Genomic DNA, 57,671 nt, shown 5'->3' with positions numbered 1-57,671 from the left:
GCACTTGAAGAGCAAGCGGTGGATACCGTTAAACAAGGCCCTGTGAGCCCAAAGTAGCGCTGTAAAAACCGACTGCTGTCGCCCAACTCTTGTTGTGAATAGTCATATCCTGTGGGGAACTCGCCATGCTGACTATGATGCGCTAACGCCTGCTCGCCAGTGGCGATACCTGAGGTGCTAGTGCCAATGACCACACCAATACGCTTGGCTTTATATTTCGTTTTAGCTTCAATAACGTATGCTTCTATCTGCAGCGCAGCCACTAAGGCAAGCTGATTATTACGGCTATCAAACTGTTGCCATTGCGGCCCGAGCTCTGGGAGCTTGGTTGCTACTTCACCAACCAGTACTGGGCGGGCAAACATTAAGTCATCACGCCATTGCATCCCCTCTATATTAGCGGCAATGAGGTTGTTAAGCACAGATTTTGGCGTGTCTCCCAGTGGTGTAGATAAACCTATTTGGGTTATTGCTATTGCGCTATTCGACTTCACTTTAAATTCCCTAATAGGTTTATAACGGAGTGATGATGAGCTCGAAATCAGCTGTATTAATCTGTAATTTGACCTTGGCTTGCCATGGTTCAAGCTGACTATAACGGATTGTGACGATTGGCTGAGCATCTTCAGCGCTATTCTTCATCATGCCATTAGCATTCGGCTCTGCAGCAATGAGCTGTCGACAGTAAGCAACATCGCAATTATAGCCCTGTATATAGCCATTTTGTAAATGGCGATTGAGGCTGTCTTCACGCCAATAGATAAGCTGCATAATGGCTAGCAGATACTCGGCTTTAAATTGATCACCAAGTAATGTGCTTTGCTCACTGATAAGTTTATCGCCATCGTAAGTGAGCGTGAATAGCGGCTGCCCTAATGGCGCCAAGCCAACTAAGGTCAGTTGCTGCGAATTAAGCTCCAGTTGAGTGAGCAGTTCATGTTGACTCGACTGGGTTTTGATGGTGGTTTTTTGCGTGACACTTCGCTCTGCTATGAGCTCAGTTTTGTCGCCTATGTTAGCGTCGCTAAGAGGCGCAAGGCAGTAACTGACGTTGCTTGGCAGATCTACACAGGTTTGTCTTTGCAAGGTTTGGCTGCATCCTGCCAATAGCGTTAAGCCGAACACGCTTAAGCTCTTTAGAAATGGCTTGATAAAATGAGTTAGCTGCGACATAGCTCTACCACCATATTGAGGCGCCTTTTAGATTCGCTGACAAAGGGATTGTTTTGATCCCAAGCGTAGCCTGCCAAAATAGAACAGATCATCTGTTTGATGGTCAAGTCGGGATCACTATAGAATATAGCGTCTTGAAAGCGGCCGTCATACCAAGCTTCGACATAGGTTCTAAAGGTATCAACGCCTTTCATTAATGGCGTGGCGTAGTCATCTTGCCAGTCAACCGCTTCACCATCAAGTTGCTTAATAAGCGCTTTAGCCGCCAAAGAGGCTGATTGCATGGCAATAGTGACGCCTGATGAAAAGACAGGATCTAGGAACTCTCCTGCATTGCCTAGTAGGGCGAACTTATTGGTGGCTAAGGTTTTCACGTTAGCTGAGTATCCTTGCAATAATGTGGAATCATTGACGAGTTCAGCATTGGCGAGCAATTTTTTAAGGCCAGGCTCTTGGTTAATCATATCAAGGAGGACATCGTCCAAGTTGCCCGTTAAGTTACCCAGTTGATGGGGCTCTGCCACTACGCCTATTGAGCAGCGGCCATGACTAAAAGGGATTAACCAGTACCAGATATCTTTGTTGTCAGGGTGAACACTAATAAGGATCTTATTGCGGTCAAAATCAGCACAAGTAATATTGTCGTTTATATGGTTAAAAACGGCGCTGCGAGTAGGTAAGCATGATGGCGTTTCTAAATCGAGTAACCGCGGTAAAACACGGCCAAAACCACTGGCATCGAGGATGAACTTTGCCTTAACTGTGTAGCTGTCACCCGCTTCATTTTGCACTGTGAGTTCAGGCGCTGAGTCTAAGTTTACCGACTCGACCGACTGGCCATAGCGGATCTCTACCCCTTGCTTACTTGCCTCATCGGCCAGCAGTTTGTCGAATTTGGCGCGTTCGACCTGAAAAGTATTGCCGGGCCCAGGAGTGAACTTGTCATTAAAGTCGAAACTGGTGTATTGGTCGCGACATCTAAATGCTGCACCATCTTTATATTGAAAGCCCGCAGCATTTACGGCGTCGAGCATATTGGCTTCGGCAATCACTTCCATGCAGCAGGGAAGTAAGCTCTCTCCAATAGAGAAACGTGGGAAATGTTGTTTTTCTAGCACTAGAACACGCTTGCCTTGAGCATGTAGCAAACTGGCGGCAATACTCCCTGATGGGCCCGCGCCTATGATGGCTACATCGACCTCTTCAACATCATTCTTTTCAACACCATAAGTAATCGTGCTCTGATGTACATTGGAGCTTAACATTGAGGTGTTTTCCTTGTGAAAATTTGAATAAAGGGTGACAGTAAAAACGTAAAGCTAATGCCTATCAATAGGGTCAGACCAAAGGCACTAATGGCGGGTGTTTGGCTAAAGGCCAGCAAGCCAAAGGCCAGTAGTGTCGATATCGCTGACATGAGTACAGCCATCATCACGCCACGAGTCTTTTGATCCGCTTCGGCGAAAAATAGACAATAATCAATGCCGATCCCAAACACCAAAATCAGTGCTAACGCATGAAACAGCGTTAATGGCGCCAGCATTATCCCCAAGGTGGACAGGGTCAGTATTGCGGCAAGTGCGGGCACACTAACCATTATCGACGCTAGCCTGATGCCAAACCTAAGGGTAAAGATGCAAACCGCCGCAAGCAATGCAATGACCAGTAACCCAAGCGTCAGCTGGCGATAGAGCCCCATTAATTTAGATATTTCGCCGACTTTATCGACTAAATCAACATTGGGGTTATCTTGGAAAAGTGCCGATAATTTATCGAGTTGTTTTATGCCTCCTAGCAGTACTATCGAGGCGTAGCCAGAGTCTAAATCAGAATCTAAATCTGAGTCTTGTTGCGGCATTAACCACATAGAGCTTAACTGTTGTCCTGCGGCCGAGCGTAAGAAATTATCCGCCTTAATATAACGCGCTTTGGCTGCGGTAAACTCATCTGCTAATGGTTGTTTAATGCTGTCTTCAATCCCCAGCAGCTCGAAAATTTCACCAAGGTGCTGCTGATAAATCTGCTGCTGTAGCTGGTAGTTTGTTGCCTGGGTTTTTTCACTGGGTAGGAATCTGCTTAAACTAAAGTGATTGCCAAGCAATTGCTGTTGTTCTGCTAATTCAAGAATGGGCTCTATCTGCTCCAATTCTTGTTTTACGTCCTCTTCTGACTGCCCTTTAATCAGCAGAAATTGATTATCGGTGCCGCCACTGAGCACGGTACGCAGGGTGTCTTCTTGTTGCTGAATCGCTGGCGGTGTGTGTTGTAACTGACGAATATCATCATCACTGCTTAGTTGTGATAGACCGATGCCAATAAAAACCATACAGCCAAGTAGCAACAACCCTGCTGAAAACCGTGATGACGGCACGGCGCGTTTGAGCATAAAACCTTGGTATTGGTCTGCAAGTTCAAGCTGGCGTTGGCCGCTATTGAGTTTTGCGCTCGCTAACGCCGGGTAGGCAAACACTAAGGTTAAATAAGCGCCGAGCAGACCTGCAGCGCAAAATATGGCGACCTGCTGCATGCCTGGAAAAGGCGCTAACCCCAGCGAGCCGTAGGCGATAATGCTAGTGAGTAGGGCCAATGAAATCGCTGGCAGAATGGCTAACGACGTATGGTTAGCATCATACTGAGGATTATTTAAGCGCTCGCAATAAAAGTGAAAACAGTAATCAATGGCGATGCCAATAAGGCTAGTACCAAATACTAGCGTGAGCAGGTGCAGCTCACCAAACACCACAAGAGTAAGCACAACGGCAAACAGTAGGCTGCAGCTCAGCGTTACCATGGCGATCATTAATGGTATAACCGAGCGAAAGGCAAACCAGACTAAGGCGATAACCCCAATAAGGGAGATAAGGCCAATGCTTGATACTTCCTTTTTAGCATTGTCAGTCGCAGCCGCGGCATGAAACAGTGCGCCAGCGTGTAAAAAATCAACCTCGGGGAAGTTGCTCGTTACGGTCTTTTTTGCCAACTCAAGCGCTGCCAGCTGCGATTGCTGGGCATCAGGACTAAAGGCGCTTTGTAACCCTGTTGCCATTACGATGGCGACAAAGCCTGGTGCTGCTTCGGCATCACTACTGGGTAGTCGAGTGATGAGTACGCCGTTGTCGATACTGAGTGCTTGTTTGGGCGCAAGCGCTAACAGGTTATCGGGGTAGAGCAGCAGGGGATCATGGCTGATTAAGGCACTATTAGCGTAGCTAAAGGCGCTATAAAGTTGCTGTAAACTTGCTTGCGTTAGCTGCTGCCACTGCTGCTGCGTGAGTTGCTGTTGTTGTTTGTCTGTTAGCAGGTTGAATCGGTACGGAAAATAAAAAGCATTCAGGGCTTCAGCTTGTGAAATGTCTGCACTGGATATATCAGTGAATACCGCTGAGCTGGTGGATTTTAACTGCTGCATTAACATGGTGGCCGCGCTAACCGCCGTGTTCTGGTCTGCGCTAACAACCCCAATATAGAACCGATTGGCTAACTGTTGCTCAACTTGAGCGATGGCCCGCTGCGTCAGCGGATTTTCACTCACTTTAGGTAGCATAGCCAAAATGTCAGTCTGGATCTTGGCGCCAGATTGCCATTGCAAAATACCCAATGCTAGCGTGGTAAATAGCAAAATTAACCAGATAGTTAACTTTTTTGTTGCTGTGAGCTTGGCTAAGAAGCTCAGCGCTGCGAGGTGCGATTTTTCGCTCATTGGGCTGCTCTGGCGCTATCTTCAATTGCAGGTGAAAAGCGAGCTAAGTCTAGCTCCGTCAGCGGCGCTTCATTGATCGCGGTAAATTCGATACGGCTGCGGTCTTGGTTATCGCTAAAGAGGATTAAGGTTTGAATATGCTGCTCACCCATTAACACGAGTCGAGGCATGGCTTTTTTGACGAGAGGGTCGATTGGCGTCAAACCTAACTGCCACTGGGTATTGGTGCTGGTGGTGTTTTGTAAGCTCAACTCAAAATGCTGTTTAAGTGTGGGTAGATCACCACTAAGCAGGGCATTGAGCAGGATTGGCATTAACTGCGACAGTTGATTGGCGCTGGCCGACTGCTGCGCATCGCTGACCTGTACCTGCCCTTGGCTATCGATTTGGGTCAGGCGGCCCGCTTGTAAAATTAAGGTAGTTTCGAATGGGGATAGTTGCTGCCAGATCACCCCATGCTGCTTAGAGAAGACAAAGCTCCCTTGGCTAACAAGTGGCTTTTTGAGTACCTTTAATAGTCGATATTGAGTAAACAAACCCTTAGCTTGTGCGCTTGGCGCTAACTGTTTGCTGAGCTGAGTTAACTCACTTGGAGACGCATTGTGTGCGAATAAAGCCTCAAAGTTGCTCTCGCTATGGGCCGAAAAACTCAACGTATTACCGATTATGATCAAGCACATCGATATGAGTTGGCAACAGCGAAATGGATACCTAGTTAACATCATCTGTTTGAGCCTGCGGTGGTTAGTGAAGTACTTGATTGAGTGCTTAACTGCTCATTGGAATCAATAAGTTTAGCGATTTTATCTTGAAATACTTGAGGCGTAACAAAGCACAGCTCCTGGGTTTGCATGTCAACCGCCGCTTGTATGGTATAGCCTTTGGTAATACGTTTCTTAGTGACGGCGTCTAATACTTGGTAATTGATTTTAAGGCGGTTTTCCCACTCAACAATGGCCGCTTTGATAATCACTTTTTGATCGAAGGTACTCGATTGCACATACTTTATCTGCAAATCGACAATTGGCCAGCTATAGCCTGAATCTTGCATTGCTCGGTAACCATAATCGATAAGATCCAGTAACTGGCAACGCGCCACTTCAAAATAGCGCAGATAGTTGCCATGCCAGGTAATGCCCATTGAATCCACATCGTGAAAAGGGATTATGACTTCAATCTCGGTGCTTATAATGCCTTTCATAAGATCATTATCCTTGCCAGCACGGAAAGGCGCATTAGCATACTTCCCAATAGCCACTTTGGATCTTGTCGACGGTGGAGCGCAGTGTTTGTTCTAAGGGGCGGTCTTCGGTGAGCAGTTCAAAATCTTCTTCGACTTGCGCTAGCGTTTTGCCCAGAGAGGGGGTAATCGTACTTGGCACAAGCTCTTGTTGCATTATACGCAAACGAATACCTTGAGACATCGCCAACAAGGCTGCGGCAGCGACTTGTTCGGTAAGCTGCAGTACTCGCATGCAGTCACGGGCTGAAATGGTGCCCATGCTGACTTTATCTTGGTTATGACATTCGGTCGATCGTGAAAACACACTGGCTGGCATGGTATTTTTAAGTGCCTCGGCAGTCCACGCCGAAACGCCAATCTGTACCGCTTTAAAGCCGTGATTGATGGCTTTACGTTTGCCCATTGCCCCAGAAAGGTTCGCTGGCAGACCATTATTAAATTTTTGGTCCATCACTAATGCCATCTGGCGGTCAATTAAGTCGGCAATGTTGGCTACCGCATTTTTCATCGAATCCATCGCAAAGGCGATATGGCCACCATAGAAGTGTCCGCCATGAAGGATATGCTCACCTTCGGCATCAACAATCGGGTTGTCGTTGGCGCTATTCAGTTCGGTTTCGATAAATTGCCGCATAAAGGGCAGCGCATCTTGTAGCACCCCGATCACGTGTGGCGCACAGCGGATAGAGTATCTATCTTGTAATCGGTCAGAGTTACGCGGATGAGTGTGGTGATTGAGATCTTCACGGATCCACGCCGCAATTTGGTTTTGACCCGGGTGCGGCTTCGCGGCAAACAGGATGTCATCGAAGTGATTCGAGTTACCCTTGAGCGTCAGTGAAGCCATGGCGGTGATACGGCTGGATAATCGCGCCATATATTGGGCGCGATCATAGGCTAAACAAGCCAGCGCTGTCATGACCGCGGTGCCATTCATTAGCGCGAGACCCTCTTTAGGACGCAAGGTTAGCGGGACAATATTAAGTAGTTGATAGACTTCGCTAGTGGGGCGGCGCTGGCCTTGATACATCACATCGCGTTCACCAATAAGTACGGCAGCGAGGTAAGATAGCGGGGTTAAATCGCCGCTGGCACCGACTGATCCCTCTTCTGGGATCACTGGAGTGATATTGAGATTCAGCAGGGTCTCAATGCGCTCTAGCAGTTCAAAACTGACCCCTGACTTACCGTAAGCGAGCGAGCTTAAGCGGCACGCCATGACTGCACGAGTTTGTGCGATGGATAAAATATCGCCGAGACCACAACCGTGAAAACGGGTCAAATGCAGTGGTAACTCATGGACTAGGTCGAGTCCGACGGTGACAGTGCAAGAGTCACCGTAACCGGTAGTTACGCCGTAGACCACTCCCTCCTCTTTGAGCAAGCTATCGATAAACCATGCGCCTTTTTGAATATAGGCTCGGTACTCTTGCGTTTGGTTTAGCTGTGCGCTTGCCCCTTTTGAGATTGCTACTACGTCTTCAAGAGACAAGTTACGGTAGCCAAACTCGACGGTTTGTCGCTTGATGTTTAGGGCGTTAGCGTGGGTCATTTTTGTTGTTGTCCTTTACTTCCTTGAACATTGGTACGCTGGATGTTTTCGTCCTTGTGCCAAAAATCATAAAAATTAAACCACTGAAGTGGTTGGCGCAGCGCAAAATACTCTAAGCGCTGGCTAAAATCTTGTACCGCATTGTTGAGTCGCTTTGATCGCTCAGATCGGGGGCCTTTTAGGCTGTTGGCGAAATGGCTGAGGTGCACGTGATAACGTCCCTCTTCACGCAAGCAGAACATGGTAAACACTGGGCAATCTAACAAACCCGCAAGAATAAAGGGTCCTTGTGGGAAGGGGGCCTCTTTACCTAGAAAGGGAGCGTAAGTCACACGGCCAGCGGTTTGCGAGGAGGTTCTATCGCCAGCGATTACCACTAACTCCCCTTCGTCGATCTTCTGTTGCAATAATATAGAGGTGCCTGGGCCAAACTCGGTCACTTGAATGAGGTTGAGTGCGCTATCAGGGTTGAGTTGCTGTAATACGCGGTTAAAGTTTTCCGCATGCTCGGTTAATACCATGACATTAACTTTGACTTTGCGCTGGTGGATCGATATAGCGCGGCAAAGTTCTAAATTTCCCAAATGAGACACCAGTAAGACGGCGCCCTTGCCGGTTTCAAGCTGTTCGACCAGTAATTGTCTATTTGGGAAATCGACCTCATCGAGTTTGATGCGGTCACACCAGGCATCAATACGGTCAAGAGCGGCATTTCCAAAGGCAAAAAAATGCTTAAGGCTGTCACGCCAACTGAGTTTGTCACTCAACAAGGGGTGAGCGGGCTCGGTCGTTTTAACGCGTGTCAAAAACAGTTTCGATGCGGCTCTGGCGGTGGCACCGGTGATAAAGAAGTAGCAGATAACCGGGTACATTATGGCGCGGCATAGCCAGTGGCCACCGTAACGATAGCTTTCGGCTATCAATTTAATGCCCCAGTAGCTGCCACGCTCTTGCATATTAGACCAATGCTGGCTTTGTTTGCCTTGGCTAAATTTGTTCCACAAGCGTTTGGGTTGGCGCAACAACATGCTGAAAAACAGTTTGCTGTGCATCAAGGAGATCCGCGCATTGTCTTTGACCCCCTGAAAATGGCTAATGCCATCTTCGGGGTAGATCACCCGTGTGGGGATGTGGATAATGGGTACGCCTTGCCAATACAGGCGCACTAGCACCTCTATATCAAAGTCCATGCGCTCGCCCAGAGCATGACGTAAAAATAGCTTTTCCGTCTCGGCTAATGGGTACACCCTAAAGCCGCACATGGAATCTTGGATATCAAAACTTAGGGTTTCTATCCACACCCAGATATGGGTGAGATAGCGACCATATAGCCGTCCCTTGGGAACCGAGTCATCATATTGAGGTAACCCAGAAATTAATGCCTCCGGTGCAGATCCCGCCCGGGCTATCATCGCCGGGATATCATCTAAGTTGTGCTGCCCATCGGCATCAACCTGCAATGCGTGGCTAAAGCCATCTTGATAAGCGGTGCGCAGTCCCGTCATAACGGCCGCGCCTTTGCCACGATTAAAGGGGTGGTGCAGCAGCGTTACCCACGGGTATTTGTTGGCAAGTTCAATGAGTAAAAACCGAGTTTGATCATCGCTGCCATCATTGATCAGATAACAAGGCAAACCAAGCCCATCAAGTTGCTCAAGTGTCTGTGCGATAGCAGCTTGGTGGTTATAGTTAGGAATGATTAAGGCGATGCGCATTAACTGGCTTCCCTATTGGTCGTGTAACTATTGGTGACATTGAATACTATTCGACCGGAGGCAAAGCGTTTATCGCCATCGCTATAGGTAAAAGTCAGCTTGGCTTTCGCGGCATTATGGCTAATGGTTAAATTGACCTGAGTGTTAGGCAGCATTAGCTGTTGAAACTTGAGCACCTCAAGCACCGCAACGTCACAGGCGTAGCCAAAATGCTGGCAACCAAGCTTAATCGCCCAATCTAATTGAGTGACGCCAGGCAGCACGGGTTGCGCGGGAAAGTGACCGTTAAAAAATTCCAGGTTAGCGGGAATATCGAGACGCCAACAGATGCAGTCATCATCGATTTGAGTGCTAATAATGGTCGGTAACGTAGATTTAATCATTTGCTCTTAAACTTATCGATATCAAATAGAGCTAGCATGGTGTCGTGTACGCGCTTGCTCTGAAGATCAATGGGTAACTGCTCAGGATAGCGCCAGCGACGTGGCAAGGTTACCCGCTCAAACTGGGATAGAAGATGACGCTTCAGCACATTGTTGAGTGCAAGTTTGCCGTCAATGGCTAATTGCTCAACGCCTTGTGGAGACAGTTCAATCGCGGCACCAAGCTGTGTTCTAGGCTGCTCTAACATGAGTAAAGCGGCTTTGCTAACGTAAGGGTGGCTCTCTAAAAGCGACTCCATCTGCACCAGTGACAGGCGTTTCTCTTCGACTTTTACGATGCGATCAAGGCGCCCTTGCAGGCTAAACCTGCCATCACTGGCAATGTCGACTTTATCTTCACATCGAAGCCAATCATCATTTTCCAAATAGGGGGATTTGAGCTGCAATGCACCATCGACAGCGTCTTGTTTAATCTCTATCGCTGCAAATGTTTGCCAAGGCTCAGCGGGAGAGTGTTGCTGGCGGTATGCGATCCCGCCCGTCTCGGTACTGCCGAAAACTTCGGTCGGTAGTCGGCCATAGCATTGCTTTATTGCCATTGCAGCTTCGAAGCTGAGTGGGCCACCTGAACTAAACACTAAGCTTGGGGCGCGCAGTTGCGGCTCATTATCCAGCGCATCAGGCAAACGAGATAACTGAGCAGGACTACTGATTAAGCATAAGTTTGGAAACAAGTTAGCGTAATAGCTAAGCGTTTCAGGGTATTCGACTAAATCACTTAAAAATGGACGGCTAGCGGCAAGGGGCCACAGAATTTTAAACAGCAGACCATAAATATGTTGGTGTGAAACGGTGGCAATGACGCTGCAGTGGGGCAGGCGCTCGGCAAAGGTACGTTCCAAGACGCTGACTTCAGCGTCGAGTTGGCTAATGGATTTGGCGATGCGTTTGGGTTTACCACTGCTACCAGAGGTGAATAATACCAGCTCACCCCATTGGGTTAATTCAGGCCATTGCGATGTGGGTAGATTAAGATCTTTATCTAGGCGTAAAAAAGCTTTGCCTTCACATAGTGGCAGATCAGCAATGACCCCTTCAAATTCATGGGTTAACTGACTCAATGTGCCAGCCTGAGTGTTGGCGGGCAGTATCATTTGCTTACCCGCAAGTAAACCTGCACAGAGCCCTACCGCAAACATATCGCTACTTTCACAACTCAATAGCCAGCGCTTTTCTTTGGAACTATTTAGCTGCTGGTGCAGATGAGCGACTTGGTTGCTGAACACTGTACCAGTCACAATATTGTGATGGTTGAAGCTGATCAACTGCTGTGCTGCTGGCCCTTGGGATAACCAGGATTTGAGTAATTCAGTCATGTCTTTTTTAACCACAATGTTCTGTATAACCACTCACCAGCGAGCAGTAATCCAATAAGCAAGTAGGCGATTAAGCCGTTATAAAGGGTCCAAGTTTCCAAGCTTGTATAAAGTGCGGTGTAGAGCGCAACGCTACCATTGAAAATAAACAGCCCACACCAAAGTAGCGTGACTTTATTGAGATAAGCTATCGCTTCATTGGGAAGCTCGGGTTCTTTCAATCTTGCCAGCTGCTCTATCATGCTAGGTCCACGAACCAATGAGTAACTAAACAGCCCCAACATCGTCAAGTTGATCACTACCGGGTAGAACAGTAAATACTCATGCTCTTTTGCGATAAAGCTGCCTGCAGTGAGACCTATACCAATTAAAATCGGCAATATCAGTGCTTTTAGTTTTTGCTTTTGCAGCAATAAACGCAGCAAGAGTACGGCGCACAATAGCAGCGCAATAGTGCCCGTTGGCAAATAATGCAATCCAAAATAGACGGCTAATGGATAGGCTATAACCACTAGACTGGTCACTATTTGCAAGATTAAACGCATTAGTCTTTAACTAACCCTGCAATGGCATTGACCACATCACCGACGGTGCGCACAGCTTTAAACTCTTCAGGCTTAATTTTTTTACCTGTCATCTGTTGCAGTTTAATCACCAGATCAACAGCATCAATACTGTCTAAATCTAACGCTTCATAAAGTGATGCATCTAAGGTGATATCGTCAGCGTCAACTTCAAACTCATCGACTAAGATAGCGGTTAATGCTTCTAAAATTTGTTCACCAGTTTGCATATTGCCTCCTACGCTCGTTGTGACTTAACAAAGCTTGCTAAGCTAGCAACGCTGTAAAAGTGCAATTTGGTTGCTTCTGAATTAGCTTCAATTTTGACATCGAACTGTTTTTTTATCGCTAAACCGAGTTCAAGTGCATCAATAGAGTCTAGCCCTAACCCTTCACCAAAAAGTGGTGCGTTAGCATTAATATCATCAATATTGACGTCTTCAAGGTCAAGACTGTCGATGATCAATTGTTTAATTTCGTTTTCTAAGCTCATAAGTAATTATCTAATTGTTGTTTATAATATTCTTCAAGATCACGGGTCATTTGACGAGCCATTTTAGCATCGCTACCCACTCTTGCATCATAGCGAAGATAGGGTGATTTTTCGCCTATTTCAATATGCATGCCGATGGTACGTCTGGGTAATTGATACCAAGATTCTTGTTTGCTGAAACCAACACAGCTGGTTTTAAGCAATATAGGTAACAGGTCGCTTTGGGTGCGGATGGTGATATTGGCTGCGCCGCGTGCAAAACTGTTGACGCGTTTTCCAATGATTGTACGAGTACCTTCAGGGAAAATGATCAAATTATTGCCCCTGTTTAATACCTCTTTGCAGTCTGCTAAGAGCAGCTCTGCGCCGCGATTCGGTATGTAGCCAGCACTAGACACGACTCCACGCATAAATGGATTCCGCCAAATACCCTGTTTAACAATACAACTGGTATTGGGCATTAAGCTAATCAGTACGACAACATCGACTAAAGTGGGGTGATTTGAGGTGACAATCATGCCCTTAGCGTCTTTCAGTTGTTGCAAATCGCCATGGCTGACCTTGATTAAGCCCGTCCAAGTAAGCATGTAAACAAAGCCTTTGAACATGAGATGAACTGCATGCTGCACCCTCTCTATACGCTGGGTGGGAGTGCCGGGCCAAAATCGGAGAATAGGCAAAATGGTTAACGAGCTCAGTAACCCACCGAGGCCAAAAACGATATAGCAAAAGGTGCCCCCTAACCATCGTGGTAGGTAAGCAATACCAGTTAGCCGTGGTGCTCGCTGTCTATTCAAAGCTCAAACTCCAATGCATGCCGGAGTAGTTGCCTGAAATGGCCTGTTTTAGTGCGATACTGGATAAGATTTGACCCAAGCCTAACTTCACGGCTTGGGGCTGCTGCTCACAGAGGTGTATTTCTGCCACAGCATTTTGCTGTGTGGTGCATGGCGCAACGATAAATGCTACAGCAATGGGCCATTCGGGCTCACTAGCAAATGGCTTATAAATATCGGGTAAAGTGTCGTCAGCATAAGAAAGCAGTATCGGCTTGGGATCTTCCGCAAGGAGTCCGTATGCTTCAGTAAAGGCCTGAGAAAAAGTCTCACTGCCTGCAGCAATCGATGTCGATGCGGCGTGGTTTTGACTAATGATGCTATAGATCCCGCTAGCGGTATTGTGCACTGACTGACTAAATGCGGTTGGTGATAACGCAGACTTATCGACGATGTCATTGAGTAAATTGATGGTGCGATTTATCTCTCCGTGCTGGGAGGCAAAAATACTGCGGCATTGCTGCGGCGGTTCGCATTGAAAGATAGCATCTAGGAAAATTTTGCTGAGCTTACTGAGGCGACGACGTTGCATTGCAGGCACTTGTGGCAATTTAGGCACAGCTGTAGCCGCAGTAGATGCGTCTAATACTGTTTTGGGCCAAGCCTGCCATTCGGCAATATGCCGATAGTGTGGCGACCATGCGCCCCATGAAAGAATGCTAAACTTCATTGCACTGCCTCACATACGAATATCCGTTCGTAGTGCTTTGATTGACTGTCATTAATTACTTGCGCCCATTAATAGAAATCTATTTTTAAGCTCTAGCATGTCCGGTTTGCCTACACTGCCGCTATTGTTCTGTATCACCTGAAAGCTGAATTCATTAGTATCGTTATACTGTTGAAATAACGGCATTAGAGCCACTATTCTACATCATAAGGTAGCTATTCAAAAAGCGTTTTGCGATACGATTGTGGCGAAAAAGTGCTGAAGATTGTTAAAGTATGACGCTAAAGTAAAGGCCCTGTTATTTAAGGGCCTTTGGATGCTTTAAGATTTTAGAATTGGAGAGGTTAATCTAGGTGCTTTTGCAAGCGACGTAGCGCCGATTTTACCTTGCGAGCATTTTCAGGGCCCATACGCACCATGAGTTTCTGGGCATTAGGTAAAGCTTCTAGTGTTGGGTCAACAAATTGATAATTTACACTCACGCCATCTAGCTCTATCGGTTGTTCAATAATCGGCGCGTCGAGCATAATGCCAATTGCTTGTTGCATTCTGTCGTCAAACGAGGTGCTATTGTAGCCAAGTTCACTGAAAGCTTCGCTTAAAAGCGGTGTCATCTCTTTGTAGGTTTTGGCTAACTCCTGCTCATTTAGGCTGGCGAGGAAATCTGCATACAAGTCATATCTGTGGTAACTATCTGGATCAACATAGGTCTTATTGGCAATCTCTGAAACGGTAAAAGCACTAATGGGTGCTTTAAGTGGGCTGACTTTTCGAGCTAATTCGCCTTGAGCCAAATTATCAATAAATACCACAAATTGACGCACCACATTGTCTTCGATAAGCAAAGATTCAATGGCCATACCGTCTGCAACATCAATGGCTTTCTGATGAATATAGGGATCGCTATCGGCGAGTGCTGGCAGTGGTTCTACTTCAGGAACAGGTTCCACTTCGGGTAATTGAACCGGCACAGGCTCGATAATTTCAGGCTCTGGTTCAGGAAGGTTCGCATCGGTTTCGAGTGGCTTTTCTGGGATAGGGTCAGGAATAACAACCGGTGCAATAATTTGCTGTTCTTCGCTGTTATCGTTACCGCTTAGATAGTAGTAACCTCCGGCAGAGATCAGTGCAACGACGGCAATGGCGATAATCGCTAGGCCATTAGTTCCTGAGGACTTCTCCTGAGGTGAAATTCTATCTTCTTGACTGAGTTGCATTTTGATTCCTCTGCTACCGCACGATGATCGTTTTAATGATAAGTATAGCTTTATACCCATTTTGCAAAATTAAACGGGCTTGTCTATAGGTGGAAGCTCTATTAAGAATATTTAATTTGTATCTATACCGAATCCTCCCCGAAATGCAGGATCCAGCATAGCGATAAGTCGCTGCTGCGTTAACGTTATTGCGACAACTTACGCTTGAACAAATTGCTCCCGATCGCCAAGCCAACGCTGAATGATGGCATCGACACTGTCAGGCGCTTGCTGCATCACATGGGGGGCAAGTTTTTGTATGTGTGGGATTAACGCTTGATCTCGCATTAAGTCGGCAATCTTCATATCGGCTACGCCTGTTTGCTTGGTGCCTAGCACTTCACCTGGGCCACGGATCTCTAAGTCACGCTGGGCGATCACAAAACCGTCGTTACTTTGCCTTAATACGCCGAGCCTTTTGGTGGCGGTGGCTGAGAGCGGCGGTTTATACATGAGTACGCAATGGCTGGCGATGGCGCCTCGCCCCACACGCCCTCTAAGCTGATGCAGTTGCGCTAACCCTAAGCGTTCGGGGTTTTCAATAATCATCAGACTGGCATTCGGCACATCGACACCAACTTCAATCACTGTTGTAGCGACCAGAAGTTGTATGTCTCCAGCTTTAAAACTGGCCATAATCTGCTGTTTTTCAGCAGACTTCATCCGGCCATGCACAAGGCCGACTTTTAATTCTGGTAAGGCAATTTTAAGTTCTGCGGCGGTGTCTTCTGCCGCTTGGCATTCGAGAGCCTCTGACTCTTCAATGAGCGTACAGACCCAGTAGGCTTGGCGGTTGTCATTCACGGCCGCTTGGCGCACTCGGCTAATAACCTCTTCTCGGCGTTGATCTGATACCGCGACTGTTGTGACAGGCGTGCGTCCAGGTGGCAGTTCATCGATGATAGAGGTATCTAAATCGGCATAGGCGGTCATTGCCAAGGTGCGTGGAATAGGCGTAGCCGTCATAATCAACTGATGTGGATGAAAGCCTTGGCTAACGCCTTTTTCTCGCAGACCTAAGCGCTGATGCACGCCAAATCTATGCTGCTCATCGATGATAATTAACGCCAGCTTATTGAATACCACTTGTTCCTGAAATATAGCGTGGGTGCCAATCACCATATTGGCGGCACCAGATTCGATATCGGCCAAAGATTGCGCTCTGGCTTTGCCTTTTAATTTACCCGCTAACCAACCGACTTTTAACCCTAACGGCTCAAACCAGCTTTTGAAATTAATAACATGCTGCTCAGCGAGTAACTCGGTTGGCGCCATCATGGCAACTTGATAACCGCTTTCGATCGCCTGCAATGCCGCAAGTGCTGCAACTAAGGTTTTGCCTGATCCCACATCGCCCTGAACGAGTCGCATCATAGGTTCTGCTTTTTCAAGATCGATGTTGATATCGACGCCAACTCGTTGCTGTGCCCCCGTTGGCTTAAAAGGTAATGATGCCAAAAATGGATTTAGCAGCTGGCCGGTGGCTGACATGCTAACGGCTTTGTCTCGACGAGTGCGTTGTCGCAGGCGTAGCATACTTAAATTGTGTGCTAGCAGTTCCTCTTGGATAAGGCGCTGCTGTGCGGGATGTGTACCCTGCTCAAGCTCAAACAGTGAGACTTGATTATTAGGACGATGGAGTAACAGTAATGCTTGTTTGAGCTCCATATGATTGGGCTGCAGATTAGCCGGCAATAGCTCTGGCAAGCCACCGTTTGCTAACATCATCAATGCTTGCTCGGTTAACTTGATCCAACTTGCTTGCTTAAGGCCCTCTGTGGTGGGATATACAGGGGTTAATGTGTCGCTTAACGGCGCTGTATCTTCCGGTGATACTAGCTTGTACTCGGGGTGAATAATTTCACAAAAGTGCTTACTGCGGCGAATTTCACCATAGGCTCGAATAACTGTGCCTGCTTCAAAGCTGTTTCGTTGAGCCGCAGAAAAGTTGAAAAATCGTAGCGTTAAGCTGCCTGTATCATCTCGTACAGTACAGGTCAGCATACGTTTGCGACCTTGGATCACCTGGCTTGACTGGATCACCGCTTCAATGGTGCCGTAACTGCCGGGGTAGAGTGAAGCAATCGGGTAGATCTGAGTGCGATCTTCATAACGTAGCGGCAGATGAAACAACAGATCTTGCACTGTTGTAATATCCAGCTTAGCTAATCTCTCGGCCATCTTTTTAGCGACGCCCTTGAGTTCTGTTATAGGTACAAGATCGAGTCTTTGCAAACGTTTAGCACCAAAGTACTGTAAATTTATACATATATTATCAGAGATATTAATTTTCGCAAATTAGCGCCACTTTTTATGCTTGAGAGATTAAATAGCCTATGTAAGCCAAATAACCTAAAACCAAGATGCTACCTTCTCTTCGACCAATTCGCAGACCGGTATAAGCAAACGGCAGCAATAGGGCTGCTAGGCCTATCATTACGAGCCAATCAAGCGTATTAATATCGTTGCCAATGATGGGATGAATAACGGCAGTAACACCCAAGATCCCTAAAATATTGAATAGGTTGGAGCCGACGACGTTACCGATGGCAATATCGCTCTGTCCTTTTAGCGCAGCCACGATAGAGGTCACCAATTCTGGCATGCTAGTGCCAATCGCCACTATTGTTAGTCCGATGATGATTTCGCTGATCCCGAACGATTGAGCCAGTGCGACAGCACCATCAACAAATAAAATACCACCGCCAACCAACATGCTAATGCCAACAATGATAAAGACGATGGATAACCACTGACTTCGATTCTCGCCTGTATCTTCATCAGAAACTTGTTTGTCGGCAGTGAAATAGCTGTAGCTCAAATAGCTGATTAATAGCGCTGAAAGAATAGCGCCATCAGTAAAGCTCAATCCACCGTCGAGCAGTAAGCCCCAAAATAGCACCGATGCTGCGATCATAATTGGAATGTCGCGCTTGACCATTTGCGATTCAATTTTAATCGGCCGAATAAGCGCAGTAATACCGAGGATAAGACCAATATTAGCAATGTTTGAGCCAATGACATTGCCTAATGCTATGCCGCTATTACCCGCAACAGCAGATTTAATACTCACTGCGAGCTCTGGTGCACTGGTGCCAAAAGCGACAATGGTTAAGCCGATGATTAGTGGTGATAAGCCAAGTTTTAAGGCGATTTTACTGGCGCCTCTCACCAATGATTCTGCGCCTAGGGTCAAAATGACAAATCCGCCGATAATCGACAACCAAATAAACATAATTAGGCACAACTTATAGATAAGGAGAATAGGGTGGCTAGGATAGTTTTTTTATTAAAGAGCACAACAAAAAAACCATAAATGGCCATTAAATATAGTTTATTTAACCTGAAATTGGGTTAATGATCATCTGATCTATTCCTTTACCTGATATGAAACAGCACACCAAAAGGTGTGCTGTTAAATTACAAAAATATACCCCAACCACTAAGCGTTAGATTTCATCTTCCCAGCAGATCTTACCGCCGCGAATGCCGTCGACTTTTTCGCTGAATTTCTTCTCTAACACATGGCGCTTAATCTTCAGCGTTGGAGTCAATACGTCATTATCGACATCCCATTTATCGGTAACTACGATAATCGCATCGACCGTTTCGTGAGACTCTAGATGAGGATTAACAGCATCTAAAGTGTTTTTCAGTGATGCTTTCACCTCTTCTCTAGGTTGTAGTGATGCACCTTCAGATAATTGCACCAATGCCACTGGGTGCGGCAGGCCGGAACCAATGACGCAAAGCATCTCGACATGTAGATCTTGTGCGAGTTTGCGCTCAATAGGCACGGGGGCAACGTACTTGCCTTTAGAGGTCTTAAAGTTATCTTTCACGCGGCCAGTAATCGTGACACAACCGTCGGCATCAATATTGACTAGATCGCCGGTGTAGAAATAACCCTCTGCGTCAAAACAAGCGGCTGTCTCTTCAGGTTGCTTATAATAACCTTGCATCAATCCTGGGCTCTTAACCATTAACTCACCAACATCGGTTTGCTTAATGGTGCATCCTTCAACAGCGTGGCCAACCGTGCCAATTTTACGGGCGTCAAATGGGTGGTTAATGATCGAATAAGCGCAGTTTTCAGTCATGCCCCAAGCCTCACTAATATTGAGACCAATTTTGTGGTACCAACTCACTAGTGATGGCGGAATTGGCGCCGAACCAGAGCCGAGTAAATGACAATGCTGAAGACCAAGGCCTGCATGAATTTTACGCTTTACGATACCGCTAACAATGGGCACTTTAAGTAGAAAGTTGAGCTTGCTGGCGCCAATTTTATCGATAATATTTTTCTGAAATAGGCTCCAAAGGCGCGGCACTGAGAAGAATACAGTGGGTCTGGCACGCTGCACATCGGCGACAAAACTATCGAGACTCTCAACAAAGGCCACACTGCTACCGGAATAGAATGAAGATCCTTCCATAGCCACCCGTTCAGTGATGTGCGCTAGCGGTAAATATGAAATGAGTCTATCTTCACCATCGGTTTTGAGATCGCGCACTACAGCGTTACAGGTCCAAGCATAACTGGCAAAAGTTTGAATCGCGCCCTTAGGCTTACCTGTTGAGCCAGAGGTGTAAACCAGCGTCATGATCTGTTCAAGCGTTGGCAGCGGCGCATCGACCAAAGGTTGACCAAGAGTCAGTAGTTTATCCCAATGATATTGTGCCGGCATGGTGTCGTAAGGCATTGCCATACGTAAAATTTCACCGCCAACGCCGGCCTCTTGGTCGGCCCAGTAATCTAACTTACCGATGAATATCGCTTTTGATTCACTGTGCTCAAGTGTGTAGCGGATGGTATCTGCATTGGCTGTGGGATAAATAGGAACGCTAATATAACCGCCATGCATCAGTGCCAGATCCGTGATAAACCACTCGGCACAGTTTTTAGAAAGAATGGCAACTTTGTCACCTGGATTAAGGCCTAGATGTCTAAGTGCACCGGCAATCTGCTGCATTTTAGTTTGTACATCGCGCCACGTAAAAGTCTTATATTGACCGTCAATAGGCTGCTTTAGATATACCTGATCGCCTTGTTTTTCAACCCAATGTTCAAGCATCTCAATTGGGGTTTTCTTAGAGGGTTCCATGGCAATTCCATTTTGATTATCGTTAATTCCAATTCAGTCTGTAGCTCAATATTTGTTTTAATCGTTCGTTTAACAGACTGATGTCGCAATATCGAGTATGGCGAAAAATGTGATCTATGACAACTTTTTCAAACGCTCGTTACAATTTCTCGCAATGATGCTGTTAACGCGTGTCTTGGATTTATACCAATTGCATTAAGTATCTGTTCATTCAGTGGGAATTCAAAGCGATGAAGGCAAGCCGGGAACTTGAAGCTAATAGTTATTCTATATCAAGAGTTTTCGGCGTAGCATGCAGCGCTTTGAAACCCACCCTACGGGAAGCGCTCACGCATTCCACTTCTGCTTTGCATTGGCTCACAAGGGAATAACCATTCTGTCGTCAATGCGCCTTGAATTGAAAAGCTTGAGCGCTTCTGAATTGATTAAATACCTAATGCAATTGGTATTAGAAGAGTGCTAGGTGAATCGAAGGGCTTTATAGGTAAGTGCTAGCCTGATTGGCTAGCACTTGTTGAACATTTTTGCAGGGGGAATGCTATGCAGACGGTTCGCGCATTTTTTGCCACCACAGCTCATCAGCCACAATTTGGCCGGTTTCATCAATGGCTGGGTAGGCGAGCTTCTTACGACGGCACGCTTTGGCGTAAATAGGGTGACCTTGCTCAAACAGTTTTATTTGGCAGTAGCCATCATCAAGCTTGCGAGTGCCATACATGCCAGCCGCTTCTCGTTGGCGTTGGGCTTCATAGACAATAAGTGCGCCAGCAACCGAAACATTTAATGATTGCACCATGCCGATCATTGGAATGATGATATGTTGATCGGCGCTAGCGATACCTTCGGCGCTGACACCATCACGCTCATTACCCAAAATAATAGCCGTCGGGCGGGTGTAATCTATTTCGCGAAAATCGACCGCTGTCGGTGAAAACGTAGTCGCTAAAATCTGCATATCTTGGCGACGAAACTCTTCTACCGCATGGTCCATTGTGTGATGAACTTGAGTTTTAACCCATTGTTGACTGCCTGATGCGGTATTGCCCGAGACGCGCATCTCCAACTCGGCCCAGACCGCATGAACTTCATGGATCCCGACAGCGTCAGCACTGCGGATCACCGCCGCAATGTTATTGCTTTTATGCACAGTGTCTAAGCAAAGGGTGAGATCGGGTTGGCGATTGTCTAGCATCTGGTTGATGCGGGCGAAGCGTTCAGGACTCATGGGGTTCTTCTTAAATGTGATCAATAAAAAAGGGCGCCGTAGCGCCCGTTTTCTAGCGAAATGGATTAAACCTCCATTACACCATCCATCTCTACTAGCGAACCTTTCGGTAGCTGACTGACACCGATAGCGGCACGAGCTGGATAAGGTTGCTCAAAATAGCGACCCATAATTTCGTTTACAGTGGCAAAATTACTTAAGTCTGTCATGAAGATGTTGAGCTTAACAATATCGCTTAATGAACCGCCTGCTGCTGCGCAAACTGCAGTCAGGTTTTCAAAAACCTGTACCACTTGCGCATCAAACTCGTGACTCACCATCTGCATCGTTTCAGGGTTCAGTGGGATCTGACCTGATAAATAAACGGTGCTGCCTACTTTTACTGCTTGAGAATAGGTGCCGATAGCTTGTGGTGCTTTGTCGGTAGCAATGATGATCTTATCTGCCATGATTATCCCTTTATCTGTATTAAGTAAACTAATGTTTAGGTTAAATGAGCTAGCGGTTACGCGACGTTCGCAGCACTTCAGGGAGCACCCTGATGCGGCGCATCACGTTGGCTAAATGAATACGATCTCTCACAGAAATTCGCAGATTGATGAGGAATACTCGCCCATCTCGCTCTTCTGTGGTTAAGTTATGAATATTGGAACCTTCAGCGGCCACAATTGAAGTGATTTTAGCGAGTGCACCTTGGTGATTTACTATCTCTACGCGTAGGTTTGCCTGGTACTCAACACCCTCGGCACTATCCCACTGCACATGAATATACTTATCGGGTTCGCCTTGGTAACCACGGATATTAGCGCAGCTTTCCATATGCACCACTAAGCCCTTACCCGGACTTACGTGGGCGATAACCGCATCACCAGGGATAGGGCGACAACAGTTAGCAAAAGTAACCAACATACCTTCAGCACCACGAATGGGCATGGTATGGGATTCTCTTTGCTCGTGCGTGTCGACTTGATCACCACGTAAACGCTGAGCAATAACAATGCTCATCGCATTACCAAGGCCAATATCAGCCAGTAACTCATCAAGCGTATCGTGCTTGGTATCATTAACCACTTTGTCGATTTGTTCTTTAGACAAATCATCTAACTTGGTTTCGCCTAGCGCATGGTTCAGTAAGCGCTTGCCCAGCAAGATAGCGTCTTCCTCTTTGAGGTTTCTAAGTAACTGACGTATTTTAGCGCGCGCCTTACCGGTGACAACAAAGTTGAGCCAGGCTGCATTGGGCCGTGCGCCCTTAGCGATAATAATCTCAACAGTTTGACCTGAAATCAGTGGCTGGCTTAATGGATAGGCTTGGCGGTTCACCCGAGCACCAACGCAAGTGTTACCGACATCAGTATGCACTTCATAGGCAAAATCGACCGCTGTTGCACCAACGGGGAGCTCTAAAATACGACCTTCAGGGGTAAATACGTAGATCTCTTCTGGGAATAACTCAGTCTTAAAGTTCTCTACAAACTCAAAAGAGGTGCTGGCGCTTTGTTGCAGCTCAAGTAGGCTTTGCATCCACTTACGGGCACGAACTTGCGTCGTCGTCCCCTGGTCTGCAGAGCTGCCTTTTTTGTATAACCAATGTGCCGCCACCCCTTTATCAGCCATTTGGTTCATATCTTCAGTTCGAATTTGGATCTCAACCGGCACGCCGTGAGGACCAAAAAGTGAAGTATGTAATGATTGATAGCCGTTGGCCTTAGGGATAGCGATATAATCTTTGAATCGACCAGGACGCGGCTTATAGAGGCCATGCATGGCGCCCATTACGCGGTAGCAAGTGTCGATTGAATCAACGATGACTCTGAAGGCATAGATATCCATGACTTCCTGAAACTGCAGTTCTTTATTACGCATCTTGTTGTAGATAGAATAGAGGTTCTTTTCACGACCTTGAACAGTGCCTTCAATGCCAGTGTCATCTAATCGTGTTGCAACGGCAGCTTCGATACTTTGGATAAGTTCTTTACGATTGCCCCGTGCGGCTTTCACCACCTCTTTTAATACACGATAACGCATCGGATAGTAGGCATGAAAACCTAAATCCTCTAACTCACTCTTAATATTATGAATACCAAGGCGGTTGGCGATAGGGGCGTAAATCTCGAGGGTTTCACGGGCGATACGACGGCGCTTATCGGGTCGTAGGGCACCTAAGGTGCGCATGTTGTGCGTTCTATCGGCAAGTTTGATTAAGATGACACGTATATCTTGTGTCATTGCCATCATCATTTTACGGAAGTTTTCTGCCTGGGCTTCTTTCTTGTCGCGAAATTTTAGCTTATCGAGCTTAGATACACCTTCAACCAATTCGGCAATAGACTCACTGAATGTTTCAGCCAGTTCCTCTTTGGTAACCGGGGTGTCTTCGATAGTGTCATGTAAGAGTGCGGCCATAAGCGTCTCATGATCGAGACGCATATCGGCCAGGATGCGGGCGACCGCAACCGGATGGGTAATATAAGGTTCGCCACTCGTGCGCATTTGACCTTCATGGGCATGGCGCGCCACCTGATAGGCCTGCTTGAGTAATTCTACCTGTTCAGGTTCTAAATAACCTGACGCAGACTCCTTGAGACCTTCAAACAGATACAAGTGACTCTACTCCCTATATGGCGTTACGGCCTTCAGCGATGGCAGCAACAGCAGCAATTTCAGCAGCTTCACGCTCACGAACTGTTTGGCGCTCATCGGCATCCAAAGTCGCAGCGGTGACTAAACCTAGTTCGATTTCGCGCAGGGCGATAACTGTCGGCTTGTCGTTCTCTTCGTCAACCATAGGGTCTTTACCCTGCACGGCGATTTGGCGAGCACGACGCGCTGCAATCAGAATCATATCAAAACGGTTGCCGATTTTATTTACGGCATCTTCTACAGTTACGCGAGCCATGTGTGGAAACTCCAGTGGTTTTATCGATTGAAAAAATGACGCAAAATTGTACATGAAGACAGCTAGTCTGCCAACAGATCTTTAATCATATCATTTTGCGTATGAATTTGGCTAGTAGAGGTTAGTCTTTGGCTGCGAATGATTGCTAAAAGGTCAGCCAACGCCTTATCGAAATTATCATTTACTAAAACAAAGTCATATTCATTGTAGTGTGACATCTCTGAAACAGCTTGTGCCATGCGACCAGCAATCACCTCTTGGCTATCTTGTCCGCGCCCGGTAAGGCGGCGTTCTAGCTCGGTTTTTGAAGGCGGAAGAATAAATATCCCTATCGATTCAGGCATCAATTTTTTAACTTGCTGAGCACCTTGCCAGTCAATATCGAGAAAAACGTCGATACCTTTCGCTAGTGTTTGCTCTATGGTCACACGCGAAGTGCCATAGTAGTTGTTGAAAACTTCGGCCCATTCAAAAAAAACATTCTCAGTGATTAAGCCTTTGAACTCATCTTGATCTACAAAATGATAATGCAGGCCATTCTCTTCACCAGGACGAGGTTGACGGGTGGTATGCGACACAGACACTTGCATATCAACTGGTTGGTCTTTTAATAGCGCTGATATCAGTGATGATTTACCTGCGCCACTTGGCGCTGAGAGGATAAATAGGTTTCCGCGTGCAGTCATGATTTACGTATCCGGTCTTTAGCCCATTTTGGGCGAGTGAAAAGATTTAGCGCGACATTATACAGCCTAGGGTGATATTTGCGCTAGTGATGCGCTTTAAGCGAGATAATATTTTATGCTTGCCGCTATTTGTCATACTAATTTCACTGTATAGGCCTAAAACACTGACATTTTCAGGCAAATTGGGTAGGCTCTTTCTATCGCTTTTATGTTATCGCCTGAACATAAGGCATGCTTTATTTGTAGTTAAGCGGCTAAAAACCGCTTATTTTAGTCATATTTCATTGAGAAGGTAGGTATATCAAGGTATGCAGTTTTCGGCACTTTTTTGTTTAAATGGTCGCGACAACGGCCAGCGGTTCGCCATCATCAGCGGCTTGATTTTCTTTACTTTGTTGTTGGCTATGGTGGTATTTGGCTCTGCATCTGTGCAGTATTTAGTTGGCCTGTTGCTATCGCCAATACTGACATTAACCTGTCTAAGGCGTTTGCGTGATAGTGGTAAGTCACCGAAGCTGAGCGCATTGGTCGTCGCCCCCTTTATCTTAGTGATGCTCACGTTGATACATATCGACAGCGTGATGCTGCTGCTCACTTTTATGCTCTTTGCCGCATTGGCTATTGGCTATGTCGCTATTTTTCCCGCTACCGCAGTCACTCAATACCAGCAAGGCTACTCAGGGCCAATAAAAATCAGCGCCAATACCAGGGGCAACACTGCTCGAGTACGAGTGGAACCAACATTAAGCAATCATAAGTCTGCAACAGAAGCGGGTTCAACGAATTTTGTTGGATCAGCGATTGACGCAGTAGAGCACCAGACCGAATTCTCTGCTGAAAATGAACCCCAGGTAAGCGCTTCTCAGCAGTCAAACAAAGGCATTACGGGCTTAATACAATTACAAAATTGGTTAATGGGTAATCAAAAAGTTGCATTTTCTGCCGTGGCTTCATTAACGCTTGTTATGCTGCTGCTCAGCATTTGGTCACTTATTCCAAGTGATGCTGTGAACGCCACAGAGCAGGATACCGCCGCGGTTGGCAACATTGTTAACGCGCCAATAATAGAGCGTGAAATTACCACTCTGCCAGATGGATTTAGCTTAGTACTTGAAGATGATGTGCTCATCGTAAGATGGCTGGGTGAAACGGGCTTACCGACAACATTATGGTCGCTTGCGACCGCTAAAGGCGATAGAAGCTGTTCAGCGCTTAAGTTTAATAACGGCACTGAATATCGTACCCTTGTGGTCGATTTGCTAGCCGATACTGGCACTGAAGCCCGCTTTTCCCCTTTAGACACCAAAGCGATTATTGTGGATATGGCGCGCCGAGGAGATGTGAGCTTATGTGGCTATAACTTTAGTTTGAAAGGTAGCCAAGCGGCGATTGGTAAAGTGGCCGCATTCTCTACTTATTTATAAGCTGCTGTATATACCCATCCTACCTGAAGATACATGATTCAGTGGGAGTTTAACGGGCTTTAATCAAGACATTGATTGCCACTAATGGTCGCTCCCTTGGTAAAATCAATAACACAGAGTAAAGCCCATTAAAACCCATCGCAGAAGGCGTTGTGCAAGCCCACTTCGTTGTTTCACTAACTTAAAAGGGAATAACCATTTCTACGTTAATGCGCCTAGAATTGAACTGGCACAACGCCTCTGAAACGAGCAGCTTCAAGTCGGATGGGTATAGATGTGATGCAATAGTGGAAATTAGTGAGTAGAGTCATTAAACTGCTTCGCCTTAGCTTTATACACTACGTCCTGTGGTAACAGCGATGATTAGACACTTGGTAGGTAACATCATGGCAGATTTAACCTTGGTTATTCTTGCGGCGGGTATAGGTAGCCGTTTTGGCGGTGATAAACAGCTTGCAGCACTCGGCCCTAATGGCGAGACCATGTTGGAGTTATCACTGCAAAGCGCTTATCGAGCAGGCTTTACCAAAGCGGTGTTAGTCATTCGACCTGAGTTGGTCGACACGTTAGATACGCTGTTAGCGGATAAGTTACCTGACGATTTTGTGTGCGACTACTGTATGCAGTCGCTCGATGACCTACCAGCCGCGGTTATCAAATACGCAGATTTAGCGTTGCGTAAAAAACCATGGGGTACCGCACACGCCCTATGGAGTGCAAGACATCAGGTAGCGGGTCCAATGGCGGTGATTAATGCTGACGACTTTTATGGCGATAGTGCGTTTGTATTATTGGCTGAAGGGTTACTAAACAGCATTGACGATTGGATGATGGTGGCCTATCCGATTAAGTTAACCTTGTCAGATAATGGCGGTGTTAATCGAGGCTTATGTCAGGTCGAGAATGGCAAACTGATTGATGTTGCAGAATGGCTAGACATTCAATCCCACGCCAATGGTTTAGTTGGCACCCTCGAGGGTAAGCGGGCATCCATTGGAAATGATGCGTTGGTGTCGATGACATGTTGGGGTTTTAAAGCTGATATTTTTACTGCTATCGAAACCGAGTTAAGCCGCTTTATTCTACAGCAGGGTAGACTTGCTAAAAGTGAGTGCTATCTCCCCAGTGTGGTGCAAGCTAGGTTACACCCAGGTGCAGATAGTCATACTAGCACTGACGCTCGAGGTGTTTATGTCAGTGTGGCGCAAGAAGCTTGGTATGGGGTGACTTACCCTGAAGACGCCGAGTGGGTTAAACGAAAACTATTGGAAAAATTAGCGGCAGCGCAAATGCATTTGCACGGAAAGCCTGAATGATAAACAGGTAGAAGCAACAATATTGACTGAGAACTGGAGTGTTGGGTGATTGATTTTATAAGACAAAACGTTTTGTCGCATTTTGGCGAACAGATGGAAAATGCCAAGGTGTCACCATTGGGTAATGGTCATATAAACCATACTTTTTTGGTACGTTGGCCAGCAGGTGAGCTGGTGCTACAAAAAATCAATACCCAAGTTTTTACGACGCCGGATGCTTTGGTCAATAATGCAGAGCGGATCAGTCGACATTTAGCGGCAAAAATCCAAGCTGGGCAATACCAGTTACACCTGGTCTCTCCGGAGCTCACTCAAGAGGGCGCATTGTCTTTAGATCTCGGTGAACAAGGCTATTGGCGGGCTATTAATTACCTGCCTAACAGTCGTAGTGTTGATGTTGTTAGCACTGAATGTCACGCTGAGATCGCGGCCAAAGCATTTGGCCATTTCTCCTATTCGCTCAGCGATCTCAACGCCGAATTACTCGAAGATGTGATCCCCCATTTTCATCACCTCCCTGGACGCATAGAACAGCTGTCTGACGCCGTTGCAAAAGACTGCAAAGCGCGTTTAAAAGAGTGTCAGCATTGGGTTGATATGGTGATGGCACAAACCGAGTTACTGCAAGAACTGGCAGAGGTTGAAGCTAATTTACCACGGCGAATTTGCCATAATGATACCAAGATCAACAACATGTTGTTTGATAAGCGCGATATGAGCAGTTTAGCGATTATCGATCTTGATACCTGCATGAAAGGCTACTTGATGTATGACTTTGGCGACATGGTGCGTACCTTCTGTAGCCCCGAAGAAGAGGACTCGACCGCACTGGATAAAGTGATGGTGAGAGAGCCTATATTCGCCGCCATATGCAAAGGCTATTTAGGCGAACTAGCGCCGATTTTATCGGATCTAGAGCGTCGTAGTTTGTGGTTAGGTGCCAAGGTGATGTGCTTGATGATTGGGGTGCGTTTTTTAACGGATCATCTCAATGGCGATGTCTATTTCCAAATCCATCATCAAGGACATAACCTTGAGCGAGCGGCGAATCAATTTACCCTATATCAGAGTCTATTGAGCCAACAAGAGGCTCTACGTCGTTACTTAAATTAGGAAAAGTAAACTAGCATCAAGACTATATTTACCCTCACATAGAGATGCACTAACTCTAGCAAGGGGTAGTGCTTCAATAATCCCGCTTCTACATTTCGGCCCAAAAGAGGCTGCTAAATTCGGATAAAGCAACACTAATAATTGTTGAGTTGTTTAAGATCAAGCCATCGTTAACTGACATCGCTAACCGCTGTTAATCAATGCCCTAACCTCATACACTGCCGACATAATAATCACATTAGGGTTCTTTGATGGCGCCAATTATCTGCAGCACTGCTTTAGAAGCAGTGTCTTTAATTAACAGTGGTGAGACGCTTTGGACTCATTCAATGGGGGCGACGCCGACCCTATTGCTTAATGCGCTCGCAGTGCATGCTTTAACTAAGCAAGACTTGACCCTGTTACAGTTGCACACCGAATGCGCAGAATCTCTGAGCGATGAGAAACTCAAGGGGCATCTGCGGCATCGCTGTTTCTTTGGTGGTTTGCCTACCCGCTTGCTATTACAGCAGGGAGAAGCGGATTACGTGCCTATTTTTCTGTCTGAAGTCCCCAAGTTATTTAGGTCGGGTGAGCAACCCATCGATACCGCCATCATTCAGGTTTCACCTCCTGATAAGCATGGGATCTGCTCCTTAGGGATCTCGGTTGAAGCGACATTGGCCGCTTGTCAGGTGGCGGGTAAAATAATTGCCCATATCAACCCACAAATGCCGAGAACCCATGGCGATGGTTTTCTCCATTATGATAAGTTTGCCGCTGTATACGAGCAGAGTATGTCGCTGCCACAACATCCATTAGCCGCAAGCGATGAGGTTAGCCTCGCGATAGGGCAAAATGTGGCGAAGTTGGTACGTGACGGTGATTGCCTACAGATGGGGATCGGCGCCATTCCTGATGCGGTGCTTTCCTGTTTAACTGAGCACAAAGATCTCGGGGTGCATACTGAGTTGTTCTCCGATGGGGTGCTTAACTTAGTCGAGCTCGGGGTGATCAATAATAGCCGTAAGAAGGTGCATCCAGGTAAACTGGTCACCGGTTTTGCCCTTGGTAGTCAGCGACTCTACGACTATGTCGATGATAATCCTTCGGTGATATTTATGGATATCGAGCAGGTCAACGACACGTCTATCATCCGTAAAAATCCCAATGTTATGGCGATTAATTCTGCGCTGCAGGTGGATATCTCCGGACAGATCTGTGCGGATTCCTTGGGGACCAGAATATATTCTGGAGTGGGTGGCCAGATGGACTTTATTCGTGGCGCCGGCCTTTCTGAGGGCGGACGCTCGGTGATTGCGCTACCGAGCACCGCTGCACGCGGCTCCGTCTCGCGGATCAGTACCGTGTTATCTCCCGGAGCGGGAGTGGTGACCACTCGCGCCCATGTGCACTATGTCGTCACCGAATATGGCATCGTTAACTTAAGAGGCAGATCCTTACGAGAGCGGGCAAGAGACTTGATAGACATCGCCCATCCGGATTTTAGAGAGCAACTCTGTAGAGAGACTTTCGATATGTGGGGATTAACGGTGTAATGGCCCTTACTCTGAATGCGGTGTTTTGATTGGTGAATTTGATTATTCAGTGGTACGGCGCTGGCTAGCAAGAAAGTCATTGGGGATTAATCTCGATGGCTTGCCGATCGCATGGTGTAGGCTGGGCTTATCTATCTGCTGGGCAATAAAGTCATGCCTAAGGGCGGGCTTTAATAGCTCATCAAACATATCCACCTGTTGATTCTCAGGGCTCAACCAAGCGTCCATCACAGCTTCATCTTTAGGTAAAATCATCGGACTTGCCTTGCTGTGATAGGGCAATAAGTCGGGATGTGGAGGATTAGTAATAATCGAGCAAGATACGCGGCTTTCCCCCGTTCTAGGATGTTGCCATTCGCGGTATAAACCCCCAAAGGCGATGGCTGCATTTTCGGCGACAAAATCATGATAAACATAGCGACTGCCTTTTTTCTCGGTTTCACCAAAGCCTTTGGCAATCACAATGCAGCGACTCTCTCTAAAGGCGTTAAAGCCTGCGCTATTGGGTTGGTTGAGTTTATCGAAGCGAGTATTAAACGAGGTAAAACGACTGGGCTTAAAGCCATCATAGGTGGTTTGTTGTAGCAGCCACCAAGAGGCGGTCTGCAAAAAACGCTCGCCGTTATGTTCTCGGACGATAGAGATATCATTGGTGGGCATTTTAAAACGAGAAAACAGCATCTCGTCGCTATTGTTAATGCGCAAGTCTTCCATCAATGCTTGTACGAACATATCATCGATAACATTCAGTCGACCGCACATCTGTATTCTCACTTTAGTAGTTCATGCTATCTGTATAAATAACAGATATCACAGCAGAAAACATCATTGCTCTTATGGGGGCTGCTTCCTTGAGTATGGATGAGGCTGAGAGCATGGCGCGGAAAGTGGGCAGCAAAAAATGCAATATGTCGGTTAATAGCAATAGACAACAGATACAAAAAATCCAGCAATATAGATTGCTGGATTTTTTGTATGCCCCGTGCGCTAGCGCAGGGCTATATAACGACTCGCTTAGAAGCGGTAGTCGATAGATAGGTATAGTTGCTGGCTATCATTGAGTGATGCAGTTTCTGTAATGGTTGTTCCAATAGCGCCTTCCATTGGAGGCTGCACTGTCATAGATGCAGATGCATCATAATCTTGCTTAAGGTAACGGTAGCCAATTTCAGTGCTTAGCTTGTCATTTATCTGGTACATAATGCCTGTTTGACCACCCCAGACAAAATTGTTGCTTGAGCTAGCAAGCGCAGTATCTGGGCTGACGTGATTAACACCGGCAGTTGCACCGATGAACCAGTTCAACTTATTGCTATCGCCTAGTCCAACGAGGTAATCATATGACATTAAGAAACTCTGCTGCTTAGAGAAGTCATCTGAGTTGTATGAGTATGTACCGTATACGCGATTGTTGTCATTTAAGTAGACACCGGCTCTTAGTTCGTAAACGACATTATCTTCAGATGTTGACCAGTATTCAGTTTGGCTGTTAAACCCAGGGTCAACCGTGACTTCAGTCGTTGTTGAACCTTTGTATGAGTTTTGCTGTGCGCCAACACCGCCACCGATAAACCAGTCTGCTGCCATTGTTGGTGCTGAAATTACGGTTGCGATTACTGACGCTAAGATAAGTGATTTAGTTTTCATGTTTGTGCTCCCACACTAAAAAATGTTTGATTGTGCTCATCGCCAATCGGGCTGTTTCGTTTCGTTGGAGCTATAGTAGGGGAGGCTAGCTGAATAATAACTGAATGGTATTAGCGATCGCCTATTTTTATATTTTGGCTATATGTAACGGAACGCAATACGGTTAATGTACTGATATGTAGTGGGTTAATATTTCGGGGTGTTATTTTTAAGCTGTAGCAGCCGTCGCTTAATGGCAACTTTAAGTTAAGGTTTTCACGCAACTGTTACCCTTTTATCCCATACTTTGCTTTAAATAAACTTAAATATATCCGCTTCACTTTGAGCTAAACGCTTAACTCTTCCGCAAGTCACCTATCTAAGCCTGAGTGGTTAATCTTGTTCGAAAATGCCACTTTAAAATTAGACCTTTTGTTCTAATGATTTTCTGTAATCGTTTTCAGTTCAGATTTATTTCAGATTAGTACGCAATAATTACCCTTCGCTAATGTATTGCCTCGTCTTAGTTAATCTATGCGCGACCTTCAATGAAACAACATTCAGTCCACTCTTATCCAGTAAAGGCTCAACCTATACATGCTTAATATTGTAAAAATCATGGCTATATTCGTCATGCTGTATTGTATGACACCGGTTCACGCTATTGAGCGAGAGCCACATACAGTGCGTTATGACCGCACCTTTCCTATTTGGGCACAAGAGGCGATCGATTTGGGTCATGAACTGCCTAAACCATTTGGCTTTAGCTTCAACTATATGTCGATGGAGCAACCTTTAATTGTCGATTCTGTGGCCTTTTCTGGACTGGGCGGCCTAGATGATCTGCTCAGCATAACAGGCAGCGAAGCGCTGCAAGATTCAGAGACCATCACCTTTCGAGCGGATGCATGGCTGCTGCCATTTTTAAATTTGTACGGGGTCATAGGGCATACCAAAGGCAGCAGTGTGGCAAATGTACAGCTTGAAGCTGACTGGTCGTCGTTACTGCCGCCGCTGGCATGCAAGGTCAATCCCTGCAGTAGCATTAGCGATCCTTTCGATTTTGAACTCAACTTTAAAGGCACTACCTATGGCGTGGGCGGTACGCTTGTTGGCGGTATCGACAATTGGTTTGCACTGCTGGATGTGAATTACACCAATACTAATTTGGATATTCTAGATGGCGAGATCAGCAGCATCGTTGTCTCGCCTCGCGCGGGCTACAGAACGAGTTATAACCAGCATGAAATTCAAGTTTGGGTCGGGGCTATGTACCAAAATGTGGAGCAAACCTTTAGTGGTTACCTGCAAGATATTGGCATTCCATTGGGTAACGCCAAATTTGAGGTTAACCAACATCTCGAAGACAAATGGAATGGCCTGATTGGTGGCCAAATAGGGGTGACTAAAAATATCGACCTATTGATGGAGTTGGGGTTCGGCACCCGAACGAGCTTTATGATGAGCTTAGGTTACCGTTTCTAGGGTATTTACGGGGAAATTATGCGATCTATTTATCTAATACTCAGCATGCTATTCATCAGTGGTTGCTCAATCGTTGAGATGACTGATTCAAGTGAAAAAACCGCCCTGAAAAAAGTGGGCTTTATACAGCAGCAACTCACCCTAGCAGAGGGCGGCAAACTCAATTATTGGCAAGCAGGGCAAGGTAAAACAGTGCTGCTTATCCATGGCTTTGGCGGCACGGCAGTCACTAGTTGGCAGCAAGTGATGCTTGAGCTGGTTAAGGATTATCAGGTCATCGCCGCAGATTTAGCCTGGTTTGGCGACTCTGTGAGTGAGGCGACTCCAAGTCTCGCGACTCAGTCACAAGCAGTTCGCCAGCTTATTGATGCGCTTAATGTCGACAAGGTCAATGTGGTGGGGATCTCCTACGGCGGCTTTGTCACTTTTGATTTGATGATAAACGAGCCTAAGGTTGCAAAGGCCGTGTTGCTAGCCAGCCCGGGTGTGCTGTTTTCTGATGCTGATCTCGAAGAGATGAATCAACGCTTTGCTGTTGAGAGCGCCACTGACATCTTTGTGCCGAAAAATGCCACTGAGATGCGCCGTTTACTCAATGGGACGTTTATCGACTTTCCTTGGTATCCGGCTTTTATCGATGACGCGATATATGCGCAGTATTTTGCTGGGTATCATCATGAAAAACAGGCGCTTATTGATAGTTTGCCGGCCGACAGGGACCGTGTAGCCACAACGGTATCGGCAGCGTTGTTACCGCCGAGTATGCTTATCTGGGGCGAGCGCGATCAAGTATTCCCCTTGGCATCGGGGATCCAACTGGCTACTTACTTAAACGCCCCTATAGTGGTTATTCCAAAGGGCGCTCATGGACTTAGCAATGATTACCCTGAGATTATCAGCCAAGCAATAAAGGCGTTTGTACAATGATGATAGCTAAGTTAACTTTGTTAACGAGGCAAAGTGTTGTCGTGGTGATGAGTGTACTGCTGCTTGGCGCGTGTAGCAGCCCTGACTGGCAAGTGCGCGCCTTACCGAGTGATATTGCGATCGCTGCCGCGCTAGACAATGAGCCAGATCCCCTGTTGATGGGGGACGTTGTGCTGCAAGACTTGCCGTTAATGCGTATGCCTGAAGACGTTCGCCCCTGCTGCGCTTTTGGCAATGCACAAAAAGTCCAAGTCGGCTCATTGTCTGTACCCTTCTTTCGTTATGCTAATACGCTAGCGGTCGACAGTGTCGGACCACACGCGTTTGAGGCGGGAACCTTTAGCTACCAAAAAGATGCGCCTAATGGCAGCCGTGGTGGCGAGAATAACGGCCAAATTTACACCCTCCGCGGTGGCTTTATCGATTTAGCCCATGTTCGCGATACAGCGGATAATGCCATTGCCTTGTTCTATCGAATCTTTCCACAACTGGGTTTGCCACAAAGTATCGTACTGCCTGATGAAATTGGTCCGCGCAGCATAGAGCTCAAAGCCTTTGATAGCTCAGGTTTAACAGCCGCTCAGCGCTGGGAACTTGCCGCGGCCATATCGGTGCGATTGGCTTACTCTATGGCAGAAGCTCATGAAATAGCGCAGTGGCACGGCTATCGCAGTTGGGCGCCGTGGTCTGAAGCGGTATCGGCCTATTCACCTGAAGATCTTTACTCCAATATGTTGGGCGCCAAAATCGCATTAGCCTTGCTGAGCAATAATCTAGCGATGAATAAAGAGCTCTATAACCAACATATGACCCAGTGGCTCGCAGCGACGCTCACTTGGTTAGAGCCTGTTGCCATCGAACAAACCAATGCGCTATTTGATGTCATTGATGGTGTGTGGTGGGATTCAAAGCAACCCTTGCCGAGTAAGTTTATGCTACTCAAACGCCATTATGCGTTAGGCGATAAACAGTCCCCTTATCTAGTGCCAAAAGCCTTAGCGAGTTCCCATGTTAAATGGAACGGGATTGCCGAGCTTTATGAAACGGATATTGAGCCGCATCACTTAGCCCTGAGTAACACCCTTCATGGAATAGACATTGACGCTATTGCTCAGCAAAAACTGCTGGTGGCGGATAAATTCACAGCCAGCTTTAGTCATATCCCCGAGTCGCTATGGCGTAATGGATTTACTCAAGCTGATTTTTATCGCATCAGTGAATACAACCAAATACAAGATTCAATTGAATTGCAGCAGCATATTCAGCAGCGGGCTAACGACCTTACTGAGTTAGAGGTACAACCATGACAGGCGGCAATATCGCTAAAACGCTAATTCTCAGTATTGTTTTAACGGGTACGCTCAAAGCGCCCCATGTTGCAGCCACAGAGTCGACAGGCGTCCAAGCACAAGATGATGACGTGTCTCAGGGTTGGCTGGAGGATTTCTTACAAACCCTAGGTGCTGATGGTGAGTTTAACCCCGATAAGCTGATCGATTTTAGCTATCTGCCGGGACCCTTTTATAATCCAGAGATGGATCTCGGGGTGGGGATCTCTGCGGTCGGCTTGTACCAAGTTGATCCCGATGATGAGGTGAGTCAATTATCATCTTTGGTGATTAATGGTTTGGCCTCAACCAATGGTGCATTAGGGGGCGCGATTGCCAATAAGACCTTTATCAATCAAGACAAGCAGCGCTTCTACCTTAATGCCGAGCTCTATGATGCACCCGATGTGTTTTACGGCGTCGGTTATGACAGTAATCATGCCGACATTAACCGTGTGGAGTATAACCAGCGAATAGTATCGATTAAGCCGATGCTGTTACAGCGGATGAGCCCCAGCAGTTTTGTGGGTATAGGCTTTGATTTTAGCTATGCTAGCGCCGATAGTATTAACCCCTTGGATTCAAATGTTGTGACTGATGAGTTGCAAGAAAGCTCGCGTAGTGTCGGGGTTAACCTGCTGCTAAATCATGATACTAGAGACAACGTATTAAACCCGCAATCCGGGCGTATCTTGGAGATTGACGCCGCTTTTTATCGACAGATCTTAGGTAGTAAAACCGACTTTGAGGTGTATAACGCGCTCTACAGCGAATACATTCAAACCGGCCGTGGCGAAGATATCTTAGCCTGGCAGGTTCGCGGCCGCTTTACCGCTGGCAATGTGCCTTGGGATCAGTTATCAAAGGCGGGCGGTGGCGATCTATTGCGTGGCTATACCTCGGGTCGATATCGCGACCAACAAATGCTGCTCACGCAAGTAGAATACCGACTTAATCTTCCCGGTCGCCATGGCATGGTGTTCTGGGGCGGCGCTGGCGTAATCGCAGCTGATGTTAGTGAGTTTGATTCTGATAAAATCTTGCCTAACGGCGGGGTGGGCTATCGCTTTGAAGTTAAACCAAGAGTGAATTTGCGCTTAGATATGGCATGGGGCGATGGCGATAGGGGCTTTTATTTTAATGTTAATGAAGCATTTTAGCGGCGCAGATGTAAGTAATTTTGGGGCTCTATTGAGCCCCAATTAATACCTACTTAGGTTGTTTTTAATGCTTATATTGAAAATTGCATGGTAAATTGAACATAGTCAGAAGAACCATTTTCAGCATTATTCGACTCGGTAATGGTATCCATCACTTCGTAACGACCCACTTCAAAACCCACTTTTAACTCAGGTGTTAAATTGGTGAAGAGGTTTACACCAATCTGATATCTATCGGTCTCTTCCTCTTCTGTCACAGTACGTCCATAGAAAATGCTTGAACGCATGGTGTCATTCCAAAAATGTCGATAGGAAATGGTACCAGCTGTAGTTGTTTCAACTTCACCGTTGTAGATATCTCTTGCAGCAACAGTACCGACATAGCGACCTAGATTTCCATAATGTAACTGGATACGCAGATCATCTTTACCTATCATGTGAAACTTTGCTGCTGCAGAGCCACCAAAAGAGATTTTGTCTGTATTTTCAGGATCTAAGTATCTAACGAGTGCCGATACCGAGATATTGCCCCAATCGCCCTTAGTATCGTGGCGTACAATCATGTCTGGAATATAGTCGTCACTGGTACTTAATTTTTCACCCTTTTCATCAGTACCGTAAGTGTTTGGGTTTTCCAACGCAAACTGCCAATCACCGTGCTGGTATCTGATCAATCCTTGACGGATCATGGCTTCACCCACTAATGGTCCACCTAAATCTGCAGATTCAGGAAAGGTACTGGTATTAATCAGTGTTGACCATGTTTGACCAAACGTAATATCTTCGTACTTAATATAAGCATGGCGTAATCGAGGGCTGTATGAGTTAGAAATAACACCGTTGCCCTGTGATGAACCAACAAAATCGATTTCAGCAAAACCGACGACTCCGTTATGGGTAAACTTGGCATTGAAACGACTTTCCTGAGCACTGATCTGGGTTTTGTCACTGCTTTCGCTTTGCATTGCCCCAGAACCAATCCACATAGTGTTGTATGGAACCTCTCCACCGATATAACGTATGTTGCCTTTAATGAAACCACCGACTTCAATGTCGGCCGCTGCAGCAGAGGCAGAAAAGGCGGTGAAACATGCTAGCGCTATTGGAACTAATTTATTATTCATCATCATTAATCTCGTTTTTATTATTGAGCTAAATTACATCTCTTCAAACCATGTGCGGTGACATTCGGCACAAACCGGTGCTTTTTTCTCGTGCTCACCGTGACAAGCTAGGCAGCTGGCGCCCTGGTTGTAGTGGAATGATTTGTGTGGGTTAGCTTCGCTATAAGTCAGGTTGTTTTCATCAATTTCGATACTGTTTATATCGCCGTGACATTCAACGCAGGCAGCGTCATTCGCGGTAGCCTTTCCCGAACCTTGGTGGCAACTTTTACAACCATCTTCGTAAAGGAATTGGTGATTAGTGCGGCCTTGGGTGCTTCCTTTTACTGACTCAAGTTCGCCAGCGAATGCAGAACCTGCAACAGTCAGGCTTAATAACAACGTTAGAAGATACTTTTTCATTGAGATTACCCTTTTACTTCAGACTTGATTGTTTCGGCGACGATCATTCCAGAGGCGATACACTCGAGGCAGGATGTTGAACTTAGGCGTGTAACGCCGTGAATACCGCCTGTGACTTCACCCACTGCGTACATCTTTTTGATCGGCTTCATAGAGCGACCATCGACAACTCTGCAGCCAACGTCTGTTTTTAGCCCGCCCATACAGTAATGAACCTTTGGCCACACGCGAGACACTACAAACGGCGCTTTTAATTCAACCGCGGTATCCATCTTTCTGTTGAAATCAGGATCTGTTCGAGTAATAACGTTCTTGTTATGTTCTGCTACGGTCTTTTTTAGATCAGCCAAAGGAACGTTAAATTGCTCTGCCATCTGTTCTAAGCTGTCTACTTTCCACGCCATCTTGTCACGTAGAGAACGCACAACTCGGTCATCACTAATGTGGTCATCATGGTTGAAGAAAACGATTGGGTAAGCAGGAGAGTTATCTTTGTAACGATTTTTCATGATGGCGTCAGAGCAGGTTTTTCTGTCTGCACGCTCGTCCATAAAGCGCTTACCATTTAACACGCTAACCGCAATACCTTCATGCCAGCTAATGGATAGCAGAGCTACTGACCAACCAAACCCGCCCTCATCAGGAGAACCCCAGTGACCGGTTTGAATCATGTTCATGTGAACAGGAAGCGCACCATGAGCCATAGCGGTCAAGGTCACTTCACCCGTTGCGCCAAGTGCGTTAGTGCAATCAAGAGTTGGATCTAAAGAAGGGTCTACTGCGTTGCGCAGTTCCATGTTACGAGCAAAGCCGCCCGTTGCTATGATTACCGCTTTGTTAGCTTTAATGAATATAGTTTTGCCGGTTGTGATATCTGGGAATCGGTAATTTTGGCGTACTTTTAGGCCAATAATTTCGCCGTTGTCCATGATGAAATCTTCAATATAATGCTGCAAACGGTAATCAATACCCTCAGCCACGCCAGCTTCATATAATTTGCTTGTAATGTCGCCACCGGTGCCATGTTTCACACGAATTGCTCGCGGTTTATTCTGACCACCTACCTGAATATTAAAGTCTTTTCTAAAGACGACACCGGAACTAATACACAGGTCGTAAACATCCATCGCTCTGTCAGCGATTTTTTCTAAAATGGCTTTGTTCGCCATTCCGCGACCAGCAACGACTTGATCGTTTACTAGTTCAGCTGGGGAGTCATCAGTTACGCCTTGCGAGAGTTGGATAGGGTTTCTTGGCACTGCTAACCAACCACCGTTAATGGCAGAGTTACCGCCAATGACCTGCATCTTTTCTAAAACGACTACTGATCCCAGACCTTGTCGTTTTGCGTGAAGCGCAGCGCTCAAGCCTGCAAACCCTGACCCTAAAACGATAACATCGGCAGATTCGTCCCAACTTATCTTGCCGCACTCACTGGCTAGAACCGTTCCTGGCATGATGGCGGCTGCACTGCCTACAGCAGCTCCAGCGCCAAGCTTTAAAAAATTTCTTCTGTTAAACATCTATCCATCCTCATTATTGGTATGGGGTAAAGATAAACTGTTAAATAAAGGTTAAAGGTGAACTGCGTCACGATATTTTTTGGGTGGAAAACTTATTCGTGAGAAAGGTCTTGAATAATATTACCCGCTAAATCACAAACGAGCTCATTATTATATTTAATAATATGCCTTTTGTTTATTTTATTTAGACTGAATAATGATACTCATCAATGGTATAAATCTAGCTGAATATTAATGTATGGTTTTATGATAACTGAACTACCAATTATAATGTTGCCGTCATTTCGTTGTGGAACTGAAATATAATTTAATACCATGTGAAGTGACACTGTGGGGTGTGATTTTTTTTGATGCTGTAATGAGGTGGTTGATAAAATGTAAAGAAAAGAAAGCCTTCGGCTTAGTGCGAAGGCCAGGCTTCAATTTTCAGTGTGTGCCTTTATCTAAAGCCTTAAATTTAATGGTAAATAATTACTGGGAACACCAACGCGTCCATTGTGTTGCTGTACGGTTAAAGTAGAGGAATTAGGAAATGTTATAAGTGAGCAAAGTCACGTCTTTTCTTAAGAGGTAAACATATTCGTGACTAAGGTCTTGAATATCTTTTCTTTGCCTTCGCTAATAGTATGTTAACTAAGTGAGGTGTTATACATATTTGGCCTTTTGGTTAAGTTTTTCGCTGTAATGTTGACGTGATATAAGCCTCAAAGGCTATTAATTTACTGGTGTTAATGTGAAGTGAGTCGCGATTGGTAGAGATATAACTTTTAACTGTAATAGATAAAAATGCATACTTGTAATGACTGGAATAAAGAGGATTGTGATGATGAAATGTCCAACTGAAACACTATCAATGATTCGCTGTAATCAAATACTCGATGCTGCTGAGCAATTGATAGAGTCACAAGGCATTGTGTCATTTAAGTTCTCACAACTTGCAAAGGAAGTGAGTTGTTCAACGGGAACCTTGTATAAGTTTTTTGAAAGAAAAGAAGACGTATTGGTTTGCTTGTTCCTTAGAAGTGCCACCTCTAACCACTTGCCCATATTTGTAAAAGAACACCCTGACTTAACTGCTCAAGAAAAAGTACTACTGCCTATTTTATTTACTTTTGAAACCATTAAGCGCAGTAAAAGCTTTTCTACTTTACGCTCGATATCGGTTCATCCTATGGTGTGGAAGATGGCGAGTGACGAGAAGGTAACTCGCTTTAAAAAGCGTATTGATGCCTTTTGGGAGTGGTTTACCGTATCACTCACTGAAGCGGCAGATAATGGTGAATTAGATACTACTCCTTTGCAGATAAAAGAATTGGTGCAGGGGATAATCTTTTTCTTGACCGGCAGCCTGACTCAATTTGAAAGTGAATTAATTGCGCCTAAATATCTGGCTAATCGCCGTGAGACTTGTTATCGCCATTTAGCGCACTTGATGGGACAGTACAAATGGGCAAAGCCGTTAACGCCCGAGTTATATGACTTATTGGCTCAAAGAAGTTCAGATTTCTTCGATGAGCATCATCGTGATCATATGACTTGCTCAGCCTGCAGCGCATTAGCTTGTGCATCGAGTGTTCCCCATTCTGACTGTTCACGTTTAGAAGCCATCGGCAGATAAAAAAGCCCTTAATAAAAGGGCTGGATCGAATAAAAAGGGTGATGTTTGAGATGATGTCACTGATCCAAAAATGAAAACTCGTGGCAATCGTGTACCAATTGTGGGGGAGCAATTACCATGAGTTTCGGCTATTACTTAGCAGTAATAGCCGAAGTCGTACTAATACAATTAAAATAGCAAGCTAAACTCAGAGCGTGTATTTCACTGAGAGTTGAGCATAATTAGAATCAACATCGGCATCAACATTTTCCCCTTTCATAGCAAACCTGCCCACTTCGAAACCCACGGCGAGTTTTGGGGTTAAGTTTTGGTATAAGTTGATACTCCATTGGGTATTTTCGGCTCCGTCTAAATCTGTTTCTACACTACCGTATAGTAGGGTCGATCTTAGTGTGTCGCCCCAGTAATGACGGTAAGAGACTAAGTAAGCAGTGGTTTCTTCAACCTCTTCACCGACTAAATCTTTGGCGGCAGCAACACCGACATATCTGCCTAATTCACCTTTATGGAATTGGAACTTTAAGTCATCTTTGCCGAAAGTACTCAGCCGACCAGCGATTGATCCACCAACAGCGGTTTCACTTTGCCCTAAATCGGTATTGAGCTGGCGCCCCAGAGCAGATACTGACACATTCCCCCAATCCCCTTTGAAGTTATACCTAGCAACAACATCGGGTAATTTGTCGTTACTGCTATCACCACCATAAGATTCAGGGTTTTCGAGTGAGACTTGGAAATCGCCTAAGTCATAGCGTATTTGTCCTTGCCGAATGAATGCCAAGCCAACCATAGCACCACCAAAATCTGCAGACTCTGGAATGGCACTTGTATTCATGAACGTTGTCCAAGTTTGGCCCACGGTGAAGCTTTGGTATTTGATAAAGGCGTGGCGAAGTCGTGGATTGTAAGAGTTTGAAATGACCTCGTTGCCGCCACCGCCGTAGAAATCCATTTCTACAAATCCCATCACATCACCGTGTTCAAATTTCATGTTGAAACGAGACTCATTGGCCAATATTTTAAATTGTGAGTCGGCTTCAGATAAAGGGGTCCCAGTTCCGCTCCAAAAATCTTTGTAGGCTACGTCACCATCGACATATCGAGTATCTACTTTTAGATACCCGCCGAAGGTTAATTTGCTTGCATCGTCTAGCTGAATTTCATAGCTAGCGTTAGCCGCAGTGGCGATGCTTAAAAGTGAACCTATGAGTGCGACTTTTCGCATATTGCTATTCATCATGTAAATTCCTTGCTGCCTGTTAATCCGTGCCATTCGAAACGAATGCATCAATCTCTAGATAAATTTAACGATACCGTTAGCTAACCCGAGCAGGGTGCTGCGAGTTAGCGGCTATCAGTGCAGTTATTTAAATTTAGGGAAATCAAAGTTGTGGCAGTCCATACAGATGGCTTGCTTTGGTTTATGCTCTCCGTGGCATTCCATGCAAGGCGCTTCTTGGCCGTAATGCATGCTGTCATGAGGATTTTGTCTGGCTTCATGTCCTTCACGTTTTGTTTGCTCGGCCAGTTCACCCATGTCATGGCATTGTAGGCAAGAGTCATCTGATGGGAAGGCTTTCATGCCTTGGTCATGACAGGTTTTACAACCTGAGTCGTATACCATTTCATGATAGTCACGTTGATCGCGAGCTTGAGCCGATAGTGCGATACAGCCGCCAAGAACGAGCACAAGTAATGTGTTGATTTTCTTCATCGTAATATTCCTTATGCTTTCATCATTGAACGTGCGGCTGTAACACCAAATGCCATGCATTCTGGGGTAGAGCAGCCACCGAGTCGGCTGACACCATGCACACCACCAGATACTTCTCCGGCGGCATATAGGCCAGGGATCTTGCTGCCGGTCTTGGCCGCAATCACTTCAGCCTGGGCGTTGATTTGAATACCGCCTTGGCAGTAGTGCACTTTTGGCCATAGGCGTTGCACAATAAAGGGGGCGGTAAGGTAGATGCCTGTACTCATGTTCATCCGTTTGCCAAACTGTGGGTCTTCGCCAGTTTTGACATACTTGTTCCAGTCATCTATCTGGGCTTTAAGCTCTTTTTTAGGTAAGTCGAAATGTTTGGCAATGGCTTCTACACTGTCAAATTCCCAGGCAACGTTATATTTCAGCACGTTATTCATAGAGGGGTCTTTCATTGCTTCATGCTTTGGAGCAATTAGCAGCGCGGGGTTAGGTTTGCCATCTTTATCACGACGCTGAACCTCTAAATCAGCACGAGTCTTACGATCCGCAGTTTCATTCATAAAGCGCTGCCCGGTATTACGGTCAATCGCTATGGAATGTGGGAAGTTATAGAGGGAGAAACCTGCACCGTAACCAAAGCCACCTTCATCAGGTGACGCCCAAGGGCCAGATTGAATAAAGCTCAAGTGAATTGGCATTGCGCCTTCTGCCAGCATGGCGATAAGGCCATCACCTGTAGCGCCACGCGCATTGGTGCAACCCACTTCATTGCCCAAGTTAGGGTCTAATGCTTGACGAAAGCTGACGTTAGCGCCAAAACCACCCGTGGCAATCAGCACACCTTTTTCGGCTTTTACATTAATTAACTCGCCAGAGCCTTCGTGGCCAAAGTGATAGCCACGACGAATTTGAATGCCCAGTACGGTGCCATCTTTGGCGGTGATTAGATGTTCAAATTTATGGCGAATTTTGGTTTTAACACCATAGCTTCGAGCCGTTTTTAACATCGGACGGATGAAGCCAGCGCCGCTACGCTCTACCACTTGATGGCTACGCGTGGCACTTGTGCCACCAGTGTTGATGATGTGGTCGCGATAAACACAACCGCAATCTTTGGTGAGTTGGTAGATATAGGGACCAAGTTCTGCGCTGTGCCTGAGGAGTTCTTCGCTGGCATAACCACGACCCGATTTAAGTTGGTCTTGTACCATCAACTCAACGCTGTCTTTTATACCTAATTTTTTTTGCAGATCAGTATTGGCGAAGCAGGCTTGGCCAGCATTCAAGGTGCTATTACCACCATAGACGCCGAGCTTTTCAAATATCACGATATCTTTAGCACCTAATTTGCCCGCTTCTACTGCTGCGGCAAGCCCGGCAAATCCAGAGCCGACGATAACAATTTCATGCTTTTCATCCCATTGAACGTCGGAAGAATTAGCACTCACGGTGAGTGGTGCTAACGCCCCAACAGCTGCAGCGCCAGCGCCAAGTTTTAAAAATGAACGTCTTGTTTGCATATTATAATCTCCAATTAACTTGGGCTAACAATATGCTTCTGGTTATAAGTCTATTATGCGTGATGTCACACTTTATATTGGATAAGAAAGTTTTTTGTGGGGTTGTTCAAGAAAATGTTTCTTTTAGGTATCTAATTGTTTTTAGGCTAATAAAATAAGGGGCAAATAATAAGCTTTAGGTGATCTTATGCATTGTCCAAATAACCATCCGGATGCTATTCGCTGTAATCAGTTATTGGATTCTGCAGAGAAACTAATTGAAAATCAAGGTGTTGTGTCATTTAGGTTCGCGCAGATCACTAAGGATTCAGGTTGTTCTACCAACACCTTATATAAATACTTTGAATCTAAAGAAGATGTGCTCGTGTGTTTGTTTTTAAGAAATACAACCTCGAGCCTAATTCCACTTTTTATAAAAGAAAATCCTGATTTAACTATTAATGAACGCTCTGTTATTGCGGTATTATTTACCTTTGAAGTTGTGAAGAGAAGCCCAATATTTAACATTTTGAGAGTGGTCTCTATTAATAGCATGTTTTGGCAATTAGCCAGCTCTGACAAAATTTCCATTCTTAAAAGTAGAGTTAATCTGTTTTGGAGTCGTATTAAGCGCCCGCTAGAAGATGCGGTTGTGTCGGGTGACCTAGCAGCGACTGAAACGGATATAAAAGAGTTGACTCAGGCATTGTATTTCTTCCTTGCGGGGGTCACGTCCTCTTTTGAGAGTAAGTTGATGGATGAGCAGTATCTCACTTCCGACGATGCCATGGGGTTTCGGCATATAAGCCGATTAATGAATCGCTACCACTGGCGCAAGCCTATTAGCCAAGAGATGATGCAGGGGTTATCTAAGCGGATCGAAGACTTTCTTGATCAGGGGCATGACAATATTCGCAGCTGCGAAAATTGTTTAACGATTGGGAAAAAATCCGATTGTAGAGAGCTTGGTAATTAAGTGAAAATTAATGCGGTTGCAGTATTGATTATTCTGAGTGCAAAATTGCTTGGCTATAGTTGCGATTTTGGGTTGAATAAATTAATGCTAGCCCCCGTTTCACTTGACTTTTTTGTGACCACTGCATAGTCTGCTCAGTCAGTATTCAAGGTGGTATGCAATGCAAATAAACTATAATTTAAAACCTGCGTTAGAGCGTCGTACTGAGCAGTTCCAACCAAGCACAAATGTTGGTTTCGGTAACCTCAGAACTGACCATATGTTTTTAATGGATTATCGCGATGGCCAGTGGTGTGAGCCTAGGATTGTACCCTACGGCCCATTTCAAATCGCGCCAGGTGCAATTGCATTGCATTATGGCCAATCTGTGTTTGAAGGTGCTAAAGCATTCCAACATGAAGATGGCGAAATCTATACTTTCCGCATTGATAAAAATGCCGAGCGTCTAAATCGCTCTGGGGATATTATCTGTATTCCCCCAATCCCTGAAACACTGCAAATTGATGCCATTAATGCCTTAATTGATGTCGATAGATTGTGGTTCCCAATGCAGGAAGATGCCTGTCTTTATATTCGACCCTTTGTGTTTGCGACTGAAGACAGATTATCGGTGAGCCCGAGCGAGCAGTACACGTTCTGCGTGATGTTAAGCCCGAGCGGACCTTACTATAGTGATGGTTTTGACAAAGCGATCCGTTTATTAATCAGTGAGCGTTTCCACCGTGCTGTGTCTGGCGGAACGGGCGCATCTAAAGCGGCTGGCAACTATGCGGCATCATTAAAAGCGGGTAAAGCGGCGGCAGAGTATGGTGCAGCGCAGGTGCTTTATTTAGATGCTAACAATAAGCAGATTGAAGAGGTGGGTGCGATGAACCATTTCCATGTGCTTAAGGATGGCAGCATCATTATCCCTACGTTTACAGATACTATTTTGAAGTCTATTACTTCACAATCGATTCTCGATTTAGGCGAGCAGCTGGGCTGTGAAGTACGCCAAGAAACAGTGATGCTGGATAAGTTTATTGCCGATATAGAATCAGGCGAAATTATTGAAGCGGGCGGCTTTGGCACTGCGGCAGTAGTATCGCCAGTAGGCTCTTACATCTTTGAAGATAACCGCATCGTCACCGTCGGTGATGGTAATGTGGGCGAGCATACCAAGCGAATTTACAAGGTATTGACCGAGATCCAAAAGGGCCATATAACAGGACCTGAAGGCTGGGTTAAACTGGTTGAGCGACGAGTGTAATACTGTTGTTTTGCGCTAAAAACTAAAAGCTCCCAATGGGAGCTTTTTTATGGCTGTTTTTCTACTGCTGGTTACCTAGTTCTATAATCGAAAGCTGGTGTTAATCCGCACTGCTTGATGGGTGCTATTTTGCACGGTTGGATGAAACTGCTGTTCAGATGCCTTGGCCGTGCGCGCTTTATCGAGAAGTTCTCCCGTTGTGCTGTTGATTATTTCTAGTTGCTGCATCTGTCCGTCACTATCAACGACGAAGGAGACTAAGTATTGAGTCCCAGCAAGCTCGGCATCAATTTCAGCGTTCGTATGTAAACTTTTCTGCCAATGAATTAACTTATCTTTTGCTACCCAATACTTAGCAAAGCTTGTGCTATCAATATCTAGAATACGAGGGGCTTGCTGGTTGATGATGTTCGTGCAACCTAGCAGTGACGTGGACATGAATAGTAAATACGCCAAAGAGACATTTTTTAGCTTGGGGCAAATGACAGACATTAAAGATACCTTGTAGAACAAGTGTTGAGCAAATGTTAAGTTGAGTGTCAATATATAGGTCGAAAGTATTACTGTCTAGGTGTCGAGTTCACAATATCAAATAGTTTTCTAATGACATTTGCTGATATCTATTGCAGCTTCTTTGAGGTTAGTGCTGCATAGCTGCAGGATTAGCGTGAATAACAAGCAATAAAAAAGGTGCACTGAGTGCACCTTCATATGGATTAGAAGCCGTTTATTAAGGCTCTTTTTTCTCTACCATTAGCTCTGTAGGAGCACCGTGTTTTATCATTAGCTGGTGGATCTCTTCATCCTTTTCTAACCAAAGTTGGTTTAGCCAGCGTTGAAACTCGACGCGACAACTCGACTCAGAGAAGTAGCGCTTACTATCCACTTCGGGTACTGGAAGGACTTTGACCCGCACCACAATTTTTTTCAAGCGGCCATGCATCACTTCATGCAAAGCATCTTTCTTAAATACTTCTGGGTAGAGTACCGTCACGTTAAGCACGTTAGTAAACTGCTCACCCATCGCCGATAAAGCAAAAGCGATCCCGCCAGCCTTAGGGCGTAATAAATAGCGGTAAGGTGAGCCTTGGCGTCTGTGTTTCTCTTCGGTAAAGCGGCTACCTTCGACATAGTTGATTATCGAAGTTGGCATAAAGCGAAACTTCTTACAGGCTTTACGAGTGCTCGCTAAATCTTTGCCTTTTAGCTTAGGGTTTTTCTTTAACTTTGCCGGGCTGGTTCGGCTCATAAAAGGCATATCAAGTGCCCAACAACCTAAGCCAAGAAAGGGCACATACATGAGTTCACGCTTCAAAAAAAACTTAAGCATAGGGATATTATTACGCAGTACATAAGTTTGTACCGCAATATCCAAACCACTTAAATGGTTACTAATCAGTAAGTACCAGCTTTTTTTATCAAGGTTTTCTAAGCCTTCAACATCCCACTCCATATCGGCTAACAGCATTAGAATGCCGCCATTACAGGTGGCCCATCCCCACATAAAGCGGTTCATGAGGCGGGTGAGTAGCACTCGTCCAGCAGTAAAGGGCACTATCAGCTTTATGATCCCACCAAGTGAGATCAGTGTGGTCCAGATAACGGTGTTGATGATCAATAAAGTGGTACTCATAAAATACAAAAATGAGCCGGGTAAAAAATTCAACATCTTGTGTTAAGCCTCTTCTCTGGATGTTTTTACTTGTGCTAACTCAGTAAGCACTTGATCTTTTTGTTGCCAAATTTGATTTAGCTGGTTTTGGAACGCAATCTTAAACTCACGATCTTTAATATAATCGCCACGTAGAGATTCGCCAATTTCGCGCACTCGAATATGCACCTTGATCTCTTTAACTTGTCCGCTAATAAACTCCCAATAAGTAGGTACCTTATCTGGGTAGCAAATAGACACATCAACCAACTTATGAATATGGTCGCCCATCGCAGATAGCGCAAAAGCCATACCACCAGCTTTAGGTTTGAGCAGGTGGGTGAACGGTGAGTTTTGTTTTTGATGTTTGCCCGGATGAAAGCGTGTGCCCTCAACAAAGTTCATCACACTCACAGGCTTACTTTTAAACTTAGCGCAGGCTTTACGAGTTATCTCGATATCTTTACCGCGCAGCTTCGGGTTTTTACGCAGCTGTGCATTGCTATAGCGGCGCATGAAAGGAAAATCCAGTGCCCACCAAGCGAGCCCTAAAACCGGCACGAAGATTAATTGTTGTTTCAGGAAAAACTTCAGAAAAGGAATTTTGCCATTTAATACCCGCTGCAAAATTAAAATATCGACCCAGGATTGGTGGTTGGCAATCACCATATACCACTCTTTAGGCGACAGTTGTGCATCACCCTGGACATCAATAGTGACGGGATGGAAGATGTCTTCAATCACCCCATTACAACTGATCCACGAACTGGCACAGAAATCGAGAAAATAGGTGCAAGCGGTACGCGTAAGACTGAGAGGAATTAGCTTGAAAATACTGAATACTAAAATGGGAGTCACCCAAAAAGTAGTATTAATGATGTAAAAGAAGAACGCTAAACTTCCCCTGATGCGTGACACAATCGCGCCCATTGAGATCCCCAAGATAAAAAACGGAGACCTATAGTACTCGTTGTAAAGATTTGTCTCAATCTAGATGTTAATTTTTGCAGAAAAAAGCAGCAAATAAGTTGTTTTAGCGGATCCGCTACCGACAGTGGATCTCACTGTGTAGACCTAAGTCGGGTTTTGTTAAGTGATTCTGCTTAGCACTGCTTAGTACTGCTTTAAGCTGGTCAGTAATCGATCGACTGCTCGATAACCTAGTGCTTGAGCGATATGGCGCCGCGATACATCTTGCTCCTGTTGCAGATCCGCTATGGTGCGCGCAACACGTTGTAGCCGATGATAACTGCGCACCGACAAGCCTAATTTATTGACACTTTCTTCTAGAAATAGCAGATCTGCTGCGCTAAATCTGGCCTCGTTTTTGAGTTGTTTGCCGCTTAAGTCACTGTTGAGCGTACCCGAGCGCGATAACTGAACCTCTCTTGCCGCATGCACCCGTTGAGCGACAGTCGCACTGGTTTCAGCGTGAGTATCACTGCTATTGAGCGCCCCTAAAGGCAGTTTTGGGACATCAATGGTTAAATCAAAGCGGTCGAGAAACGGCCCTGACAATTTAGATAAATAACGGATGATCTGCTCATTGCTGGCTCTGGCATTATTCACATCGCCGCAGGGGCTGGGATTCATGGCCGCCACCAGCTGAAAGCGACATAAAAAATTAAGCTTGGCCGCGGCACGAGAAATGCTCACCTCACCCGTTTCCATCGGCTCGCGCAGGCAATCGAGTACTTTGCGTGGAAACTCAGCCACTTCATCTAGAAACAGTACCCCGCGATGGGCGAGGGATATTTCCCCCGGTTTTGGTATGGCGCCACCACCCACCAATGAAACAGCCGAACTGGTATGGTGCGGGCTCCGAAAAGGCCGTTGATAGAATTGCTGCCGCTGCATATTTTGTCCGGCAACAGAGCGAATAGAGGCGACTTCAAGCGCCTCTTCGTAACTCAGAGGGGGTAATAGCTGCATCATGCGACTGGCGAGCATGGTTTTGCCTGTACCGGGTGGACCCAGCATCAGTAGGTTGTGGTTGCCTGCGGCGGCTATCTCTAATGCTTGTTTCGCGTGTTGCTGGCCTATCACTTCACTGAGGCAGTTACTGGTATTGTTGCTGTTGCTGCTAATGTCGGGCGTCGGTGTAATCCACTCCAGTCCAAGGTCAATGCTGGGTAACTCAGACTGACCGTGCAGGTAAGCGGCTAATGATTGCAGGTGAGTGGCAAATAGTACTTTGTCGAAACCCACTAATTCGGCATCGGCTCGATTATCAATCGGCAGTATTAGGCGGTTGTTTGCTTGGCTCGCAGCCACAATCACCGGCAGTATTCCTGGGCAATAACGTACATGGCCTGAGAGGGCCAGTTCACCGACAAACTCATGTCGTTCAATCGACTTGGGTGGAATTTGTTTTGAGGCCGCGAGAATGCCAATGGCAATCGGCAGATCATAGCGGCCCCCCTGTTTTGGCAAGTCAGCTGGCGCTAAGTTAACGGTAATGCGGCGCATTGGGAACTCAAATCCAGCGTTAATCAGTGCGCTGCGCACCCGCTCTTTGGCTTCTTTTACTGAGGCTTCGGGGAGTCCGACTAAAGAAAAGGCAGGTAAGCCATTACTTAAATGGACTTCGACAGTGACGGGAGGGGCGTCGACGCCACAACTGGCGCGGGTTGCAACACAGGCAAGTGCCATTAACAAATCCTTTTGTTTAGTGGTGGATAGCCCTAAATTCCAATGCGGGCTGAGGTAAGTTTAGCTAAGGTTATGAGTTTTTGGGTTTTGAATTTATTTGATGATTAGGGTTAAGGGCAAGTGCATCAAGCTGCGCTTGATCTTTTAGAGATAAAGTCAAGGTCGTGGCGCTTCGCCCATTCTTGTCATTAAGAGTCGAGCCAAGGGGTAAAGTGCTTGTACCCGCTCTTGGTTTCATAAGAGTCAAACCCTCAGCGCCCCGGCGAAATTTAAAAAGCAAAATTTCCAACGGGGGAGATTGGCGTGTTCTGCAGGCTATACAGAGTAGTGACTTTTGTGGTTTTAAATTAAGAACTCAAATGCCGGGAGTTTACGCTTTTCAAACCCAGTGTAGATATGCCTGAGGCCGTCGAAAACAGGGATGTTTTCGTTGAGCTCACACGGATGTGCTTGCAGCGAGTCTCAGGCATGTCTGCACATGCGCTGGCCGCAGGCCATTGGAACCACTGTATTCAAGCGTCAAGCTGCGCTTGACCTGAGTCGTGGCGCTTCGCCCATTCTTGTCATTAAGAGTCGAGCCAAGGGGTAAAGTGCTTGTACCCGCTCTTGGTTTCATAAGAGTCAAACCCTCTGCGCCCCGGCGAAATTTAAACAGCGAAATTTCCAACGGGGAAGATAGGTATCTATGAGTCGGGTGCTTAGACTTATGAGTGGTGTTTAATATTGGGGTTGTGAAAGAGGGAACTATGGGGTAGACAGTTACGCTGACCCCAATTGTTTCCAATTTATTTATTTTTTTATACGCTTTACCACGGCAGAATTATTATTGGGTAAAAATAATATTCTAGTTTCTTGACCTTCCAGCCGGTCTAAATGAGCAATAAATAGGTTACCTATGCTTGCTGTGCCGTCGTCCTCCTTTAAGAACGATTTTGAAAATGCTTCCCAATCACTTACTTCCTGATAATAAATAGAGGTGGCGCAAGCGATGTCTCCACAAGCTAATCTATCTACTACTATAGTTTGATTGTTGCTTATAAAGTTATCGATACGGTCATTCAATTTATATTCACGTTCAAATGAAGCTTGCTCCACTTTACTCGCTGATAATGTCTCCATCACATTCTGGAAATTGTTACTAGCTAAAATAACAGAGATCTCATCAGCTTTTACATTATGACTTAACTCATCGATGATTACTTTCTGTATATCAAGGTTTTGCTTAATCACGCAGGCTTGATGTATAAGCTCATCTTCACACAGAGCTTGCTTTATATTATCAGAGATATGGTGGTGTTCTTTCTGCTTGTCTAAATGTTGATGTAAGGAGTCATGTGCTGTTGCAATATCATTTCCGAGTGATTTTCGTTTAAAATTAGCATGAAGGGGGGCTCGCTTTGAATTTTCCTTCGTCTGTTTTATATTTTCAATTTCTGATAATGGTGCCTCACCATGATTGTGAGCCCCGCTAGACTCATCAATAAAATAATATTGATACCCTAAGCCGATGAGTAATGCAGCCATTATTAATATAATTATGTTTTTCATAGTAATCCTTACTTAAATAGTGCATTTACAGAAATGAAAATGCACTAGTCCCACATATTAATGATGCGCTAGGCTTATTCATAGGCGCACACTAAACCTAATTACCACTTTCACCAGTACGACCATCAGCACCACCATCACCATCGTGATTACGATAAACAGTTGTAGTCCTTCCACCACAACAATCTTCAGTTGTTGTCGTTCCTTCGTCTGAATTTGTTGTTACAACACAGCCATTTGTACAGGTAGTCTCTGAAACATGAGTAGCATTTGCTGCGCTTACGATGACAAGTAGTGCAAAGCTAGATGTTGTTAATAGTCTGGTTATTGCCTTTTTCATATTATTCCTTTAATAGTTTGTTGGTGGCCAAGCAGAATATATAGAGCTAATCAGGCTATCAAGTTCATTATTTTCATCTTGGGCAAGAGAGCTATAAGGTCATTGGGATCAGAGTAAACTTTAGTAAATAGCACACACTGGTGCTAGAAGATTCCGCTTTTCAAACCCAGTGTAGATGCGGCCGTGACCGTCTATGACCTGGTGAGAGATAACGAAGTTATCAAGTTCTCGAACGAGAGGGATGGATGCCGAACTGGCTTTTTAACAAGGATGTTATTCGTCATGGCCGAGCTTCCAAGGCCAATTCTGTTCCAGACAGAATTTGGCATTCCCTCCGTCCTTGGAGGTCAGATGGACTTGCAGCGCGTCACGGCAGTGTCTGCACATGCACTGGCCGCAGGCCATTGGAACCACAAATGTATCGTTTTGCACCTGTGCTTGAAGATAACATTCAACTTAGAGCGACGTCAGTCGCAACTAAAGCTGACATTGTTTCAAAGTCTGATAGCTAAAATCCTTATACTCACTGTGACTCGAGCCTAACTCGGGATCAAACTCCCCTGCCCAGGTGGATATATCCTCATGGGTGGCCCAGATATTCATCATCGCCATCAGGGTTGATTCGCTGGTTGTGGGAATATAAGCATTCTCGCTAGCGTTAACTTGATGCACTAATAAACCATCGACATACCACTGAATTTTACCCGCTGACCAACGGATACCGTAACGGTGAAAATCTAATGCAGCATCGAATTGCAGAGGGATAAGTAAGGCATTTTCACCCGCTGCAGGCTCACCATTGCGCCAGAAGTTGATCTGCATGAAGTTGGTGTTATCGCCGAGAAATTCAATATCAATCTCATGGTGCAGCCCATTGCCATTAGAGGCAACATCGTAGGGGCTGGCAAATAGGAAGAAGCTACTGACCACACCTGCACGTGCGGCAGGTTTCATATTGACCTCATAACAGCCATAACCTCGGTACTCATGGCTGCGTAGCTCGCCCGAGACCCAGTCAGGAGCCGCTAATGATCCATGGTTACTCAAGGTGAGTTGCATCCCCTCACTACTGTGGCTAATGGCATCGGCTTGCCAGCGGTTAACAAACGGAAAACCATTGTGCCAGCCATCACTGGCCCACCAATGGCTGTAATCAAATAGGGTTAATGGGTCGATAAAACCACTACTTTTAGCCGACTTTCTCTTGGAGGATTTTTTAGTTGATGAGCTGGCTTTCTGCAAAGAGTCCTCCTTAGCAATACGCTGAGCAGAGACTTGCTGTTGTGAGAATTTCATTGATTTACCGCGTATTTTTATGTCTGACTTGTCGTTGGGTTTAGCTTGTAATGGGCTGTGGTAACTCGCGAGTAGGATACAGCTGAGGTAAAGAATGGAGCGTTTAGCGTGGCAAGTTGAGTGATATGGCATGTGGTCTCCAATAGTATAGTGACTTTTGGATGCCTAATTATAGCCCGCTGTTGGCATTAAGTTCGTTAATCTCCTCAGCGTCACTTTGTGGCTTAGCTTAACTCGAGGCTGGGTTGGAACTGGTTGTTGTCACTGTCATAGAGAACAAATGCGATTTCAATGGTGGCAGGCTGTTTGATATATTTACTTGATCAGTTGTAAAAGCTGTTGATTTATTGTGCATTTGTCGTTCTAATTGTGACCTGGATTTCCAACGGAAGGAAAATAAAATGAGCTCAGTTGACTCATCTTCAAATAATGTAACAGTAGAAAAAACCTCGCAATTTAAATTCCACGGCAATGGTACTGAATTCTTCGGGATTTGGATCGTTAATGTGCTGCTGAGTATTGTTACGTTAGGTATCTACTCTGCGTGGGCGAAAGTCAGAACCAATAATTATTTTTATGGTAACACTGAGCTTGATGGCGACCGATTCGAGTATTTAGCGCAACCAATGCAGCTACTCATTGGTCGCATGATTGCACTTGTCGTCGTTATTGGTTGGAGTGTCTTGAACGTAACTCATCCTTTAGCGGGTGGTGTAACGGCTGTTTTGATTGCTTTCATCGTGCCTTTCCTTGCCGTAAGGAATGCCCGTTTCGATGCACGAGTGACGCGTTTTCGTAATGTCCGTTTCGATTTTAAGGGTGGTTACGGCGGCGCTTATATTAACCTCCTACTCAAACCCCTGATTGCTTATGCCATTATCATTGGTGGCACCGTGGCTCTCGTGGTTGGCTTTAAAGCAATGTCCGACAGTATGGCTAGCGTGGGTATTGGGCTGGGACTGCTATTTTTTGTGGTGGCGACGGCATTGACCTATGCATGGGTTACCGTGGGCTTTAGCCAATATATCGTCAATGGTTATCGCTATGGTGGCAAGCCATTCAACGCAAGCCTGCAGGTACGCGAATACGTAAAAATTGGCTTAACAGCAGCAGCGATATTTACAGCAATAATCGCTGGCTTAGTTGCAGTGGCATACGCTTCAGGTATTGGTAGTAGCTTGATGGCCGTTTTTGCAGGAGCTGGTGAGGAGGACTTAAAGAGTGATCCGTCAATGTTGATATATATCTTTGGCGGCTACTTTGGCTTCTTATTGTTGACTGTGATTATTGCCGCTTACGTCAGGGTTTGTACTCGAAATTATCTGTTTAACCAAACCAAGCTTGATGACGAATTACAACTGGTATCGGCCATGAAAGTGGCAAGCTTTTTTGGACTTATCCTGACTAACTTACTGATTACAGTCTCCACCCTCGGTCTAGGTCGTGCGTGGGTGGCGGTTCGCACCGCGCGTTACATGAGCTCAGTCACGGCTGTTGAAGGTGATCTAAACCAATTTAGTGTCGATGATCATAATGCAACCACCAGCAGCGCTATTGCGGATGAAGTCGCCGATGCGTTTGACATTAATCTCGGCATTATCTAACAAGGATTATTAGGTGAATCATCAAGTTGATGGGCATGTTCTTGGGCCTAAAAATTCGAGCAAACACCCAGCATCTTTGCTGTTAGGGAGTCATGGTCAACTGACATTAAGCAGTGAGTGTTGTAATACTCAATGTCAGTTAGAGCATGCTTTGTTGAGTCGAAGTATCGGGGCAATGGCTCGCACCATTACCTTTGATGGTGGCTTTGTCTTTGTTTGTAATGAACCGCAGCGGCTTAATCGCTGGATTGCGCAGCATAGCTCAACACCCCTGATTGCAAAATTAGAGGCTAATCTTGCGCTGATCATATTGGCAACTGTGTTTACTGCTATCGTGGGCTACGCGACGTTTGTTTATGGGGTGCCAGCTGCCGCTAAGGTGGTTGCACATATGCTACCTGTGTCAGTTGAGCGCGAAGTGGGCGAGCATAGTTTGACCATGCTCGATGATATGGGTTTTGAAGCGTCTGAATTAGCACCAGAGCGGCAGGCTCAATTGCAGCAGATGTTCAGTGCTACGGTTGAAAAGCTAGACCCTCATACGGCGGCATTCTCGCAGACACCTAAGCTAATGTTACGCCACACTGGTGAGATGGCTAACGCATTTGCACTTGCTGACGGTCACGTTATTTTGACCGATGCTATGGTCAATCTTGCCGCTAATGACGCCCAACTTGAAGCTGTGGTGTTACATGAACTGGGCCATATACAGCAGCGGCATATTCTGACCAATTTAGTGCAATCAGCTATCTTGTCGATAAGTGCAGCGTTAATCGTGGGCGAGACCAGCGGCATTTCTGACATCTTAGTCAGTTTTACCGTGCTGGGCACCAGCTTAAGTTATTCGCGCCAGCATGAGCGCGAAGCTGATGAATTTGCGGCAACATACCTACAGCGCTGGTACCAAAGTACTGCATCACTGGTGCAGCTTTATCAAGCATTGGATGACGGTCACGATGTGGATATTCCCGGTTGGGCGAGCACTCATCCTGAATTAACTGAACGGATTGAGACTCTTCAGTTGCATGACACGAGCCAACAATGAATCTACTATTTTGATATGCAGTTAAAAACAGCAGAGTGATAGCGAAAAAGCCTTTCTCTATGAAAGGCTTTTTTGTGGCTGCAATAGATTGGAAGTTGCTAAATCGTTGCCCTTTAATTTGACTGCCAGCCGTATGAGTTGCCTTTACTATCAGTTACGCTACTAACAATTGAGATCAGAGTAAACTATTGGGGTCAGAGTCTGAGGGATCCCCACGAATTTAATAGGATGCTTGTGGCTCCCTAACTAAATCCTGCAGCGTCTTAATCCCTGCTCGCCAATGAGACTTCAGCAACTTTAAATGGCTGTCTTTGTAGGCTCTTAGCCCTATAAACTGGTTTGATAACACATTTCGATGTTTGATAGAGTTTGCTTGGTATTGCCGATGTTTATTAGCTGCTTTGACAGCCAATCCGAGAAGGTACAGCATGAATTGAGACAGGCAGGCTATGAGTAGTAGAACGCTTAGTTTATGCAGGAGCCTTGAGCCACTATCATTCATTTTCAAGCCCGTTTTCACGTCTCTAAAGCTCTCCTCTATCTGCATTCTTGTTGCATAAATCTTAACAATGCTTTTAGCGTTATCGCTCTTGCTACACAGTGAGGTTGCCAGCAACCAAGGTTCTTTTTCTCGTTCCGCACTT

General features: G+C 45.8%; 52 protein-coding genes and 1 pseudogene (1 of these 53 running past the window's edge). 13 read left to right on the top strand and 40 right to left on the bottom strand.

Features of this window, described 5'->3' with window-relative positions:
- From L2755_RS10390 to gmk, 24 genes and pseudogenes are all read right to left on the bottom strand, one after another.
- On the bottom strand, positions 1-494 hold the 5' portion of the coding sequence (locus L2755_RS10390) for a beta-ketoacyl-[acyl-carrier-protein] synthase family protein (RefSeq protein WP_248980623.1). The gene continues 736 nt to the left of window position 1, outside the view; 494 of the gene's 1,230 nt are visible here — the first part of the coding sequence; its start codon is at positions 492-494; the stop codon falls past the left edge of the window.
- A 19-nt stretch (positions 495-513) separates the two neighbouring features.
- Positions 514-1,173, bottom strand: a complete 660-nt coding sequence (locus tag L2755_RS10385; RefSeq protein WP_248980622.1) for a DUF3261 domain-containing protein — start codon at positions 1,171-1,173, stop codon at positions 514-516.
- Complete coding sequence (locus tag L2755_RS10380) at positions 1,161-2,438, bottom strand: NAD(P)/FAD-dependent oxidoreductase (protein WP_248980621.1); 1,278 nt, start codon at positions 2,436-2,438, stop codon at positions 1,161-1,163. Before L2755_RS10380 ends, L2755_RS10385 begins: the two co-directional genes overlap by 13 nt.
- Positions 2,432-4,873 carry an MMPL family transporter gene (locus tag L2755_RS10375; RefSeq protein WP_248980620.1) on the bottom strand — a complete coding sequence of 814 codons (2,442 nt, stop codon included), beginning with the start codon at positions 4,871-4,873 and terminating at the stop codon, positions 2,432-2,434. Before L2755_RS10375 ends, L2755_RS10380 begins: the two co-directional genes overlap by 7 nt.
- Positions 4,870-5,526, bottom strand: a complete 657-nt coding sequence (locus L2755_RS10370) for an outer membrane lipoprotein carrier protein LolA (RefSeq protein WP_248980619.1) — start codon at positions 5,524-5,526, stop codon at positions 4,870-4,872. Before L2755_RS10370 ends, L2755_RS10375 begins: the two co-directional genes overlap by 4 nt.
- A 68-nt stretch (positions 5,527-5,594) precedes the next feature.
- A complete protein-coding gene (locus L2755_RS10365) occupies positions 5,595-6,074 on the bottom strand; it encodes an acyl-CoA thioesterase (protein ID WP_248980618.1) in 480 nt (159 codons plus the stop codon).
- Positions 6,075-6,108: 34 nt separating this feature from the next.
- Positions 6,109-7,668 (bottom strand): HAL/PAL/TAL family ammonia-lyase, encoded by a 1,560-nt coding sequence (locus L2755_RS10360; RefSeq protein WP_248980617.1) that lies wholly within the window; start codon positions 7,666-7,668, stop codon positions 6,109-6,111.
- The gene (locus tag L2755_RS10355; protein ID WP_248980616.1) at positions 7,665-9,383 is read right to left on the bottom strand and encodes a glycosyltransferase family 2 protein; all 1,719 of its coding nucleotides are present in this window, start codon (positions 9,381-9,383) and stop codon (positions 7,665-7,667) included. The genes L2755_RS10360 and L2755_RS10355 overlap by 4 nt, the downstream gene beginning before the upstream one ends.
- Complete coding sequence (locus tag L2755_RS10350) at positions 9,383-9,766, bottom strand: ApeI family dehydratase (protein ID WP_248980615.1); 384 nt, start codon at positions 9,764-9,766, stop codon at positions 9,383-9,385. Before L2755_RS10350 ends, L2755_RS10355 begins: the two co-directional genes overlap by 1 nt.
- The gene (locus tag L2755_RS10345) at positions 9,763-11,142 is read right to left on the bottom strand and encodes an AMP-binding protein (protein WP_248980614.1); all 1,380 of its coding nucleotides are present in this window, start codon (positions 11,140-11,142) and stop codon (positions 9,763-9,765) included. Before L2755_RS10345 ends, L2755_RS10350 begins: the two co-directional genes overlap by 4 nt.
- A complete protein-coding gene (locus L2755_RS10340) occupies positions 11,139-11,687 on the bottom strand; it encodes a COG4648 family protein (RefSeq protein WP_248980613.1) in 549 nt (182 codons plus the stop codon). Before L2755_RS10340 ends, L2755_RS10345 begins: the two co-directional genes overlap by 4 nt.
- The gene (locus L2755_RS10335; RefSeq protein ID WP_248980612.1) at positions 11,687-11,935 is read right to left on the bottom strand and encodes an acyl carrier protein; all 249 of its coding nucleotides are present in this window, start codon (positions 11,933-11,935) and stop codon (positions 11,687-11,689) included. Before L2755_RS10335 ends, L2755_RS10340 begins: the two co-directional genes overlap by 1 nt.
- An 8-nt stretch (positions 11,936-11,943) precedes the next feature.
- On the bottom strand, positions 11,944-12,198 hold the full coding sequence (locus L2755_RS10330; protein WP_248980611.1) for a phosphopantetheine-binding protein: 255 nt from the start codon (positions 12,196-12,198) through the stop codon (positions 11,944-11,946).
- Positions 12,176-12,995: pseudogene (locus L2755_RS10325) on the bottom strand (lysophospholipid acyltransferase family protein). The gene L2755_RS10330 and the pseudogene L2755_RS10325 overlap by 23 nt, the downstream one beginning before the upstream one ends.
- Complete coding sequence (locus tag L2755_RS10320; protein ID WP_248980609.1) at positions 12,988-13,704, bottom strand: beta-ketoacyl synthase chain length factor; 717 nt, start codon at positions 13,702-13,704, stop codon at positions 12,988-12,990. Before L2755_RS10320 ends, L2755_RS10325 begins: the two are co-directional and overlap by 8 nt.
- Before the next feature lie 344 nt (positions 13,705-14,048).
- A complete protein-coding gene (locus L2755_RS10315; protein WP_248980608.1) occupies positions 14,049-14,921 on the bottom strand; it encodes a DUF3014 domain-containing protein in 873 nt (290 codons plus the stop codon).
- Positions 14,922-15,119: 198 nt separating this feature from the next.
- The gene (recG, locus tag L2755_RS10310) at positions 15,120-17,195 is read right to left on the bottom strand and encodes an ATP-dependent DNA helicase RecG (RefSeq protein ID WP_248980607.1); all 2,076 of its coding nucleotides are present in this window, start codon (positions 17,193-17,195) and stop codon (positions 15,120-15,122) included.
- Positions 17,196-17,271: 76 nt separating this feature from the next.
- Positions 17,272-18,195 carry a calcium/sodium antiporter gene (locus L2755_RS10305; protein WP_248980606.1) on the bottom strand — a complete coding sequence of 308 codons (924 nt, stop codon included), beginning with the start codon at positions 18,193-18,195 and terminating at the stop codon, positions 17,272-17,274.
- 214 nt (positions 18,196-18,409) lie between these two features.
- Positions 18,410-20,065, bottom strand: a complete 1,656-nt coding sequence (locus tag L2755_RS10300) for an AMP-binding protein (RefSeq protein WP_248980605.1) — start codon at positions 20,063-20,065, stop codon at positions 18,410-18,412.
- A 538-nt stretch (positions 20,066-20,603) separates the two neighbouring features.
- Positions 20,604-21,290, bottom strand: a complete 687-nt coding sequence (trmH, locus tag L2755_RS10295) for a tRNA (guanosine(18)-2'-O)-methyltransferase TrmH (protein ID WP_248980604.1) — start codon at positions 21,288-21,290, stop codon at positions 20,604-20,606.
- Positions 21,291-21,355: 65 nt separating this feature from the next.
- Entirely contained in the window at positions 21,356-21,739 is a 384-nt protein-coding gene (locus L2755_RS10290) for a RidA family protein (protein WP_248980603.1), read from the bottom strand.
- Positions 21,740-21,788: 49 nt separating this feature from the next.
- The gene (gene spoT, locus L2755_RS10285; protein WP_248980602.1) at positions 21,789-23,894 is read right to left on the bottom strand and encodes a bifunctional GTP diphosphokinase/guanosine-3',5'-bis pyrophosphate 3'-pyrophosphohydrolase; all 2,106 of its coding nucleotides are present in this window, start codon (positions 23,892-23,894) and stop codon (positions 21,789-21,791) included.
- A 13-nt stretch (positions 23,895-23,907) separates the two neighbouring features.
- Positions 23,908-24,189: a DNA-directed RNA polymerase subunit omega gene (gene rpoZ / locus L2755_RS10280; protein ID WP_101089475.1), complete on the bottom strand. Its 282-nt coding sequence runs from the start codon at positions 24,187-24,189 to the stop codon at positions 23,908-23,910.
- Between the two features lie 62 nt (positions 24,190-24,251).
- On the bottom strand, positions 24,252-24,875 hold the full coding sequence (gene gmk, locus L2755_RS10275) for a guanylate kinase (protein ID WP_248980601.1): 624 nt from the start codon (positions 24,873-24,875) through the stop codon (positions 24,252-24,254).
- 308 nt (positions 24,876-25,183) lie between these two features.
- Between gmk and L2755_RS10270 the strand changes: the two genes are divergently transcribed.
- The 4 genes from L2755_RS10270 to L2755_RS10255 all read left to right on the top strand — a co-directional run bounded on the left by L2755_RS10270 (position 25,184) and on the right by L2755_RS10255 (position 30,266).
- Complete coding sequence (locus tag L2755_RS10270; protein WP_248980600.1) at positions 25,184-26,299, top strand: DUF805 domain-containing protein; 1,116 nt, start codon at positions 25,184-25,186, stop codon at positions 26,297-26,299.
- A gap of 383 nt (positions 26,300-26,682) precedes the next feature.
- The gene (locus L2755_RS10265; RefSeq protein ID WP_248980645.1) at positions 26,683-27,615 is read left to right on the top strand and encodes an NTP transferase domain-containing protein; all 933 of its coding nucleotides are present in this window, start codon (positions 26,683-26,685) and stop codon (positions 27,613-27,615) included.
- Positions 27,616-27,660: 45 nt separating this feature from the next.
- A complete protein-coding gene (locus L2755_RS10260) occupies positions 27,661-28,728 on the top strand; it encodes a phosphotransferase enzyme family protein (RefSeq protein WP_248980599.1) in 1,068 nt (355 codons plus the stop codon).
- 251 nt (positions 28,729-28,979) lie between these two features.
- Complete coding sequence (locus L2755_RS10255; protein ID WP_248980598.1) at positions 28,980-30,266, top strand: acetyl-CoA hydrolase/transferase family protein; 1,287 nt, start codon at positions 28,980-28,982, stop codon at positions 30,264-30,266.
- Positions 30,267-30,308: 42 nt separating this feature from the next.
- Here L2755_RS10255 and L2755_RS10250 read toward each other — a convergent pair whose 3' ends face one another.
- Entirely contained in the window at positions 30,309-31,028 is a 720-nt protein-coding gene (locus L2755_RS10250) for an SOS response-associated peptidase family protein (RefSeq protein ID WP_248980597.1), read from the bottom strand.
- Positions 31,029-31,280: 252 nt separating this feature from the next.
- Entirely contained in the window at positions 31,281-31,913 is a 633-nt protein-coding gene (locus L2755_RS10245; RefSeq protein WP_248980596.1) for an outer membrane beta-barrel protein, read from the bottom strand.
- A gap of 576 nt (positions 31,914-32,489) precedes the next feature.
- On the opposite strand from L2755_RS10245, the gene L2755_RS10240 reads away from it, so the two are divergent.
- Genes L2755_RS10240 through L2755_RS10225 form a run of 4 tightly spaced genes read left to right on the top strand, consistent with a single transcriptional unit; the run spans position 32,490 to position 36,792 of the window.
- Entirely contained in the window at positions 32,490-33,377 is an 888-nt protein-coding gene (locus L2755_RS10240; RefSeq protein ID WP_248980595.1) for a virulence protein, read from the top strand.
- Between the two features lie 18 nt (positions 33,378-33,395).
- Complete coding sequence (locus tag L2755_RS10235; protein WP_248980594.1) at positions 33,396-34,304, top strand: alpha/beta fold hydrolase; 909 nt, start codon at positions 33,396-33,398, stop codon at positions 34,302-34,304.
- Complete coding sequence (locus L2755_RS10230; protein WP_248980593.1) at positions 34,301-35,611, top strand: DUF4056 domain-containing protein; 1,311 nt, start codon at positions 34,301-34,303, stop codon at positions 35,609-35,611. The genes L2755_RS10235 and L2755_RS10230 overlap by 4 nt, the downstream gene beginning before the upstream one ends.
- The gene (locus L2755_RS10225; protein ID WP_248980592.1) at positions 35,608-36,792 is read left to right on the top strand and encodes a BamA/TamA family outer membrane protein; all 1,185 of its coding nucleotides are present in this window, start codon (positions 35,608-35,610) and stop codon (positions 36,790-36,792) included. The genes L2755_RS10230 and L2755_RS10225 overlap by 4 nt, the downstream gene beginning before the upstream one ends.
- Before the next feature lie 71 nt (positions 36,793-36,863).
- Here L2755_RS10225 and L2755_RS10220 read toward each other — a convergent pair whose 3' ends face one another.
- From L2755_RS10220 to L2755_RS10210, 3 genes are read right to left on the bottom strand one after another with little or no spacing between them, the layout of a single operon-like run.
- Positions 36,864-37,916, bottom strand: a complete 1,053-nt coding sequence (locus L2755_RS10220) for a DcaP family trimeric outer membrane transporter (RefSeq protein WP_248980591.1) — start codon at positions 37,914-37,916, stop codon at positions 36,864-36,866.
- Between the two features lie 33 nt (positions 37,917-37,949).
- Positions 37,950-38,318 carry a cytochrome c3 family protein gene (locus L2755_RS10215; protein WP_248980590.1) on the bottom strand — a complete coding sequence of 123 codons (369 nt, stop codon included), beginning with the start codon at positions 38,316-38,318 and terminating at the stop codon, positions 37,950-37,952.
- A gap of 5 nt (positions 38,319-38,323) precedes the next feature.
- A complete protein-coding gene (locus L2755_RS10210) occupies positions 38,324-39,841 on the bottom strand; it encodes a flavocytochrome c (RefSeq protein WP_248980589.1) in 1,518 nt (505 codons plus the stop codon).
- An 826-nt stretch (positions 39,842-40,667) separates the two neighbouring features.
- Between L2755_RS10210 and L2755_RS10205 the strand changes: the two genes are divergently transcribed.
- Positions 40,668-41,459: a TetR/AcrR family transcriptional regulator gene (locus L2755_RS10205; RefSeq protein ID WP_248980644.1), complete on the top strand. Its 792-nt coding sequence runs from the start codon at positions 40,668-40,670 to the stop codon at positions 41,457-41,459.
- Between the two features lie 187 nt (positions 41,460-41,646).
- Here L2755_RS10205 and L2755_RS10200 read toward each other — a convergent pair whose 3' ends face one another.
- The 3 genes from L2755_RS10200 to L2755_RS10190 form a co-directional block, all read right to left on the bottom strand.
- Positions 41,647-42,699, bottom strand: coding sequence for a DcaP family trimeric outer membrane transporter (locus tag L2755_RS10200; protein ID WP_248980588.1), 1,053 nt, complete (start codon positions 42,697-42,699; stop codon positions 41,647-41,649).
- 123 nt (positions 42,700-42,822) lie between these two features.
- Positions 42,823-43,173 carry a cytochrome c3 family protein gene (locus L2755_RS10195; protein WP_248980587.1) on the bottom strand — a complete coding sequence of 117 codons (351 nt, stop codon included), beginning with the start codon at positions 43,171-43,173 and terminating at the stop codon, positions 42,823-42,825.
- An 11-nt stretch (positions 43,174-43,184) separates the two neighbouring features.
- The gene (locus L2755_RS10190) at positions 43,185-44,687 is read right to left on the bottom strand and encodes a flavocytochrome c (protein ID WP_248980586.1); all 1,503 of its coding nucleotides are present in this window, start codon (positions 44,685-44,687) and stop codon (positions 43,185-43,187) included.
- 187 nt (positions 44,688-44,874) lie between these two features.
- Here L2755_RS10190 and L2755_RS10185 point away from each other — a divergent pair, with 187 nt between their 5' ends.
- Both L2755_RS10185 and L2755_RS10180 read left to right on the top strand, forming a co-directional pair.
- Positions 44,875-45,642 (top strand): TetR/AcrR family transcriptional regulator, encoded by a 768-nt coding sequence (locus L2755_RS10185; protein ID WP_248980585.1) that lies wholly within the window; start codon positions 44,875-44,877, stop codon positions 45,640-45,642.
- A 160-nt stretch (positions 45,643-45,802) separates the two neighbouring features.
- Positions 45,803-46,891 carry a branched-chain amino acid aminotransferase gene (locus L2755_RS10180; protein WP_248980584.1) on the top strand — a complete coding sequence of 363 codons (1,089 nt, stop codon included), beginning with the start codon at positions 45,803-45,805 and terminating at the stop codon, positions 46,889-46,891.
- 81 nt (positions 46,892-46,972) lie between these two features.
- Here L2755_RS10180 and L2755_RS10175 read toward each other — a convergent pair whose 3' ends face one another.
- The 7 genes from L2755_RS10175 to L2755_RS10145 form a co-directional block, all read right to left on the bottom strand.
- Entirely contained in the window at positions 46,973-47,383 is a 411-nt protein-coding gene (locus L2755_RS10175) for an energy transducer TonB (RefSeq protein WP_248980583.1), read from the bottom strand.
- A gap of 238 nt (positions 47,384-47,621) precedes the next feature.
- Positions 47,622-48,560 carry a 1-acylglycerol-3-phosphate O-acyltransferase, YihG family gene (yihG, locus tag L2755_RS10170; RefSeq protein ID WP_248980582.1) on the bottom strand — a complete coding sequence of 313 codons (939 nt, stop codon included), beginning with the start codon at positions 48,558-48,560 and terminating at the stop codon, positions 47,622-47,624.
- Between the two features lie 6 nt (positions 48,561-48,566).
- Positions 48,567-49,472, bottom strand: coding sequence for a 1-acylglycerol-3-phosphate O-acyltransferase, YihG family (gene yihG / locus L2755_RS10165; RefSeq protein ID WP_248980581.1), 906 nt, complete (start codon positions 49,470-49,472; stop codon positions 48,567-48,569).
- A gap of 183 nt (positions 49,473-49,655) precedes the next feature.
- Positions 49,656-51,194, bottom strand: a complete 1,539-nt coding sequence (locus L2755_RS10160; RefSeq protein WP_248980580.1) for a YifB family Mg chelatase-like AAA ATPase — start codon at positions 51,192-51,194, stop codon at positions 49,656-49,658.
- A 789-nt stretch (positions 51,195-51,983) separates the two neighbouring features.
- On the bottom strand, positions 51,984-52,742 hold the full coding sequence (locus L2755_RS10155; RefSeq protein ID WP_248980579.1) for a hypothetical protein: 759 nt from the start codon (positions 52,740-52,742) through the stop codon (positions 51,984-51,986).
- Positions 52,743-52,839: 97 nt separating this feature from the next.
- Positions 52,840-53,082, bottom strand: a complete 243-nt coding sequence (locus tag L2755_RS10150) for a hypothetical protein (protein WP_248980578.1) — start codon at positions 53,080-53,082, stop codon at positions 52,840-52,842.
- Between the two features lie 477 nt (positions 53,083-53,559).
- Complete coding sequence (locus L2755_RS10145; protein ID WP_248980577.1) at positions 53,560-54,510, bottom strand: family 16 glycosylhydrolase; 951 nt, start codon at positions 54,508-54,510, stop codon at positions 53,560-53,562.
- A 269-nt stretch (positions 54,511-54,779) separates the two neighbouring features.
- Here L2755_RS10145 and L2755_RS10140 point away from each other — a divergent pair, with 269 nt between their 5' ends.
- Together L2755_RS10140 and L2755_RS22300 are read left to right on the top strand one after the other, a co-directional pair.
- Positions 54,780-55,982: a YjgN family protein gene (locus tag L2755_RS10140; RefSeq protein ID WP_248980576.1), complete on the top strand. Its 1,203-nt coding sequence runs from the start codon at positions 54,780-54,782 to the stop codon at positions 55,980-55,982.
- A gap of 13 nt (positions 55,983-55,995) precedes the next feature.
- The gene (locus L2755_RS22300; RefSeq protein ID WP_248980575.1) at positions 55,996-57,027 is read left to right on the top strand and encodes a M48 family metallopeptidase; all 1,032 of its coding nucleotides are present in this window, start codon (positions 55,996-55,998) and stop codon (positions 57,025-57,027) included.
- Between the two features lie 220 nt (positions 57,028-57,247).
- Here the strand turns inward: L2755_RS22300 and L2755_RS10130 are convergent.
- Positions 57,248-57,671: transposase (locus tag L2755_RS10130; protein ID WP_248980574.1), on the bottom strand; the 424-nt coding region annotated here is incomplete at its 5' end.

The sequence above is a fragment of the Shewanella abyssi genome (assembly GCF_023284025.1).
Classification (GTDB): Bacteria; Pseudomonadota; Gammaproteobacteria; order Enterobacterales; family Shewanellaceae; genus Shewanella; species Shewanella abyssi.
The sequence above is the reverse complement of the archived record's forward strand: the minus strand, read 5'-3'. Positions and strand labels throughout refer to the sequence as shown.

What these genes read in the sequence shown, in the direction of transcription:
- L2755_RS10385 (WP_248980622.1), bottom strand. Translation starts at nt 1,173, where the DNA reads ATGTCGCAGCTAACTCATTTTATCAAGCCATTTCTAAAGAGCTTAAGC.
- L2755_RS10380 (WP_248980621.1), bottom strand. Translation starts at nt 2,438, where the DNA reads ATGTTAAGCTCCAATGTACATCAGAGCACGATTACTTATGGTGTTGAA.
- L2755_RS10375 (WP_248980620.1), bottom strand. Translation starts at nt 4,873, where the DNA reads ATGAGCGAAAAATCGCACCTCGCAGCGCTGAGCTTCTTAGCCAAGCTC.
- L2755_RS10365 (WP_248980618.1), bottom strand. Translation starts at nt 6,074, where the DNA reads ATGAAAGGCATTATAAGCACCGAGATTGAAGTCATAATCCCTTTTCAC.
- L2755_RS10360 (WP_248980617.1), bottom strand. Translation starts at nt 7,668, where the DNA reads ATGACCCACGCTAACGCCCTAAACATCAAGCGACAAACCGTCGAGTTT.
- L2755_RS10355 (WP_248980616.1), bottom strand. Translation starts at nt 9,383, where the DNA reads ATGCGCATCGCCTTAATCATTCCTAACTATAACCACCAAGCTGCTATC.
- L2755_RS10350 (WP_248980615.1), bottom strand. Translation starts at nt 9,766, where the DNA reads ATGATTAAATCTACGTTACCGACCATTATTAGCACTCAAATCGATGAT.
- L2755_RS10345 (WP_248980614.1), bottom strand. Translation starts at nt 11,142, where the DNA reads ATGACTGAATTACTCAAATCCTGGTTATCCCAAGGGCCAGCAGCACAG.
- L2755_RS10340 (WP_248980613.1), bottom strand. Translation starts at nt 11,687, where the DNA reads ATGCGTTTAATCTTGCAAATAGTGACCAGTCTAGTGGTTATAGCCTAT.
- L2755_RS10335 (WP_248980612.1), bottom strand. Translation starts at nt 11,935, where the DNA reads ATGCAAACTGGTGAACAAATTTTAGAAGCATTAACCGCTATCTTAGTC.
- L2755_RS10330 (WP_248980611.1), bottom strand. Translation starts at nt 12,198, where the DNA reads ATGAGCTTAGAAAACGAAATTAAACAATTGATCATCGACAGTCTTGAC.
- L2755_RS10320 (WP_248980609.1), bottom strand. Translation starts at nt 13,704, where the DNA reads ATGAAGTTTAGCATTCTTTCATGGGGCGCATGGTCGCCACACTATCGG.
- L2755_RS10315 (WP_248980608.1), bottom strand. Translation starts at nt 14,921, where the DNA reads ATGCAACTCAGTCAAGAAGATAGAATTTCACCTCAGGAGAAGTCCTCA.
- L2755_RS10305 (WP_248980606.1), bottom strand. Translation starts at nt 18,195, where the DNA reads ATGTTTATTTGGTTGTCGATTATCGGCGGATTTGTCATTTTGACCCTA.
- L2755_RS10300 (WP_248980605.1), bottom strand. Translation starts at nt 20,065, where the DNA reads ATGGAACCCTCTAAGAAAACCCCAATTGAGATGCTTGAACATTGGGTT.
- trmH (WP_248980604.1), bottom strand. Translation starts at nt 21,290, where the DNA reads ATGAGTCCTGAACGCTTCGCCCGCATCAACCAGATGCTAGACAATCGC.
- L2755_RS10290 (WP_248980603.1), bottom strand. Translation starts at nt 21,739, where the DNA reads ATGGCAGATAAGATCATCATTGCTACCGACAAAGCACCACAAGCTATC.
- rpoZ (WP_101089475.1), bottom strand. Translation starts at nt 24,189, where the DNA reads ATGGCTCGCGTAACTGTAGAAGATGCCGTAAATAAAATCGGCAACCGT.
- gmk (WP_248980601.1), bottom strand. Translation starts at nt 24,875, where the DNA reads ATGACTGCACGCGGAAACCTATTTATCCTCTCAGCGCCAAGTGGCGCA.
- L2755_RS10270 (WP_248980600.1), top strand. Translation starts at nt 25,184, where the DNA reads ATGCAGTTTTCGGCACTTTTTTGTTTAAATGGTCGCGACAACGGCCAG.
- L2755_RS10255 (WP_248980598.1), top strand. Translation starts at nt 28,980, where the DNA reads ATGGCGCCAATTATCTGCAGCACTGCTTTAGAAGCAGTGTCTTTAATT.
- L2755_RS10250 (WP_248980597.1), bottom strand. Translation starts at nt 31,028, where the DNA reads ATGTGCGGTCGACTGAATGTTATCGATGATATGTTCGTACAAGCATTG.
- L2755_RS10245 (WP_248980596.1), bottom strand. Translation starts at nt 31,913, where the DNA reads ATGAAAACTAAATCACTTATCTTAGCGTCAGTAATCGCAACCGTAATT.
- L2755_RS10240 (WP_248980595.1), top strand. Translation starts at nt 32,490, where the DNA reads ATGCTTAATATTGTAAAAATCATGGCTATATTCGTCATGCTGTATTGT.
- L2755_RS10235 (WP_248980594.1), top strand. Translation starts at nt 33,396, where the DNA reads ATGCGATCTATTTATCTAATACTCAGCATGCTATTCATCAGTGGTTGC.
- L2755_RS10230 (WP_248980593.1), top strand. Translation starts at nt 34,301, where the DNA reads ATGATGATAGCTAAGTTAACTTTGTTAACGAGGCAAAGTGTTGTCGTG.
- L2755_RS10225 (WP_248980592.1), top strand. Translation starts at nt 35,608, where the DNA reads ATGACAGGCGGCAATATCGCTAAAACGCTAATTCTCAGTATTGTTTTA.
- L2755_RS10220 (WP_248980591.1), bottom strand. Translation starts at nt 37,916, where the DNA reads ATGAATAATAAATTAGTTCCAATAGCGCTAGCATGTTTCACCGCCTTT.
- L2755_RS10215 (WP_248980590.1), bottom strand. Translation starts at nt 38,318, where the DNA reads ATGAAAAAGTATCTTCTAACGTTGTTATTAAGCCTGACTGTTGCAGGT.
- L2755_RS10210 (WP_248980589.1), bottom strand. Translation starts at nt 39,841, where the DNA reads ATGTTTAACAGAAGAAATTTTTTAAAGCTTGGCGCTGGAGCTGCTGTA.
- L2755_RS10205 (WP_248980644.1), top strand. Translation starts at nt 40,668, where the DNA reads ATGAAATGTCCAACTGAAACACTATCAATGATTCGCTGTAATCAAATA.
- L2755_RS10200 (WP_248980588.1), bottom strand. Translation starts at nt 42,699, where the DNA reads ATGATGAATAGCAATATGCGAAAAGTCGCACTCATAGGTTCACTTTTA.
- L2755_RS10195 (WP_248980587.1), bottom strand. Translation starts at nt 43,173, where the DNA reads ATGAAGAAAATCAACACATTACTTGTGCTCGTTCTTGGCGGCTGTATC.
- L2755_RS10190 (WP_248980586.1), bottom strand. Translation starts at nt 44,687, where the DNA reads ATGCAAACAAGACGTTCATTTTTAAAACTTGGCGCTGGCGCTGCAGCT.
- L2755_RS10185 (WP_248980585.1), top strand. Translation starts at nt 44,875, where the DNA reads ATGCATTGTCCAAATAACCATCCGGATGCTATTCGCTGTAATCAGTTA.
- L2755_RS10180 (WP_248980584.1), top strand. Translation starts at nt 45,803, where the DNA reads ATGCAAATAAACTATAATTTAAAACCTGCGTTAGAGCGTCGTACTGAG.
- L2755_RS10175 (WP_248980583.1), bottom strand. Translation starts at nt 47,383, where the DNA reads ATGTCTGTCATTTGCCCCAAGCTAAAAAATGTCTCTTTGGCGTATTTA.
- yihG (WP_248980582.1), bottom strand. Translation starts at nt 48,560, where the DNA reads ATGTTGAATTTTTTACCCGGCTCATTTTTGTATTTTATGAGTACCACT.
- yihG (WP_248980581.1), bottom strand. Translation starts at nt 49,472, where the DNA reads ATGGGCGCGATTGTGTCACGCATCAGGGGAAGTTTAGCGTTCTTCTTT.
- L2755_RS10160 (WP_248980580.1), bottom strand. Translation starts at nt 51,194, where the DNA reads ATGGCACTTGCCTGTGTTGCAACCCGCGCCAGTTGTGGCGTCGACGCC.
- L2755_RS10155 (WP_248980579.1), bottom strand. Translation starts at nt 52,742, where the DNA reads ATGAAAAACATAATTATATTAATAATGGCTGCATTACTCATCGGCTTA.
- L2755_RS10150 (WP_248980578.1), bottom strand. Translation starts at nt 53,082, where the DNA reads ATGAAAAAGGCAATAACCAGACTATTAACAACATCTAGCTTTGCACTA.
- L2755_RS10145 (WP_248980577.1), bottom strand. Translation starts at nt 54,510, where the DNA reads ATGCCATATCACTCAACTTGCCACGCTAAACGCTCCATTCTTTACCTC.
- L2755_RS10140 (WP_248980576.1), top strand. Translation starts at nt 54,780, where the DNA reads ATGAGCTCAGTTGACTCATCTTCAAATAATGTAACAGTAGAAAAAACC.